The sequence below is a fragment of the Novosphingobium sp. LASN5T genome (assembly GCF_003856955.1).
GTDB lineage: Bacteria > Pseudomonadota > Alphaproteobacteria > Sphingomonadales > Sphingomonadaceae > Novosphingobium.
In genome coordinates, this window is sequence record NZ_RQSI01000032.1 from 1 (window position 1) to 48,000 (window position 48,000).

Consider the following 48,000-nt stretch of genomic DNA (forward strand, 5'->3'; position numbering starts at 1 on the left):
TGGGCACCACCGGCGCGACCGGCGCCACGGCTGCGACCGGGACCGGCGCGGGCAGCGGCGCCGCGCTGGCGGCCGGCACCTCCACGATGATCGCCGGGGTAAGCGGGGCGATGACGGGCGCGACCGCCGTCACCGGCACCGGCCCGACCGCGATTGCCAATCCGGTCAGCGTCACCACGGTGGGCGGCAAGCCCGCGGTTTCGTTCGGCGGCACCACGGTCACGCTGCCGACCAATCCCAATGGGCGCTTCGTGACGGTGCCGGGCTCGTCGGGGCAGTTCCTGGTCGAATCGAACCCGCTGTTCACCATGCCGCTCGCCAGCCTCAGCTCGGACCTGTTGGCACAGAAGCTCGGCATCGGACCCGATGCGCTGGGCAAGCGGCTGGGCGATGCCGATTACGAAGCGTACCTGATCAGCCAGCAACTGCTCGGCGCCACCGGGCGCACGCTGCTGTCCAGCTATGCCAGCCTCGATGACCAGCTTTCCGCGCTTTATGACAATGCCGCGAAGTACGCGCAGGCCAACGGCCTTACCATCGGTCAGCCGCTGACCGAGGCGCAGGCCGCCGCGCTGCCCGGTGACATCATCTGGCTGGTGCGCACCACCGTGGGCGGCGAAAGCGTGCTGGCGCCGGTCGTCTATCTCTCGCCCGCAACCAAGGCCGCGCTGGTGACCGGCAGTGGCATCATCGCAGACAACGTCAACCTGCAGCTGACCTCGCTCACCAACGATGGCGGCGCCATCACCGGCACGAAAACCAACGTCATCCGCGCCTCCGGCAACATTCTCAACACCAACGGCGCGCAGATCACCGGCGGGCAGGTCTATCTCAAATCCGCCACCGGGACCGTTTCCAACCTGGCGAGCACGATCCAGGGCACGCAATCGGTGGCGATCGTTGCGGCTGGCGACGTGATCAACACCGGCGGAACCATCTCGGCGGACAGGATCGCGCTGCGGTCCGACAACACGGCGGTCGACCTCAAGGGCGGCACCATCGCCGCGGGCACGGCGCTTTCGGTTGACCAATACCAGGGCATCAAGGTCGACGGGACCAACAACCTCTACGGTAAGAACCTGGCGCTGACGACGCGCGGCGGCAGCATCGAGGTCGCCACCCAGACGCAGACGTTGCAGAACGGAACAACCGTAGCCACTCAGGTCGGTCCACGCGCCGCGATCGTGGCGAGCGAAAGCCTGACACTGAACGCGGCGAAAGACATCAGGGTCCAGGGCGGCACGGTCAGCGCCGGGAAGGACCTGGTGCTCAACGCGGGCAATGCCATCGACATCGGCACGGTGACCGCCACCGAAGCAAGCGCATCGAAAACCAAGCAGGGCCGCACGACCACCACCAGCCAATCCACCAGCACCACCAACATTGGCTCCAACCTGAGTGCGGGCGGCAACCTCGTGCTCAAGAGCGGGGGATCGACCACGATCACCGGGAGCAACGTGAACGCCGGGGGCGATGCCGCTATCGTGGCCGGCGGGGCGGTAACCATTGCCGCGGCCACCGACACCAGCAGTTCGAAGACGACCGAGAAATACAGCGGCGTCTTCCAGAAGCGGACCACCACCACCACCGTCGACACCGCAACGAACGTGGGATCGAACGTCACCACCGGCGGTTCTCTCTACGTCAAGTCGGGCGGCGATACGAACATCACCGGCGGCAGTCAGATCAAGGCCGGCGGCGATGTCGTTGTCGATACCTCGGGCAACAACCTCAACATCCTTGCAGGCAACGACATGACCACCACGACGGTCGATTCGAAAAAATCGGGCTTTGGCGTGGGCGGCGGACTTTACGGCAGCGAATCCGTTCGGACGACGGACAAGGAAACGCGCAACGTTTCGTCGGGGATCGCCGCCGGCGGCCAGCTCGCGCTGGTCAACAACAGGAACGTGACGATCCAGGGCTCGAACGTCAGCGCGGACAAGGGCGGGCTGATCCAGGCCACCAACGATGTCAACATCGTGGCCGGCGCTGACACGAGCGAGGTGACCAGCCACAAGGAAACCAGTTGCATCCTGTGCGTAAGCAGCAGCAGCACGGGCACGACGTCTGCGGGCGCGAGCGCCTTCGCGAAGAAGACAGGCGCTGGCGGCGAGGTTTCGGCCCAGGCCCAGGCATCGGCGGAGGGCAAGAATTCCTCCTCGCTCAACTTCTACAGCAAGACGGTGACCGACAGCCAGGCGAAGAAGTCCGACAGCGTCGCCTCCAACGTGACGTTCGGCGACAAGGGCGCGATCGTGGCGGGCAACACCCTGACCATTCAGGGCTCGAATGTGGCGACCACCGCCGGTGATCTCGTGCTCAAGGGCAAGGACGTGAACATCCTGTCCGGCGAGAACACCGAGACGAGCACGACGACGAGCAAGACCACATCGGTCGGCATCTTCGTCGATTCGCAAGGCAAGGCGAGCGCGGAGGCCAAGGCCGGCGCGATCGGCGCGGTCGCGGGCAAGGACGGCAAGGCCGCATTGGCAGCGGGCGGCAATGCCAGCGCGAAGGCTTCGGCTGAAGGATCGAGCACGGTGACGATCGGCGCGCGAGTCACCAGTTCGAAGGACACCACCGACAAGCTGACCAACGTGGGCAGCCAGATCAGTTCGGGCGGCAACCTGGTGATCGTGGCGGACAACGACATCACCACGCGCGGCGCAAACCTTTCGGCGGCGGGCAAGCTGGTCGAATCCGCAACCAACATCAACAACCTGGCGGCGACCGATCACGACATCACCACGTCGAGCAGCAGCCAGACGACTGCCGGACTTTACCTCACGGCCGGCGGCAAGGCCGAGGCCGAGGCTGGGGTCGAAGGTTCGGTGCAGCTTTCGCCGGACAAGATCGCCGCACAAGCCGGCGGCGCGGGCAGCCCGGCCAAGTTCGGGGCCACCGCCGGGGTCAAGGTCCAGGTCGATGCGAGCGCGGGGGTCCGCGTCGCCAATGAATCGCAAAGCTCGGTAGAGGGCAGCACGCACGCGGTCACCACCACGCTGTCAGCTGGCACGGACGTCGTCCGCGTGGCGAAGAACGCGATTAATGATCAGGGCACACAGATCGCCGCAGGCGGAGACATCCTGCAAAGCGCGACGACGCTGACCGATCGCGCCGCAGCGGACACGAAGTTTTCCTCGACCTCCAGCCGCAGCGATGTCTTCGAGATCGGGGTCACTGCCAATGCCGGCGTCTCGCAAGGGTTGACCACCGACGCACAGCTTGGCGCGGGGGTGAAGCAGGGCTTTACCCATAGCCAATCCGCAGAAAGCGAGAGCTCGAGCAAGGCCGTCACATCCAGCTACAACGCGGGTGGCCGCGTGGTTTCCGTCACCAGCGGCAAGACCTCGCTCGAAGGCACGCAGATCAAGGGCGATCAGGGCGTTGCGATCCAGGCTGGATCGTTCGATTATCAGGCCGCGCAGAACACCGAGAACAAGTCCGGCAAGGAAGTCGGCGTCGACCAGAAACTGAGCGTCGACATCATCGGCAAGACCGTGGCCGGGGGCGTTGAGGCCGAATACGGCAAGAGTTCGAGCGCCAGCAGCGAAGCTGTCGTCGGCAAGATCGAATCGGGTTCGGGCAAGGTCAGTGTCACAACTACGGGGGGCGATCTGCGGCTCGTCGGCACCGAAATCAGCGGCGCGAAGGGCGTGGACGTGGGGGCCACCGGGGGCAACGTGTTGTTGGAGGCTGCGCGTTCCACCTCGACCAGCACGGCGGAAACCGCCAATGCCGGCCTGGACTTCACCGTGGGCAAGGAAAAGAAGGCAAGCAACGGTGGCACGCCGGGTGACGTCAATGGCAACAGCCTGGAAGTGAAGGGCGGTTACCAGGTGGACCGCACCAACGCGGTGAAGAACGAGGTGGTCAAGCTTTCCTCCAGCCAGGGCACCGTCAATGTCGCGGGCGACAGCGTCACCCTGCAGGGCACCCGTATCGATGCAGCTACCGGCGCCAACGTGGTTGCGACCAAGGGCACGGTAACGAACCAGGCGGTGGTCGATATCAACCAGAAACAGGGCGGCGGGTTCAACGTGGCCATCGGCCTGGAACAGGCACCCAAGGACGCCAAGCCGGGGACCGGCGGCAAGGATCCGGCGGCGGCCGGCAATGCACCTTCCAACGCGAACACGGGCGGCGTCACCGGAAACCGTGCCCGTGCGGACGCCAACGCCGCACAGAATGCAGTCCTGCAGACGCCATCAGGGGGCCGAGCACGGGCCAATGCGAACGCCGCGCAGAATCCGGTGATACCGTCGCCGAACCCGGGAGGGCAAACCGATGGGGGCACTCCTCCCACAAAGCCCAAGCTTGAAACCGAGGGCAGCGGTTCGGGCGGATTCAACGTCTACAACCAGACCGACAAAAAGACGGTCGACACCCGCATCACCTCGCAATCGGGTCCGGCGTTTGTCGGCAACGGCGTTTCGCCGATCGTGCAGCAGGTGATCACCGGCCCGGGTGCTCAGCAAGTGGCAATCGATCCCGGCGTCGCTGTGGGCGTGGTGACCACACGAAACCAGGCCGACAGTCTCTCGCCCGAAGCTCCGCAGACGGGCGGCGCTAGCGCGCTAGCCACCGGTGGAACCGCGCTTCGACAAGGGGCTGCTACTGCGGGCCCGCAAACGGCCGTGGGTCGGGCTACCGGGATTTCGGGAGTGCCCTCCAGTGCCATCACGGTTGCGCCCATAACGGCCAACCCGGGCGCGCGGGCGCAAGCGGTGTCTCCCGCAGCGGGGCTAAGCAACGCGGCGGCGCCCGCGGCCGTCGCGCCGGTCGGCGCGGCCATTCAAGCAGCAACCCCGCTTGCGGCCCCCGAGGCGCGTGCCGTTTCGCGTGCCGGTAACCTGCCCGCGGTGAGTCAGGCCGTTGTTCCGGTCCCGGCCAATCCCATCAAATCGGCCGCACCGGTCGCGATCGTGCCGACGCCCAAGATCACGTACACCCCGCCCGCGCAGCCAGGCAGCAACCAGACCGGCGTTACGACCACCATCACGCAACAGCCGCGCGAGCAGCAGGGCGGCGGCACCACCACCACGACCGGGCCGCAGCGCGAGCAGCAGGGCGGCGGCACCAGCATCACGGCCGAGCCGCAGCGCGACAAGCAGGGCGATCGGACAGGAATGAACGATACCGAACGATCCAAGGGGATGTCGAACGACACGACAAGTTCCCGTCCCGTAACTCAGTTCGCCGAGCCTGCATCGATGAGCGGGCATGACACAAACGTCAAACCGACTCACGGCGATCCGGTCTCTGCACAAATGGACCCCAATCGCGAAGTTTTGCGCCCGCAGATCGCGCCCGCACCGAAGGGCCAGATGATAACAGCCATGGCCGAAAACGGCGGGGATTTGCCCTGCTGGATCACGATCGACCCGAGAACGGGGGCGATCAAGGGCAGCCCATCGAACGGAACTGCCGCTGCGAACGTGCCCGTCATCGTTGTCGAATTGGTGCCCCAAGCCGATGGCACAACGCGGCGCGTCTCCATCGAGGTCAAACCCAATCAGTTCGGTGCCGGTGGCACCGAGTGCAACACGGTCCGCACCATTCCCACGGCGGCGTCGGCGCGCGCGAAGCAAATGCAGGGACAATAACCAATATGCCTCTGCATGATAACGGGCGTCTCTCGGTCGGCACATCATCGCCCGACAGGTCCTTGCGTTGAAACCTGCGGGCTTGTCCAACACCTGACGTCTGCTTTGGCACTTCGGTGCGCAAGGGGTGGGGCGGCTGCTACTAAGACGATGTGATGTAAATTACCGCCTTGCTTCCAGACGTTCAGGGGCTTGGGCTGCGGCGTCGGAACCCGTCGTTCGTTTACCGCCACAGTGGAGCGCTTGAATGACGAGGGCTGGGACAATGCTGCCGTTCGACGTGCGCCGCTCAAACGGCAGACTTCGCCGCAACCCGCCTTAGCTAGCGTGAGATGGGGCGGATGGGGGTCTGGGGCAAAAGGTTTCCGGCTCAGGTGTCAACACCGGGACAAAAAACGGGCCAGGCTGTCAAGACCGGTCGACAGCGAGCACTGGCGCACTTCGGTGATTACCTCTGCGGTCGGGGATCCCCGAGTCCGAAGGCATACTCGCTAATCAGCGAGCCGCAGACACCGTTATTCCCGCTACATCATCTAGTGGAAGCTATGCACCACAATCATTGCTGGCGACGTCACCGACACGCTGGATCTGGCTTTGCCCCATACCACCTGCCCCCACGAGTTGCACAGTGGCAAGTGGTATGGCTAGCCGCTCATCCTTTAGGTTTCAGCGTCAATGGAAGGCCGGCGAACATTATGACTGCCTCTTCAACCACTGCCGCTATTTCCTGATTGATGCGGCCCGCAACATCGCGAAACCTTCTGGCAAGGGCGTTGTCGGGTACAATGCCCAGACCCACTTCGTTGGCGACCAGAATGACCGGCCCCCGTGCGGCTGAAAGCGAGCGCGCCAGTCCTTCCGTAGCGGTAGCAGTATCGCGTTCCGCTAGCATCAGGTTCGAAGCCCACAACGTCAGGCAATCGACCAGCACCACCGTTTCCGGCGTGCTATATGCCGTGATTGCCACCGCCAGGTCCAGCGGTGCCTCGACAGTTGACCAGCGCGGACCGCGATCGGCGCGGTGCAGCGCGATTCGTTCGCGCATCTCATCATCGAAGGCCTGGGCTGTCGCCAGATAGACCAGTTTACCTGTCAGGGTCTCTGCCCGGCATTGGGCAAAGCGGCTTTTGCCCGAACGAGCTCCGCCCAGCACCAGCAAATGGGGCAAGGCACTGCTCATGCACTGTCTCTCGCTGGGACGGAGGCGGGGCGTTCCGCCATCGCCAGCGCCACCAGCGCGTCGATATCGAGATCCTCCTCCAGCGCGACTGCGATCTCGTCAAGCGCCGCCTCGACGGTGAAGCCATAGTCCACGCCCCCGGCTTCTACATCCATGCGCGACAGTAGTGCCCGGCGCAGCTCCGCATCGGCCAGCAGGCCGTGGACATAGGAACCAAACACCGTTCCGCCTGCATTAATCGCGCCATCGCAGCGTCCATCGGAAAGCAGGGCGAAGGGCCGCTGCGTGTCCGGCCCGCTGGTTTGCCCCATGTGCATTTCATACCCCTGAAAAGGCGCGTCCATCGCCAGCCCGCTGACCGGGCGCAACGCCTTGTGGGCGTGCAAGGTTGATTCGACATCAAGCAGGCCAAGGCCGCTGGCAGCGCTGGCCGGACCTTCAATCCCATCGGGATCTGCGATACTTTTGCCGAGCATTTGGTAACCACCGCAAATCCCAAGGATCAGCCCGCCACGCCGGTGATGCGCCAGAATATCGATGTCCCAGCCTTCGTCGCGCAAAGCGGCCATATCGGCAATGGTCGCCTTTGATCCGGGCAGGATGATGAGCGCGGCTTCTGCCGGAATCGGCTGACCGGGCGGAACCATGTGCAGTTCTACCTCGTGTTCGAGCTTCAGCGGATCAAGATCATCGAAATTGGAAATGCGCGGCAGGATCGGACAGGCGATCATGGTGCGCCCCCCTGCGCGCATCTTGCCGCGTTCCAGTACCACGGCATCCTCGCTTGGCAGACGCGCGGTGGCCCCCAGCCACGGGACAACACCTAAACCCCGCCAGCCTGACAAGCTTTCGATCTGGGCATAGCCATCGGCGAACAAGGCGGGATCGCCCCGGAACTTATTGATGATGAAGCCCTGGATCATCGCCGCGTCGGCCGGGTCGATAATCGTTTTCGTGCCAACGATGGCGGCAATTACTCCGCCGCGATCAATATCGCCCACCAGCACGACTGGCACGCCTGCCGCGCGCGCAAATCCCATGTTGGCAATGTCGCCTGCGCGCAGGTTGATTTCCGCAGGAGATCCTGCGCCTTCGACCACGACGATGTCGCAGGCCTGACGGAGCCGCTCATAGCTGGCCAGAACTTCGCCCAGCAAAGCGCCCCGTGCCTGCCGGAAATTGCCCGCGCCCAATGTGCCTCGCACCCGGCCATGCACTATCAGTTGCGATGTGCGATCCGCCTGCGGTTTCAGCAGCACCGGATTCATGTCGGTATGCGGCTCCACCTTGCAGGCGATCGCTTGCAAGGCCTGCGCCCGGCCGATCTCGCCGCCATCGCTGGTGACGGCAGCATTGTTCGACATGTTCTGCGGCTTGAACGGCAAGACCCGCAAACCCCGCTGCACCAAGGCGCGACACAGCCCCGCCACCAGCACGGATTTGCCCACATCAGAGCCGGTGCCCTGAAGCATTATAGCGCCCATGCTGCACCTCCTGCAATTCCGGCCGCTATCAACCACAGGCACAGACATGCACGGGCGTAGATGCCCAATCCGCGCTGAATATCCTCTGCCCGGGCCGGGCGGTCTCCCTCCCCAATCCAGAGCTTGTCCGAAAGAATCCCGTCATAAGCGATTGGCCCCGCCAGACGCAGCCCCAGCGCCCCGGCCATCGCGGCCTCGGGCCAGCCCGCATTGGGCGAGGCGTGCCTGGACGCATCGCGCCATACTATCCGCCAGCCACCCCCGCCGCACAGGCAGATCAGCAATCCCGCGAGACGCGCTGGCGCGAGATTCATCGCATCGTCGGTGCGGGCCGCAGCCCAGCCATAGGCGCGCCATCGCTCCTCGCGGTGCCCAATCATGCTGTCGGCGGTGTTGATCGCCTTATAGGCCCAGATACCGGGCAGCCCCAGCACCAGCAGCCAGAACAACGGCGCGACCACCCCGTCGCAGAAACTTTCCGCCAGACTCTCGATCGCCGCTCGGGCAACACCCGCTTCATCAAGCGCCGCCGTATCACGGCCAACGATCATGCCGACTGCGGCGCGCGCGCTGGGCATATCCTGCCGCTCCAGCGCATCGGCAACGGGGCGCACGTGGTCGTACAGGCTGCGCTGCGCCAGACCCGGCCAGGCCAGCACAGCGATCAGGGGCCAGGCCCAAGGCCCGGCGATTGCCACGAGCAGACTTTGCAGCACCCAGCCCGCACCGCCCGCCACACCCAGCAGGAGCAGGACGGTGACCGCCCCGGCCATGCGCCGCTGTCCATCGGACCGCGAGGGGACATTCCAGCGCCGTTCCAGCGCGGCGATAATCCGCGCAAAGATGCCCACAGGATGGCCGATCCGGCGATACAGCGGCTGAGGCCAGCCCACTGCCGCGTCGAGCACCAAGGCCAGGAAAGCAGTCAGATCAATCATCAGCCAGCGCCGCATCAAGGCGATCCAGCGCCTCTCGGTCGGCGGGCAGGCCCAGGCGCAGCCAGCGCGGATCGTAATCGAACGGCCGCGTCAGGATGGCATGGCGCGCAAGGCGTTCGAACAGCGCGGCGGCATTGTCCGTTTCGATCAGCCGGAACAGCGGGCAGGCACCTATCGCGCTGAAACCTCGCCGCGCCAGCACCGCGTCCAGCGCATCCGCCTGTTCAAGCAAGGCCATCCGCATGGCGGCTGTCCAGTCCACATCCTGATATGCCGCCGTGCCGATGGCCAGCGCCGCTGCCGATAGCGGCCAACTGCCCAACCGCTGCCGATATTGCGCGATCAGCGCGCGCGGTCCCAGCACAAAGCCGAGCCGCACCCCGGCCAGCCCGAAGAATTTGCCGAACGAGCGGAAGATGATCAGCCGCTGTTCGTCCTGCACATGGGCGGCAAGGCTGCTGTGCGGGGCGGCATCGGCAAAGGCTTCGTCCACGACCAGCCACGCTGCGCTGTCGCGCCGCGCCTCCAGCCAGCCCAGCAGCGTCGCGGGCGGGGTGATCTGCCCATCGGGGTTGTTGGGATTGGCGATGATGAGGGTCGCTTCCTCTGTCCCCGCCAATTCGGTCAGGGCTACGGGACGGCTGCGGGGAATCATCTCGCCATGGGTGCGATAGCTGGGCTGGGCATGGATAGCGGGGCCGGGCAGGATATCGCCAAGCATGCGCAAGCCGATCTCCGTGCCCGGAACAGCGCAGACATGGGCAGGGTCCGCGCCGAAACAGGCGGCGGCGGCGGCCTCCAGATCGTTCAGCGCGCCGGTGTCGGGCAGCGCCTGCCAGTCCACTGCCAGATTGTCCGCGCCGGGCCAGCCATGCGGATTGATGCCGGTGGACAGGTCGATCCACGGCGCCTTGCCCATGCCGAACTGCGCCATGGCATCGGCCAACCTGCCGCCGTGAAAACTAAAACTGTTCATGTCGTGTGTATCCATAGGCCCGTGATTGCCACGCTCAGCAGCAAGCCGGTTTCGATCAACTCGATGCCTGCACCATGGCCATCGCCGGAAATCCCGCCCAACGCGCGGCGCACGTGCCTCCCCCACCACAGAACGAGCAATGGTGTGACAAGCAGCGCCGGAGTGAACCACGCCGCCGCTGCCAGCGCGGCCGCCCAGCCCGCAAGATCGATCGCGCCGATGGCGGAACGGAATCGAGCCGCCAGCCCCTGATGCAGCGGCATCAGCCACCATGTCCACACCAGCGGGCCGATGCGCGCGGCAAACGGCACCAGTACCAGCGCGCCAAACGCCCGTGCATCCACCAGCATATCCAGCAGCACCAACTTGCTCAGCAGTTGGAGCACAATCGCGACAACGCCGAAGCTGCCGACATGGGGATCGGCCAGAACGGCCAGCAGCCGCTCGCGATCTTTATGCGCCGCGCCGCTGGCATCGGCGAGGTCGGCCAGGCCATCAAGGTGCAGCGCGCCGGTCACGCCCACCCAGACGATCAGTGCGGCTAATGTGCCCAGCCGGTGATCGACCAGCGCGCCTGCCCATGCGGCTCCCGCAACCGCTGCACCAATAACCAGGCCTACAGCGGGAAACCAGCGCATCGACCGGGCAAACGCGGCATCATCCACGACTATTGTCCGCAGTGGAGTTGGCATAGGCAGCCGCGTCAGGAATTGCAGGGCGATGATGAAGCCCCTCACGGATAAAGCCCCGCGATCTGTGCCGTGGGGGTTGCTCCGGGCCAGACGCGCAACGTCAGCAGGCAATTGTAGGGCAGGTCAACGGCCCACGTCTGGTGCATGTCAAACCCGCACAACACCGCCAGCGCCGCCCGCATCGCGCCAGCGTGCGTGACGATCAGCGTTGGCCGCGCGGCCAGATCGTCAATGGCAGCGGACACACGCTCCACCAGCGCCGACCAGCGTTCTCCACCGGGCGGCGCATGGCCATCGGGATCGTCCCAAAACCGCGCCAGCGCCGCGCCTTCGACATCGCCCGGCGCCATCCCGTCCCATGCGCCAAAGTCCAGCTCGCGCCAGCGCGGATCGATTGACAGCGGCACATCGGTCGCCAGCCCAATGGCCTCGCCCGCCAAACGCGCCCGTGACAGGTCGGACGCGATCAGCACTTCCGCCGCCAGATCCCGCGCCTGATCGGCGCAGGCCGCGATACCGGCGGCCGTAGGCGGCGCATCGGTGCGGCCGATCAGCCGCCCCGCGCCTTCCGGTTCGCCATGGCGCAAGAGGTAAAGTGGAAAGCTGCTCACAAGCCGTCTGCCACCCCGGCCTCGGCAAATGTCGCCATACCATTGTGCGTGGCCAGCGCTGCCCGGATTACCGACACCGCCAGTGCGGCGCCGCTGCCTTCGCCCAATCGCATCCCCAGCGAAAGCAGGGGATCAAGGCCCAAATGCCCCAGCAGTCGGATATGCCCCGGTTCAGCCGAACAATGGCCCGCCAGGCAATGATCGGTGATCGCCGGAACGGCGGCGGCCAGCGGCGCCAGCGCGGCGCAGCTGATGAACCCGTCCAGCACCACCGGAATACGCAGACGGCGCGCCTCCAGCACGGCCCCGGCAATCGCGGCGATTTCGCGCCCGCCCAACCGGCGCAGGATTTCAAACGGGGTGTCCGGCGCATTGGCATGACAGGCCAGTGCCTGTTCCACCACCGCCACTTTGCGCGCGATTCCGCCCGCATCAACCCCGGTGCCCGGCCCGACCCATTGCGCGGGCGTGCCGCCATAACTGCGCGCGCAGAGCGCGGCGGCGGCGGTCGAATTGCCAATGCCCATTTCGCCGACGACCAGCAGGTGCAGCCCCGGCTCCACCACCGCCGCTCCGGCAGAAAGTGCAGCAAGGCACTCTGTCTCGTCCATTGCCGCAGCGACAGTGAAGTCCGCCGTGGGCCGGTCGAGATCGAGTGCAACCACCCGCAGATCCAGTCCGGCCGCCCCGGCCAGTGCGTTGATCGCCGCGCCGCCAGCAGTGAAATTGCCGACCATCGCGGCGGTCACGCTGGCGGGAAAGGAGCTGACCCCGTGGACGACGAAGCCATGATTCCCGGCAAAGATCGCCGCGCGACCCTGTTCGATCACCGGCTGCGCCGTGCCCTGCCATCCGGCCAGAAACACGGCGATGTCTTCCAGACGCCCTAGCGATCCGGCTGGCTTGGTCAGACTGGTCTGCCGCGCGCGCGCAGCGGCGATGGCGTCCGCATCAGCGATTGGCATATCTGCAAGGGCTGCTTCAAACGCGGCCAGCGTGGCAAACCGGCTCATTCCGCGACGAAGCCCGGCGGCGGGGTGCGCGTGATGAAATGGCCCTTCACGCCTTGCGGCCATTGCTTGAACGGCACCCGGCCATGCTCGCTGGCGGCATAGTGGACCGCATAGTCCAGAATGGCGGTAGCGGCGTCCTCGTCCGGGGCGAAGCGGCCCAGCACATAGCCGACCTTGCCCGGCGCGCGCAGGTGGATGGTGCAGAAATCGGTGCAGGCAAACAGGCAGGCCATTTCCTGCACGGCAACCCCGGCATAGCGCGCGTCGCTCTGCTGAACCGAGCGCAGCGCGGCAACAAGTTGCGCGCCGCCGCGCGTTCCGGCGGCGTCCTCACGCGCATCGGCACTGTGGCGGCAGGTGTTGCAGGCCACGATAGCGGGGCCGTCCTCCACGGGTATCAGCATGGTTTTCTGGTCCTTTGATTGATAATCATCGTTCGAACACCCGGTCGGCCCACGGTTCACGCGGCTGCCAGCCGCGCTGTTCCAGTTCGGGGGTGTCGGAAATATCGGCTGGGTAGCCGATGCACAGCAGCGCGATCAGCGACCAGGTGGCGGGAACGTCCAGCAGGGCATGGACCGCCGGGGGATCGACAATCGACACCCAGCCAAGGCCAAGTCCGCGCAACCGTGCCGCCAGCCACAGATTGTGGATCGCCAGCACGCAGGAATAGCGCAACATTTCGGGCATGGTGGCAATGCCAAGGCCGTGCCCCGCCTCGGGCTGTTCGTCACAGAACACCGCGATCAGTTCGGGCGCCTCACGCAGGCCGTGCAGCTTGAGCGACAAGTAGTGATCGTGCCGCTCCTGCCCGGCATAACGCTCTGCCGCATGGGCGCTTTGCCCGTCGACATGGGCGGCCAGCGCCTTGCAGATGTCCGGCGTCCGTATGCGCACGAACCGCCACGGCTGGGCATTGCCGACCGATGGCGCCAGCGCGGCGCAGGCCAGCAGCGCGCGCATGTCCGCTTCCGCCACAGCGCGGCGATCGAATTGCCGCACATCGCGCCGCCAGCGCAGCAATTGCGTGAATTGCTCCGCAAATTCCGCGTCGAACACAGGCGGGGCGTCGCTCAGAATTCGATCCCCGCCTGCGCCTTCACGCCCGAACGGAAGGGGTGCTTCACCATGGTCATCTCGGTGACAAGGTCCGCCACCTCGATCAGCGCGTCGGGCGCGTTGCGACCCGTAACGATCACATGCTTCATGGCATCGCGCGCGGTCAGCACCGCCACCACTTCATCGACCGGCAGATAGTCATACCGCAGCACGATGTTCAGTTCGTCGGCCAGCACCATGTGATAGCTGGGGTCGGCGATCATGCGCTTGACCTCGTCCCAGCCGGCGCGGGCGGCCGCGATATCGCGCGTGCGGTCCTGTGTGTCCCAGGTAAATCCCTCGCCCATCGGCTTGAATTCGACATTGTCCGGAAAGGCATCGAACACGGCCTTTTCACCCGTTTTCATCGCCCCTTTGACGAACTGGACCACCCCCACTTTCATGCCGTGGCCAATGGCGCGAACCACCATGCCCAGCGCCGCGCTGGTTTTGCCCTTGCCCTTGCCGGTGTGGACGATCAGCAGGCCCTGTTCGCGGGTCTTGCTGGCCATGATCTTGGCCTGCGCGGTCTGCTTCTTGCGCATCTTTTCGGCGTGGCGGGCATCGCCGCCTGCAACTTCTACTTGGTTTTCAGGCTCCATCGGCCAATTCCCTTCGCATGAGATAGACATCCATGATCCAGCCATGGCGCGCGCGCAGTTCCGCCCGGCGCAACGCGATCCGGGGACCGGCTTGCGCCAGGGGGCCCTGTTCCAGCGCCTCGTGCGCCATGCCCAGATAAGCGCCCCACCAGATGGTGATGCCTTGCGGTTGCAGCCCCTCGAACGCGCCGCCGCTATCGAGCATGACGACAATCGTGTCGGCTCCGGCAGGCCAGCCATGGGCGCGCAGCAGCCGCCCGGTGGTGATCGTCACCGGGCCGGCCAGCGGGTTCAACGGCATGGCATGGGCGGCGGTCAACGCCTGAAGGCTGGTGATGCCCGGCACCACCCGCACGGTGATTTCAACGCCCGCGCTGCTCAGCCGATCGGCAATGCGCAAGGTGCTGTCATACAGCGAGGGGTCGCCCCAGACGAGCAGCGCCAGTGTGCCGCCACCGGGCAAATGCTGGGTGATCTGCGCCTGCCACGCATCCGCGATGGCATCATGCCAGGCATTGACGTCATCCAGATAAGTGGCCCCATTACCGCGCACTGGCCCACCTCTTACTGGCAGGTCAAATTCCACAATCCGCGTTGGCCCCGTCAGAACCTGCGCGCAGATCTCCCGGCGCAGGTCGATCAGGTCGGACTTGGCCTGCCCCTTGCGCGGCAACAGGATCAGGTCAGCTTGGTTCATCGCCGCCACGGCCTGCGCTGTCAGGTGATCGGGGTTGCCCGTGCCGATGCCGATCAGGTGGAGGTCGATCATTGGGCTTCTCGGCACGAAGCGGGCGCGATCATGTGGAAATAGCTGCCGGTGACATGGCCGCGATGCGATCCGCTTTCGGCCACCGCCGCGCCTTCGGCATCGGTCACAAGCGCCAGCGGCGCGTCGCTTTGTTCAACGATGGTGGAATAGTGGAACTCGTGCCCGCGCAGTCTGGTCCCGGCGGCAAGGCCCGATATCGGCACCAGCAGTTCGGCATGGCGATAGCCAAGGTGCATCTTGCGCTGGGCATGGCTGGTGACCAGCCCCAGCAGCCCGGCCATCCGGTGCCGTTCACCACTCTTGTCGATCAACCCCTGCCCCAGCACCATATAGCCGCCGCATTCGCCGTGAACGGGCCGCGTTTCGGCATGGCGGCGTAGGCCGGACAGGAATGTCGTGGCGGCGGCGATGGTCCCGGCGTGCAATTCGGGATAGCCGCCAGGCAGCCACACCAGATCGGCATGGGCGGCGGGCGCCTGATCGGCCAGTGGCGAAAACGGCAGGATCTCCGCCCCGGCGCGCCGCCAGCCTTCGATCAGATGCGGGTAGACGAACGAAAAGGCGGGATCGCGCGCCATGGCGATCCGCTGGGCCGGAGGGGCGGGCAGCTTGCCGCCGTCGGCTTGTGGTGCGGCACCAGCGGCAAGGCGAATAGCGTCAAGATCGACATGGGCGCGCAGGAACGCTGCAAACTCGGCAATCGCGCGATCAAGATCGGGATGCTCCACCGCCTGAACCAGCCCCAGATGGCGTTCGGGCAGGGTCAGGTCGCCGCGCCTTGGCAGGGCGCCCAGCACGGGGATGCCCACCGCCTCCATCCCCTTGCGGACCAGCCGTTCATGGCGCGGACTGGCCACGCGGTTCAGGATCACCCCGGCAAATGGCAGCCCCGGATCAAGGCTGCTGAACCCCAGCGCGGTGGCGGCGGCGGACTGCGCCTGCCCCGACACATCCAGCACCAGCACGATCGGCCAGCCCATCCGGCGCGCCATGTCGGCGCTGGCACCATTGCCCGACGCACCCTTGCTGGCCACGCCGTCAAACAGTCCCATCGACCCTTCGGCCAGCACCATGTCCGCACCCCCGACCTGCGCCGCAATGCCAGCGATCAGATCGTCCTCCATCGCCCAGCTATCGAGATTGAACGACGGCCTGCCACTGGCCGCGCGGTGAAACGCGGGGTCGATATAGTCCGGCCCGCTCTTGAACGGCTGCACAGCCAGCCCGTCTTCGGTCAGGGCGCGCAGCAGGCCCAGCATCACCGTGGTCTTGCCTGTGCCCGATGCGGGGGCGGCGATCATCAATCCCGGAGTCTGGTGGCGCGCGCTCATTCGACCGCACCGGCAAAGCGTGACGTGGCATCCTGCGGACGATAGCGGCGGTCATAACCGGGCGCGTAAAGGCTGCTTTCGGCAAAATCCTGTGCTGCCAGCACCCGCCCGACAAGGATCAAGGCGGTGCGCTCCATACTGCCCGCCACGGCCTGCTCGATCGTGTCGAGCGTGGCCCGGACAATCCGCTGATCGGGCCAACTGGCGCGCCAGACCACGGTGACGGGGCAATCTGCGCCATAGGCCGGCGTCAGGTCCGCCACCACTTGCGCCAGATTGTGGACCGACAGGTGAATGGCCAGCGTCGCGCCGGTCATGGCAAAATTGGTCAGGCTTTCGGCGGGCGGCATGGTGCTGGCGCGGCCCGGCGTGCGGGTCAGCACCAGCGATTGCGACAGCGCGGGCAGCGTCAGTTCTGCCTCCAGCGCAGCGGCGGCGGCGGCGAACGCCGGGACACCGGGCGTCACGGTAAAGGGAATGTCCAGCGCGCGCAGGCGGCGCAATTGCTCGCCCATCGCCGACCAGACCGAAAGATCGCCCGAATGCAGCCGCGCCACATCGTGCCCAGCGGCGTGGGCGGCGGCGATCTCGGCCATGATCTGGTCCAATTCCAGCGGCGCGGTGTTCACGATCCGCGCGCCCGGCGGGCAGTGATCCAGCACGGCCACCGGGATCAGCGACCCGGCATAAAGGCACACCGGGCACTCTGCGATCAGGTCGCGTCCACGCAAGGTCAAAAGGTCGGGCGCGCCGGGACCGGCGCCGATGAAATGGACGGTCATGTTGGGATTTCCTGAAGGTTGACGCTGGCAGCAATGGCGCACGTCGCCATGCGATCGGGGGAGATGTGGCGCGGCGACAGCAGGCGCGCACCCGCGCCAGCAGCGGCAAGCGCGGACGCTTCGGCAACGCTGCCGACGTGACGAGCGTTCAGGCTGGCGATGGAGCGCGTGGGGGTGGAAACGGCGGCCAGTGCATCGGACGCCACGCCCATCAGCGGCAGGTCCAGCACTTCGGCCAGCGGCACCAGCGCCGCAAGCTTGTCATGCGCCGCAGCCAGATGGGTGACCGGCGGCTGCCCCTGCCCCGCCAGCGCGAACGCGGCGCGCAGCGAACACAGGCTGACGCCCGACCGAAAGCCGAAGCCCGCGACAATCACAGCACCGCGCTCCATTGCACCACCGGATAGCGCGCGCGCCAGCCGTGGCGGCTGCCCAGCGGCGCGGCGTCGGCCAGTTCGATGCGCAGGAGGCTCCCGCCCGTCTGGCCATGCCACCGGGCAAGCAGCGCTTCTGATTCCAGCGTCACCGCATTGGCTACCAGCCGCGTTCCGGCGGGCAAACGCGCCCACAGCGCGTCCAGCAAAGCATCGGACAATCCACCGCCGATGAACACCGCATCGGGCGATGGTCCCGGTGGCAAGGTATCCGGCACCGTCCCGACGACCACCTTCAGCCGGTCAACGCCCAGCGCAGCGGCGTTGGCCCGCACACGGTCCGCGCGCACCGGATCCGCCTCTATCGCGCAGGCCCGGTTGGCCGGGTGGGCCAGCAGCCATTCGATCCCGATCGATCCCGATCCCGCGCCAATATCCCACAGCAGCTCACCCGCACACGGGGCCAGCGCCGATAGCGTCAGCGCGCGTACCGGACGCTTGGTCAACTGCCCGTCGGACGCAAACCAGTGATCCGGTCGGCCCGCCGTCAGCGGCAAGGACGGGCCATGCCCGGCACACTCGATCCCGGCCGCTACCGGATGGGCGATGTCGGTGAAAGACAGCCCCTCGGCGCGCGCGGTGCGAACCCGTTCGCGCGGCCCGCCCAGCGCTTCCATCACATGCAACGCTGACGCGCCAAAGCCTTGGCCGGTCAGATAGTCCGCCAGCGCGGCCACCGCCGCGCCATCGCGCAACAGTGCAATGACGCGCCGCCCTGGTGCCAGGTGGGGCTTGAGCCGATCTAACGGCGCGGCATGGAGGCCAAGACAGGCCACATCCTGAACCGGCCAGCCCAGCCGCGCAACCGCCAGCGTGAAGGTGGAAGGCGCGGGGATCGCAACCCATTCGCCCGGATCAAGCAGGCTCGCCACACTGCTTCCCGCCCCGAACCAGAACGGATCGCCCGATGCCAGCATCACCACCCGCTGCCCGCGATGTTGCATCAGCAGGGCAATGCCATCGGCAAAGGGTACTGGCCATTCGATCATGGTACAGGTAATCGCGGGCAGCAGCGACAGGTGCCGTGCCGGTCCCATGACCAGTCCGGCCTGCGCCAGCGCCGTGCCGGCGGCGGCGGAAAGGCCGTCCGGCCCGTCCTCGCCAATGCCGATGATCGTCAACCACGCTTCAGGAGCCATATCAGCCATGCCCAACGTCCTCCTGCTGGGCGGCACGACAGAGGCCAGCGCGCTTGCCCGCCTGCTTGGCGCGCGGGGCATTGCGACGACGCTCAGCTATGCCGGACGGACCGAAAACCCCCGCGCTCAACCGGTGCCGGTGCGTGTCGGCGGGTTCGGCGGTGTGGCGGGGCTGGCCGATTATCTGCGCCACCACCGCGTGACTCATCTGGTGGACGCGACCCACCCCTTTGCCGCAACGATGAGCAGCCATGCCGTGGAGGCGGCCCGTCTGGCCGGAGTGCCTCATGTAGCGCTGACCCGCCGGGCGTGGCAATCGGTCGCCGGAGACCGCTGGACCCGCGTTGCCAGCATCGACGGTGCGGTGGCAGCGCTGGCAGGCCCGACCCGCCGCATCATGCTGGCGCTGGGCCGGATGCATGTGGCAGCCTTCGCTGCCCAGCCGCAGCATCATTATCTGTTGCGCTTTGTCGATGCGCCAGACCAGCCGCCGGGCTTGCCCCATCACACCCTGATCGTCGATCGCGGGCCGTTCACCGCAACAGGCGACAGCGCATTGATGGAGGCGCACGCCATCGATCTGGTGGTGTGCAAGAACGCTGGCGGGCAAGGCGCTGAGGCCAAGCTGATCGCGGCGCGGTATCTGGGCTTGCCGGTCCTGATGATTGATCGCCCCGTCGTTCCGGACCGGGCCGAATGCTATCGCCCTGAAGATGTGCTGGTGTGGCTGGGTCATGATGCCGAACCCAAGGCCGAGCGGGGCGTATAGAGGATGGGGCTAGGCTTTCGCGCACTTGGGCGTTCGATGATCCGCGTCAGGCTTGATCCGACGATCACCATGGTCCGCATGTCGGCCATGTCTGCACGGGCCTGACCCAGCGGTACGATCCGCAATTGCTCGTCCGGCGTCGATACGGCGCGGGCGAACAGGATCGGGCGATCCGGGCCGCACACTTCGCGCAGCAGGTCCAGTACACGTTCGAAACCTTCGGGCCGGGCTTTTGACCTCGGGTTGTAGAAGGCCATAGCAAAGTCCGCCTCTGCCGCCAGCCGCAACCGTTTTTCGATCAAATTCCACGGCTTGAGATTGTCCGACAGGTTGATCGCGCAAAAATCATGACCCAGCGGCGCCCCCGCCCGCGCGCTGGCGACCAGCATCGCGGTGATGCCGGGCAGCACCCGGATGTCGAGATCGCGCCAGTGGGCCGGGCCTGCCTCCAGCGCCTCGAACACGGCGGCGGCCATCGCGAAAACGCCCGGATCGCCCGATGATACCACCACCACGCGCCGCCCCTGCGCCGCGAGGTCCAGCGCATGGGCGGCCCGGGCCAGCTCCACCCGGTTATCGGACGGATGCAGTGTCAGCCCGGCGCGCGGGGCGATCCGGGCGACATAGGGAATATAGCCGATGACATCGCTTGCCCCGGCCAGAGCGGCGGTGACTTCGGGCGTAATCAGCGCCTCGTCGCCCGGCCCTAGACCGGCGATGGCCAGCCAGCCGCTCATGGCCCCGGCACTCATGGCCGGCGCCCCTGGCCGTGAATCAGCAGGATCGAGAAATAGGGCGTGACCGTTTCGGCCTCGATCAGCCGCGTGACCCGCTGACCTGGCATGGCGGCATGTTCGACCAGCCATGCCGCATCCTCGCGCCCGGCAGCGGCCACCGCGCGGCGCAGTTTGGGCAGGTTGCGCCCGATCTTCATCACCACCAGCGCATCTGTATCGCGGATGCGTCGCACCAGTTCATCCTCGGGCAGGGTCGCCATCGCGATGGTCAGCACATCGTCGCCCCAGGTGATCGGGATGCCGGTTGCGTTCCACGCCCCGGCCATGCCGGTGATACCCGGCACCACTGCCACCGGAACCGTGCCCGCCAGCCGGGTGTGCAAATGCATGAACGAACCGTAGAAAAACGGATCGCCCTCACACAGCACGACCACGTCTTCGCCTGCCTGCGCCAGCATGACCAATCGCTGCGTGCATTCGGCATAGAAAGCGGAAAGACAGTCGTTGTAGCGCGGGTCGGATAACGGAATCTCGGTCGTCACCGGATATTCCATCGGGATTTCGATCACGTCGGGGCGGAGCATTCCTTCAACAATCCGCCGCGCCTGACCCGGCCGCCCGGCCTTGCGGAAATAGGCCACGTGGCGGGCGCCGCGCACCAGCCGGTCGGTGCGAACGCTCAACAGATCGGGCGCACCCGGACCCAAACCCACGCCGTGGATCGTCCCGCAGGAAAGGGCCGCGCTCATTCGTTGCCGCTCGCCAAAGCGTTGATCGCAGCAACCGTGATCGCGCTGCCGCCCAGCCGCCCTTCAACGATGCAGCACGGCACCGGCGGCGCGGCCCATAACGCGGCCTTGGATTCGGCCGCGCCGACAAAGCCCACCGGACAGCCGATGATCGCCGCAGGGCGCGGGCAATCGGGATCTTCCAGCATATTCAGCAGATGGAACAGCGCGGTTGGCGCGTTGCCGATGGCCACCACCGCGCCTGCCAGATGCGGCCGCCACAGTTCCAGTGCGGCGGCAGAGCGGGTGTTACCCATTGCCCGCGCCATGTCGGGCACTTGCGGCGCATTCAGGGTGCAGATGATCTGATTATCAGCAGGCAGCCGCGCACGGGTGATCCCTTCGGACACCATCCGCGCATCGCACAGCACCGGCGCGCCAGCGGCCAGCGCCGCCCGCGCCGCACTGGCAAAGCCGGGTGAGAAGCGGATATGCGCGGCAAGGTCCACCATCCCGGCGGCGTGGATCATGCGCACCGCCACCGGTTCCTCATCAGCGGAAAAGGGCGCCAGATCGGCTTCGGCGCGGATCGTGGCGAAAGACTGGCGATAGATGGCCGCGCCATCGGTTTCATAGATATGGGGCATCAAGCGGCTCCGAAATGGGCGAGAAGCTCGGCTGGGCTGAGCGCAGAGCGAACTGGCAACGCACCGGCGGGTGCGTTCAGGGAAAGATCGAACAGGCCATCGCGGCCGGTCAGCGTGACATCGGCGGCGCGCTGGCGGGCGCAGCCCTTGGCACAGCCCGAAACATGCAGCCGCCCGGCGACATGCGGTGCAAGGCGGCGGGCAAGATCGCGGGTTTCAACCGAGGCCTGCGGGCAGCAGGGCGCGCCGGGGCAAGCATCGACATGCAGCAGCGGGTCGGCAGGATTATCGATCAGCCCACCGGCGCAAACGGCAGGCGCGCCTTCCACCAGCAGCACACGCCACGGCGTGATCCGCACCGCTGCGGCGGGCGATGCTTCCACCATCCCGGCCAGTATCCGCGCCTCTATCCGGCCAAACGGCAAGCCATAGGCCCAACTCCCATCACGGAGGCCCAGATCATGAAGGCCCGGCACGATGCAAGCAGCCGACGGCGCGGGCAGAATGTCGCCACAGGCCCATTCGGGCAGGACCAGCCGGTGTCGCGCCATGCGCCCCGCTTTCGCGCCGCCGCTGGCCGCAAACCAGTGGGCGAGCGCGATCAGCGCGTCCACTTCCCTGCCAGCAGCAACCGCCATACCGGTGGCGCGGCCATCGGCGCGCAGGATCAGACCGCCATCGCCGCCGCGCTCAATGCGGAAATCGCCCGCCTCGCCACCCAGAATGCAGGTCTGACCGGCATCGATGGCAAAGCACACTTTACCGGGCAGATCGGGCAACTCATCCAGCCGGGTCAGCAATGCGCCCGCAATGCGGTGGCTGTCATCACCGGCGCGCCAATCCGGCGCGACCAGAATGTTGCGCCGCTGTTCGATGACAGGGTCAGGGTCCACCAGATCCAGCACAAGCAACCGGTCGAGCAGCGCCTGCCAGCCAGTTTCAGGCACCCCGCGAAGCTGGAGATTGGCGCGGGCGGTCATGTCGATCAGGCCATTGCCGTGCACCACGGCGGCATCGCACAGGCCCAGCACTTGCGCCCGCGTCAGGCGGCCAAGCCGAGGCTTTACCCGCACCAGCAGCCCGTCGCCCGCCATCATCGGGTGCCAGGCATCGGGGCACCAGCCCTTCACCGCAAAACTGCTCATGCCCTGTCCTCAAGCCTTGGCAGGCTGGCGAGGATGGAATTGCGCCGGGTCTGCCACAGCCCGGCGGCATGGAGCGCGGCAAAGCGGGCTTCCATCGCCGCCAGCGCAGCCGGATTCTCGCGTTCAAGAAATGCGCGAACATCGGTCTGGCCCAGTGTCGCGTCGTGATAAAGGTCGAACAGATGCGGCGGTACGCTGCCTGAAAGGTGCGCAAAGGCACCCATATGGTCCAGCGTCGCGGCCAGTTCTGCCCCCCCGCGAAAGCCGTGCCGCATCATGCCCGCCACCCAGCCTGGGTGCGCCGCGCGGGCGCGGACCACGCGGGCGATCTCTTCGGTCAGGGTGCGCGCAACGGTGCGCCCCGGATCGCGATTGTCGAGGTGGTAGAGCGCCGCCGAACCACCGATCAGCGCCTTGGCAGCGGCAAAGCCCGCCTCGTGCGCGGCATAATCGGCGGCCAGCAGCAGATCGGTTTCGGGCAAGTCCTGAAGATGGACAAAGGCGTCCGCTCCTTCAACACGCTGGCGCAGGCCGTCAGGATCGGCAAAGGTTCCGATCGCATCGGAGGCTGCGTCAAACGCATGGTCCGATGCCGCCAGCCATGCCTCACCAGCAGCGCGCCGGGCCGCTTCAGTATAGACCTCGGCTGCATCGCCAAGACCCAGTCCATAGCTGCCGGGGGCCGGGCCATAGACGCGCGGTGCCGCAGCCTGCCCTGCAAACGGGTTCCAGTCCGCCGGTTCATCGCGCAAACACAGCGCGCGCACCGCTTGGCCAAACAGTATCGGCAGCGCAGGAAAGGCATCGCGGAACAGGCCGGAAATCCGCAACGTCACATCGATACGCGGCCGGTCCAGCAGCGCCAGCGGCAGGATTTCGATGCCTGTTACCCGTTCGGACGCGGTGTCCCACAGCGGCTTTGCGCCCAGCAGGTGCAGCGCCATGGCGAATTCCTCGCCCGCCGTGCGCATCGTGGCCGATCCCCACAGATCGAGCACCAGCCCGCGCGGATAATCGCCGTGATCCTGCAGATGCCGCCGGATCAGCTCCTCTGCCAGTGTCACCCCTTGGGCATGGGCCGCGCGTGAAGGCACGGCGCGCGGGTCTATCGCATAAAGGTTTCGCCCGGTTGGCAGCACATCGCTGCGCCCGCGAAAGGGGGAGCCGGAGGGACCGGGCGGAACGCGGCGTCCGTCGAGTGCCGCCAGCAATCCGGCCCGCTCGGCTGCGCCCTGATCTCCCCGCCCGAACACATGCAGCCCGCCACCGAACTGGCTGTCCTTTACATCGCAAACGAAGCGGTCGATCCGGGTGATCGCCTCGACCAGCGTGGCCGCGTCATCAAGGCCCAGTTCCGCCTCAAGTCCCAGCACGCGCGCTTCGTCGCGGATGTTCACTTGCAGACGGTCGCGGCGGGCCGGGTCCAGCCCGCCAGCGTTGGAGAATTCATCCAGCAGCGCCTCGATCCGGGCCAGCCCCGCACCGCTTTGCGTTTGCACCAGTGGCGGGGGAACGTGCCCGATCGTAACCGCGCTGATCCGGCGCTTGGCCTGCGCCGCTTCGCCGGGATCGTTGACGATGAACGGATAGATCACCGGCATCGCGCCGGTCAGCGCCTCGGGCCAGCAAGCATCGGACAGCGCGACTGATTTGCCCGGCAGCCATTCCAGTGTGCCATGTGCGCCGACATGCACCAGCGCGTCCACGCTTCGCTGGCGCAGCCACAGGTAGAACGCCACATAGCCATGGCGCGGGCAGCGGGACAGGTCGTGATAGTCGCCGTCGCGATGGGCGCGCTCGCCGCGTTCGGGCTGCAAGGCTACCAGCGCGTTGCCGATGGGCAGCGCGGCAAAACGGAACGCGCCATCGGCGGCGGCAGCATCGGCTTCCGGCTCGCCCCATGCGGCGAAAAGTTCAGCGCGCAGGGTATCGGGCAGTGCTGCCAACGCCTTGCGGTACTCTGCCAGCGGCCAGTGCTGATGTGTGCATTCAAGGAGCGCTGCCAGTCCGGCCTGCGCGTCAGTGGCATATCCCGCCTCGGCCAGATCGGCCAGGATCGCCTCGGCAGAAGCCAGCGCATCCAGCCCCACGGCGTGGGCGATCTGGTATGCCTTGCCGGGATAAGTCGACAGGACCAGCGCAACCCGCCGCTCGGCAACCGGCGTTTGGGCAAGTGCGATCCAGCCCGCTACCCGCGCGGTGATCGCTTCGATCCGGCCGGCATCGGCGCGATGGATGGTACGGGCAAAGCCAAGCGCGGGATCGCGCGTCCCCGCCTCCTTGAAGCTGGCGATGCCTGCAAACACCCGCCCGTCAATTTCGGGCAGCACCACATGCATGGCAATGTCTGCGGGGGAAAGCCCGCGCGACGCCGCCGCCCATCCCGCGCGCCCGGACGTGGCCAGCGCCAGCTGAAACACGGGAACGCCCGCGCCATCAAGCGGGGTGGCGCCGTCCTCGCCCCGCGCGGAAAAAGCGGTAGCGTTGATGATCGCTACCGGGCCAAGTCCGCGCACCCAGCGGTCCACCTGTTCGCGCACCTGCGGGGCTTTCAGCGAGGGGACGAAGATCGACAATGCATCGAAACCGCGCTGCTCGAACGCGGTATGCAGGGCGGCAAACGGGTCCAGATCGTGGGCGGTCAGGTAAGAACGATAGAACACGATCAGGACCAGCGGCCTTGCCGGATCGCGCACAAAGGCTTCAGGATCGACCACGCCAAAGCCGGGATGCCAGCCTCCCGCCATCGGCAGCGGATCGCATGTCCGGGCGGGGGCATCAATCAGCCCCGCCAGCTGCGACAGCGCGGCAAGCGCCGCCTGCGCCGCCCCTGCACCGCCAGCATCGCACCACTGCGCAAGTTCGCGCAATGCAGGCACCGGCACGGTCGAAACCGCATCCAGCCGCGCGTCCTCCCAGCCGTCGCCGGGCAGCACGGCCAGGGCGATGCCGCGCGACCGGGCCAGCGCCTCGACCTGTTGCAGCCCGTAGCTCCAATAGGGCGTGCCGCCGATCAGCCGGATCAGGATCGCCTTTGCACCCGAAAGTGTCCGCTCGACATACGTGTCGACCGACAGCGGATGCATCAGCGCCGCCAGATTGGCGAGCCGCAGCGAAGGGAACGCCACATCGCCCGCGCGGGCCTGATGCCATGCCGCCGCGAATGCGCCCAGGTCGCTGTCCGAAAAGGACAGGACCACCAGATCCGCAGGCTCTTGCCCCAGATCCTGCGGGACGGCGGTTTCCTCCATCCCGTGCGTTTCGCGGAAAATGACGTGCATGGCCCGCGCCTTACGCCAGCAGCACCGCGCGAATGGCGTCTGCATCGACATGATCGTGCTCGGCAATGGCGACCAGCGTGGTGCGGCGCGGCTCGTCAGGCCGCCACGGGCGGTCGTACTGGTGGCGCACCCGCGCGCCTACCGCCTGCACCAGCAGCCGCATCGGCTTGCCCGCAACGGCGGCATAGCCCTTCACGCGCAGGATATGGTGATCGCGCGCCAGCGTTTCGATCCGCGCCACAAGCACTGCCGGATCGGCGATCTCGCCCCATGCGATGACGGTGCTGTCAAAGTCGTCGTGCTCGTGGTCGTCATCTCCATCATGGTGCGATGGGCGCGCGGCGATGTCGTCCTCGGCAGCGGCATCAAGGCCCAGAATCACGCGCGGATCGACCACGCCTTCGGTCAGTTCGATCACCGGAACCGGGCGACTAAGCTCCGCCGCGATGATCGCGCGCGCTGCGGCGACACCTTCCGGACCTGCCAGATCAACCTTGGTCAGCAGAATCATGTCGGCGCAGGCAAGCTGGTCCTCGAACACTTCCGAAAGCGGCGTCTCATGATCGATGCTGGGATCGGCGGCGCGCTGGGCGTCAAGCGCGGCCACATCGGGCGCGAACCGGCCTGCCGCCACCGCTTCGGCATCGGCCAGCGCCAGCACACCGTCCACGGTGATCCGGCTACGAATCGCGGGCCAGTCAAACGCCTTGAGCAGCGGCTTGGGCAAGGCCAGACCCGATGTCTCGATCAGGATGTGATCCGGGCGCGGATCAAGCGCCAGCAGCTTTTCCACCGTGGGGATGAAGTCATCCGCCACGGTGCAGCAGATGCAGCCATTGGCCAGTTCTACGATGTTTTCCGCCGGGCAATCCGGAATGGCGCAAGATTCCAGAATCTGGCCATCCACGCCCAGCGAGCCGAATTCGTTGACCACCACCGCCAGCCTGCGCCCGCCCGCATTGCGGATCAAATGGCTGATGAGCGTGGTTTTCCCCGCGCCCAGAAAGCCCGTAATGATGGTGACAGGCACCTTTGACAGGTCGGCCACAAGCAATTCCTCCGCGCGCCAGAGCGACAAACGGCGGGGCTTGCCGGACAAGTCCGGTCGGCGCATCGCAACGGGCAGGCGCGATGAAGCACCCGTTACCACGCGGCCGTGCAGCCCCAGCCGCACAGCTTCGTCGCTCAGACGGAGAGTTACCGTGCCGTGACCATCCCCTGGATCAGGCAAGAGCGACCGGTGCGCCGGCAGGTCTCCTGGCTCGCGGGTCACAGCTTGATGCACGCCTTCCCAGACTTTGCGCCAAAGCGCTGTCCAGTGGCAGCTCCTGTGTTCAGGAGCATGTGCATCGCGCTATCCGCTTACAGTTGCAGGGACAGCCACGGATTTGGGAGCAAGCTCCCGCACCGCATTCCCGATTAAGCCCCTTGCGGGGCACCGGCGCGATCATTGAAGGGCGGGTTGCCCCGGTCCTTCGCCGCGCGCTCTAGACGAAAATGCCAGCCAAGCCAATTGAAGTTGTTGCTTCATCCTCTTTACGCCATCGCCTTATCTCGGATGGGTTGGCTGCCAGGCGCTCGATCGCATCGCAGGGATAAGTCCAGAGCGTTATTTCGGTTACGCCTTTTCTGATCCTGGAAGCCCCCGATAGGGCCAAGCGGCCGTCCTTGGCCCACCGTGTTCGCTCGCGGGACGTGATGCAGAGAATATCCTCGACCTGCCGTTGACTGACAGGCTTGCACGCTATCCGGAAAAGCCGTTTCCGTATGGCATCGACGAGATCTTCCGCAGCCTGCCTTGAATTCGGATCAAAGACACAACTTTTTCTGGATTTAACGAATGTTCCGTTGGAACGAGCCATCAGCATCCGGATCGCCGCGTCGCGCTCGCCGTGATGTACGCGAAGCCCGAGCGGCATTCGGACATCAAGATCGATTGAGACGGTGCAGGACTGGTCATCGTGGCTGAGTATGACGCAACGATCCACGCAGTGACGGTCAGGCAACGACCGAAACCTCGATTTCATCGAACCGCTTCCAGCGATAGATCGCGTAACTCGCCAGCCAGCAGAACACGAAAAGACCGATGATGGCGAAGCCCAGACCATTGAAATTTTCGCCCAGTTCAGCGGCGACCCGCCATGGCCTACCCGTAAGGGCCAGCTTGTCGCCAATCAGGGCCAGCGTTTCGATTCCACCAATGACAATCGCCACGATGGCCGAGATCAGGGTAATGGTGATGTTGTAGTAGAGCTTGCGGATCGGCTTCACGAAGGCCCATTCATAAGCGCCCAGCATCACCACGCCGTCCGCCGTATCGATGAGGGCCATACCGACCGCGAACAGGGCGGGCAGGACCAGGATTGTCCCGATCGACAGGCCATCGGCGGCCTGGCTGGCCGACATGCCCAGAATGGCAACTTCGGTTGCTGTATCGAACCCAAGCCCGAACAGAAACCCCAGCGGGGCCATATGCCAGCTTTTGTTCACGAGGCGGAACATCGGCCTGAACAGTCTGGAAAGCAGACCGCGCCCACCCAATAGCAGATCAAGATCGTCCTCGGCATAGCTGCCGCCTGCACGAACATGGGCAAAAGTCCGCCAGACAGAGCGCAGGATGACCAGGTTCATGCCGGCGATCGTGAACAGGAAAAGCGCGGAAATCACGGTTGCAATCACGCCACCGATTTCCTTGAAAGCGCCAAACTGCGACAGCGCGCTGGCCGTCACCGCAATGATGATCGATGCTATGGCAATGATTCCGGAATGCCCGATCGCGAACCAGAATCCGACCGAAACCGGACGCTGCCCGTCCTGCATCAGCTTGCGGGTCACATTGTCGATCGCCGCAATATGATCGGCATCAACCGCGTGACGCAGGCCCAGCCCCCAGGCAAGCACGGCGGTGCCGAGCATCAACGGCTGTGCATGAAACAGGCTGAATGCCCAGACCCAGACGCCAATGTTGGCGGCGATCAATCCGGCAAACAAGGCACCAATTCGTCGGCGCAGAGACAGGGACGGCAGTGTCTTCGTGAGGGGCATGATTGGCTCGGCGATTGAGGAATGAACAAACGAAGGACGGTGCCGCAGACGTGCCGCAGCGCCGCCCATCAAGGGATTTCGCTAGAAATTGACCTTTGCGCCAATCCTCACAGTTCGAGGCTCGACCACGCGGCTCAACCGGCCTTCCACCGGAGCACCTGCATCAAAGGCGGGGATGTAGGACTCGTAATAATAGGCGATGTCCTTGTCTCGGCTGTCGAAGATGTTCAGCACTTCTCCAAATATCTCGACCTTCTTGCCCTTCCACGCGGCCCGGGCATTCATGACCGTGCTGCCCCGATCCCGGACACTGTTGTCCTCGACAAGCGGAGAAGGTCCAAGGTGGCGCACCCGAATGCTGGCTTCCCAGGGATCAAGAATGATGGCGGCACCTGCTGAAGCCGCGTTCTCGAATGCATTGGGGATGTGATCGCCATTGTCGAAGCGCGCATGGCTGGCGGTATAGTTTCCATCAAGCGCAAGCCAAGGGAACGGCCGCCAGAAGGCGACGATTTCATAGCCATGACGCCCACTGGCACCCGACGGTTCAACAGCATTGGAATCGCCAATGAAACGAAGTTCGCTGCCGACATGCAGCCACCAGTAAGTCGCGGTTAACGTGACCCCTGAGAATTGAATGCGTCCTCCCAGTTCCTTGCCAATGCCGCGAACCAGAACGGGAACAGGCGTGTCCCTGTTGACCGCACCCCGAACATCATTGGAATGGAATCCACGGCCCCAGTTGGCGTAGAGTTCAAGATGCGGCGTAACCTGATAGGCGATTGACGCCTTGGGAGAGAGAATCGACGCTGAGCCACTGCCTTCGCCCAGCGACGCCGCAACAGAATCTCGTGCACGCACGGAATAGTGATAATAGTCCCCGCGAAGACCACCTGTCACACGCAGTCCCGCCAAGGGTTTCCAAGCGACTTCGCCGTAGAGCGCGGAAGACAATTCCCCGACCCGGTAGTGCCCGAGTGACGCAAGAAATGCGCGGGCAGCCGTTCGATCGACACCAACATTCCCGACGGCGTCGTATCTGTTTTCGGTGCCAAGGCTCACAGCCAGACTGTCAGCGATTTCCCAATGTTTTTGTGCGGACAGCCCGAGGACCCAACGCCGGTCGAACTGCTTGATCTGCGCGCTTGTGCTATCCGGATCGGTGTAAGTGGGGTTCGAGAACATCGACCAGTCATAAAACTGGGCATAGACATTGGCGCGCCATGTCGGTTGCTTGACCGCGATGTTAGCCACCAGGCGCGTCGTCTCACCCCGCGCGGAAGGATCTGGAGAGCAGAACACATCCGCACACAACGCCGTGCCGATAATGCGCTCGGGGATTTGCTCGGTTGGGTGCCATGTCGCCCGGTAGGCATGGAGAGATGCCTCCAATGTGCCCGCACCGGTCGGCATCCTATATTTCGCGAACCCCGAGTAGTGGCGCAGACGTTCAGGTTCCTGCCACGGTCCGTCATAGGTCTTGGCCTGGGCGACAAGCGTGAGGTCTCCAGCACCCAGGTCGTGCAATGTTCCGCCCGCAGCGACGCTGCGCCAACCATATGATCCAGCCTCGGCCGATGCCCATGGCCGGTCATAACCCTTGATGGTCGTCATATAGGCTGCTCCCGCCAGAGCGAAATCACCGCCATCGGCGCGGTAGGGCCCTTTACGAAAATCCTCCCGGCCCACGATCTCCGGAATGAGCCCGTTGAGGTCGAGATAGCCATGACCATGTCCGTGGGTACGAAAGTTCATCTGCACATCATCGATATAAGTACTGAAGTCAGACCCATGGTCGAGGTTGAAACCGCGCAGGAAATACTGGTTGGCTTTGCCGCTCCCCGAATGCTGGGCTGCAACCAGCCCCGGCACCGCTTCCAGCAGTTCGGCCACGCGGAGAAGAGGCCGCACGAGGAGATCGGCCCCTCCGACGCTTCCTTCGCTCGCTGATTTGGCAGTGCCGATCATGGCCTCACCGCGACCGAAAACCACAATGTCGTTGCCTGCCACGACTGCATCCGCGCTTGTTTGCGATCCCTTTTCAGAGGTTTCGGCAAAGGCCGGTGTTCCGATACAGATCAGCGGAAGTGCGCTGCTGGTAGTAATGGTCTTGATCACGAAATAGTCCCCCGGCGTCTTGCGACGTGGCCGGGGCATACCCGCGCGAACGGGCGACACGCGCGGCGACCGGACGCCATGGGTGGCCGACGCACGTCTCCGATGCGACCCCAGCCGCTCGTTCGTCGCTCAGACGGAGTTCACCGTGCCGCAGCCATCCTCTGGACCAAGGCAAGAGCGACCAGACGCCGGCAGGTCTCCTGGCTCACGGGTCACAGCTTGATGCACGCCTTCCCAGACCTCGCATGATTTAGCGTCCGGCCCAGTGGCTGCCCCTTCAAATGAGGAGCGATGTACATCGCGCTATCCGCTTACAGTTGCAGAGACAGCCACGGATTTGGAAGCAAGCTTCCGCACCGCATTCCCGATTAAGCCCCTTGCGGGGGGCACCGGCGCGATCAATGAAAGCCGGAATGATCCGGTTCTCGATCCCTCGTCTAACTGAAGTGATCGGAAAAGCCAATAACGCTTGGAGTAGGGATTGAATCAACGATTACTGCATCCCGCGCCACCATTGCCATTGGCACGGCCAGAGCGCACCAACCGCGCGCACTCGATTTGAATGGCGGGTTTTCACTGAACCTATCGTTGGCCATCGGACTCCTGTACGACCGGAAGTGGTCGCTAGCCGTCTATGCGCCGTGATGGAAAGTGCCGCCCCGATAGCGGCCGTTCGCGGCACTCAAGACCCTCCCTGATACCTAGCCTCTGTTCACCTGGTATACCGTCCCATGCTTTCAAGGTCATCGACGCGCGCGCCTTGCTGACCCCGGTGGAGTTGGCCGCACGCAGCGTGGAAATGTCAGATCCGCACGGAATTGAGTCAGCCCCCCTTTTGCACGCCGGTCCACAATCGAGGATACCGCGCCCCGTCCTTGATCGGGCCAGGGCATTGCCCGAACGATGGTGCAGCAGGCGCGTCAGGCAGGCGGGGAACGCCAGGGCGCCGAAGCGATGCGCAGGGCGGCCTCGCAGCCCGCCTTGGCCAGCCGGGCGGCAATCTCCGGGTCGGTCTCGATGCGCATGAGTTGCAAGGTGCCGAGCATGGCCCCGAAAACAACGCTGGCCCGCTCGCTACGCTCGTCGGCATCGCCACCCGCGGGCAGGTTCTCCGCGATCAGGCGCACCAACCCGAGGTTCCGGGGGGTTAGGCGGTGGCGCGTCGCCTCGCTTTCCCGGGCGATTTCGGGGCCAAGCGCGGAGATGGCGCAGCCCAGCCCCATATGGTCACGATGGATCGGGCGCAGATACCTCCGCACGATCGTCTCGAGCTTCTTGTCATCCGGGCAATCGGCAACGGCTTTCTCGAAGTAGGCATGCGTCGACGCGCTGGCATATTCCAGCGTCTCGGCAACCAGATCCGCCCGCGATCCGAAATGGGAGTAGAAACCGCCATGGGTGAGGCCGGCGTCGGCCATCAGCGGGCGTACACCCACCGCCGCGATCCCTTCGCGGCGGAATCGCTCGGCGGCGTGTTTGAGGATCGCCTCGCGCGTCGCGCGCTTATGGTCCTCGCTGTATTTTGCCACGTTTACGCCACCTTCCTGAAATTCTAGCCGCCCTTATAGCGTTCGGCGACTTGCCCGCTGAGCACTTCCTTGAAGAACGCCTGGCGCGAGGTTTCGATTGCGTCCCAGATCGCGGGCGAGCCAAGGCTGGGGATGGTCACTTTCTCGCCCTGTTCCAGCCCGCTGAGCGCGGCATCGACAAGCTCTTCGGCGGAAAGGTAGGCGGTGTCGGGGAAGACGGAATCGCTGAGACCCTGCGACGTGAAAAACTCGGTGCGGATCGGCCCCGGCAGGATGGCCTGGATGCGGATGTCGCTATTGGCGTATTCCATTTGCAGGGACCGCGTGAAGTTCAGCACGAAGGCTTTCGAGCCGCTGTAGGACGCCCCTCCTGCGGAAGGGCCAAAGGCGATGACCGAGGCGATGTTCACGAGCGTGCCGGTACCCGCCTTGCGGAACCCCGCAAGCGCGGCGATGGACAGGCGGGTGAGCGCGATGACGTTGAGGCGGATCAGCGCTTCCTGCGCGTCGGCTCCGGTGGTGGCCGTGGGGCCAAGGCCGCCCGCGCCGGCGTTGTTCACCAGCATGGCCACGGGCTCCTCTTCGAGGCGGCGTTCGAGCCGGGCGAGATCGGCCGGATCGGCGAGATCCCCTATCCAGCGTTGGACGCTGATGCCGAATTCGGCTTCCAGCCTTGCGCCAAGGTCGGCGAGGCGATCGGCGCGGCGCGCCACCAGCAGCAGGTCATAGCCCTGCGCGGCAAGCCGCTGGGCGTAAACGGCGCCGATGCCCGATGAGGCTCCGGTGATGACGGCGGTCTTCCTGTCGGACATGGGCGTGCTCCGTCAGTCGTGCGTGCGCGGGGAAGGGCGGTTTTCGGCGCGCCACCTTTTTTCGTCTTCGGTATCGGCGCGCGGCGGAAAATAGCCGTTGATGGACCAGTAGTCGAACGGCGTCTCGTCGATGTGGAACTCCCAGTCGAAGCCCCGGTCCTCGACATAGGGTTTGAGCAGCGTGTTGACGCGATCGATGAAACGGCGGCTGATCTCGATGCTGGGGAAAGAGCGCGCGATGTGTTCCATGACGATCCGCACGAACCGGTCGGCGGGCTTGCCGGCCACGTAGAAATTGCGGGCGTCAATCGGCTGGAACACGATCCCCACGTAAAAGCGCGGCATGACAGTGCCGTAAAGGTCGGTGATCTTCTCCGCAAGCTCGGCCTTGTCGCTGTCCGAATAGGCATCGGCGGGATGATAGATTGTCCAGAGCGGCATGGGTCTCTCCTGTCAGGCACCATTGGATTACACTTGTCATGATAAGGTTGCCGGATTACATGTCAATTGTAATGTTAAATGGAGCGGTCGATGGAAGCGCTGAATGAAACGGGTCGGAAAGTGTCTGGAGCCGTCGGGCGCCGAGCGGTGCTAGGCCTGGGTGGTGCTGCGATCGTGGCCGCCGGCGCCGTGTTACCATCGGCCGCCCTCGCGCGATCCGCGGGCATGCGCCACGGGGATGCGCCGACACGTTTCGTCGAGGCCAATAGCGTGCGCTATGCCTATCGCCGCTTTGGTGCCGCGCAGGGTGTGCCGCTGGTCTTTCTGCAGCATTTTACCGGTGGGCTCGACCATTGGGATCCGGCGGTGACCGACGGATTGGGGCGCGGCCGCCCGGTAATCCTGTTCGACAACGCCGGTGTGGGCCTTTCGGGCGGCGCCGTCCCGCCGACCATCGAAGCCATGGCCGGCCACGTGGCGGCCTTTGCCGACGCGCTCGGTCTCCAGCGTTTCGATCTTCTCGGCTTCTCGATGGGCGGGATGGTCGCCCAGGCCTATGCCAAGCAACACAGCGATCGCCTGCGCCGGCTCATTCTCGTTGGCACGGGACCGCGCGGCGGCGACCCGACGCCCTACCAGGCCGACGTTGCAAAACATGCGCGCGGCAACGGCAACCTCGACGATTTCCTGTTTCTGTTTTTCGGACGGTCGGAGGCGGCGGTCGCTGCGGGCAAGGCATTCTGGGATCGCCGCCACCAGCGCACTACCAACCTCGACGCGCCGATAAGGCCGGAATCCATCGTGGCGCAAGTTGCGGCAGCGCGCGACTGGGCGTTACCGAAGGGCGAACGGTTTGCCGACCTGAAGGCGATCGCGGTGCCCACGCTCGTCGTGAACGGGTCCGAAGACGTGATGATCCCCACGATCAACAGCTTTTACCTGCAACAGCACACTCCCGGCGCCCAACTCATCCTCTATCCCGACGCGGGGCATGCCTCGCACTTCCAGTATCCCTCGCTTTTCGTGGAACACGCCGGCCTGTTTCTTGATTCTCCGCCGCCGGGCAGCTTGGCATGACGCGGTGGCAAATGGACCGGCAGCGCCTTGCGGCGCTGTGGCAGCACTTTCTGGCGTTTGGCCGCGTGACCGAAGCGATCGACATGGAGGCAGCCGAGCGCCGTCGCCGGCGGCAACCTTGGGCCTGATTTAGGCCGCGTCAGGCGCGCTTGCGCTTGCGCGTACCCTCTGGCGGCGCGGAAACGCTCGCGGCGATAAACGGAATATTGTGCGGGCGCGGTGCGCCGGGGCCGGGATAGACAAGGACCTGCCGCGGATCGAGCGGTTCGCCGCATTCGGAACAGGCCAGAACGGGATCGCATTCCGAACCGCACAGCGCATGGACGTGCACCAGCGGGCGGCCCGCCTTGTCCGAAAGATGTTCGTCCCCCCAATGCACCAGCGACATCAGGATCGGATAGAGGTCCAGCCCCTTGGGCGTGAGGCGGTATTCGTGGCGCGGCGGGTCCTGCTGATAGGCAACTTTGGTCAGGATCGAGCTGTCGGTGAGCTTCTTGAGCCGTTCGGCAAGGATGCCGCGGCTGATCCCCAGCCGTTCCTGGAAATCGTCGAACCGCCGCACCCTGAGGAAGCATTCGCGCAGGATCAGCAGCGTCCAGCGATCCCCGATTACCGACATGGTCCGGGCTAGCGAGCAGGCCTCCTCATCCAGTTCGTTCCACCGCATCTCTGTCTCCGTCCGGGTAATTTTGATTTGCTGACGCTAGGCAAGGGCGGCGTCGACGGCTTCGTATAGCCGATCCTTGCCAAAATAGATGGCGTCGCCAACAAAGAACGTTGGCGCGCCAAAGGCGCCGCGCGCGACCGCGCGGTCGGTATTGGCGATGAGGCCGCCCTTGACCTCGGGGGCCTGGCTTCGGGCCGCGATTTCTCCGGCCGGAAGGCCGGCCGCATCGAGCGCGCGGGCGAACACCTCCGGATCGTCCATCTTGAGGCCATCACGCCACATCGCGCAAAACACCGCCTCGACATAAGGCGCGAACAGGCCGAGATGCTGCGCCGCGATCGCTCCCCGCATCAGGGTGAGCGTGTTCACCGGGAAATGCGGGTTCATGCGATAGTCTGCGATGCGATGGCGGGCGCAGAAGCGATCGATTTCCAGTCGATCGTAAGCGAGCTTGGCCGGGATATGCGCGAAGGCGGTCGCTGGAGACTGGTTGTTGGTCGCCTTGAAGATGCCCCCCAGAAGAACGGGCACATACTCGAAGACGACCGGCTGCCTGCTTTCGATCTGCGGGATGACGCGGTGGACGAGGTAGGCGTTGGGAGATCCGAAATCGAACAGGAACGCGATGGCTTTGCCCGTCATCACCAGGTTTCTCCGTAGGGGCGGATTTCCTGCTCGAAGGTCCAGGCGGTCCGCGGCTGGTTGAAAAGATCCCAATAGGCGTCGGCGATCGCGTCGGGCGGCATCAGCCGGTCCGGATCGAGCGTCTCGAGCGCGTCGGGGCCTTCGCGCTTGGCGATGAGGTCTCGCACGAAGGCGGTATCGACGCCGGCGTCGATGATCAGGTGGGCGACGTGAATCTTCTGGGGCCACAGTTCGCGCGCCATGGACTGCGCCACCGCGCGCAAGCCGAACTTTGCGGAGGCGAAGGCGGCAAAGCCCTTGCCGCCGCGCAGGCCGGCGGTGGCGCCGGTGAAGAAGATCTTGCCGCGCTGCCGGGGCAGCATGATCCGCGCGGCCTCGCGCCCCGTGACGAACCCGGAGAAGCAGGCCATTTCCCAGACCTTGCGAAACACCCGGTCGGTGGTTTCGAGTATCGGGAAATTGACGTTCGCGCCGATGTTGAAGACCACGAGTTCGAGCGGTGCCGCGGCTTCGGCCTCGGCCAGAAAGGCCGTGACGTCCTCGGGAATGCGGGCGTCCAGCCCGCGCGCCGCGATGCGGCCGCCCTCGGCCTCTATCTCGTCGACGAGCGGCTGGAGTTTGTCGCCGTTGCGGCGCCCGGCCTGCACGAGATAGCCTGCCCGTGCGAAACGCTTCGCAATGGCGCCGCCGATATAGTCGCCGGCACCGACGATGGCGACCGAGGCCTGTTTGGGTTCGATGATCACGCCGTTCCTTTCGCTTTTGCCACTGCGGGGGAAGCCTGCCCGCGCTACCAGACTTCGCCCGCCGGCCTGATTTCCGTGCGGAACGACCACGCGCTTTTGGGCTGGTGCGCGACATGGAAGGCTTCCGCCGCGATGTCGGCCGGTTGGATGAAGAAGTCGTCCGGCTTGTCGGGGAAACGCTCCCGCGTCCACGGCACGTCGATCACCGCGTCTATCACAAGATAGGCGACATGGATGCCCTTGGGGCCGAGCTGGCGCGCGATCGACTCCGCAAGAATGCGCTGCGCCGCCTTGGTCGGAGCGAAACCTGCGAACAGGGCCTTGCCGCGCTCGGCGGACGTGTTGCCGGTGACAAGGATCGATCCGCCTTCGGCTTCCATGTGCGGCACGGCCCACCGCGCGATATGGTACAGCGCCATGACGTTGATCCTGAAATTGGCTTCGAGCACCGAGGGATCGACATCCAGGAAATTCCCGAACGCGCCGCCCACCGCGTTATGTACGACCGCCTTTACCGGGCCGCCGGCCGCTGCCGCTTGGTCGAGCGCTGCATGGAGCGCGTCGGGATCGCCAACGTCGCAGGGAAGGGCGAAACTGTCCGGAACCTCGCGCGCCAGCGTATCGAGACGGCCGACGTCGCGGGCCAGCATGGCAACGCGGTAACCGCCTTCCGCATAGCGCCGCACCAGCGCGGCCCCGGTGCCCGGACCTACGCCGGTGATGATGGCAAGTGGTTTCATGGCTGGGCCTCCAACGCGGCTGCGACAAATTCGAGACGATCGTTGCCGAAGAATTGCTGTTCGCCGACGAAAAAGGTTGGCGCCCCGAAGATGCCCCGTTCGGCGGCTTCGGCGTTGACGGCGGCCAGCTCGGCTGCGGCTTCGGCGCTGCCAAGATCGCCGAGCGCAGCCGCGTCGATGCCGGCGCCTTCGAGAATGGACGCAATATCGCCTTCGCTCGCGATCGGGACTTGCGACGCCCAGACCGCCTTGAACAGCGCGCTGGCAGCGGTTGCCGCCAGTCCCTTTCGCCGCGCGGCAAGCATGGCGTGCAGCATGGCGCGGGTATCCATGTTCGCCATCCCCGGATTGGGGGCAATCGGCACCTGGTAATGCATCGCCCAGCGCCGCAGGTCCTGCTGGAGATACCGGCGCTTTGCCTGGCAGGTGACGCTGGTCGGCACGTTGCCGACCTTGCCCATCACGTCGAGAACGTCGAACGGCCGGTAATCGATTTCGGCATTCAGGAGCGGCAGCCGCGTGAGCGCGAGATAGGAGTAGGGGCTACGGAAATCGAAGTGAAATTCAAGGCTCCGCATGGCTGGAAATCCTCCCGAAAGTGTCCGCGCCTTTCGCGGATTCGCACTCTTTGTTAGTTCTAAAATAGAACTAACTCAACCAAAAGCTATCGACGCGCCGAAAGCAGGCGTTGGTTTATGCGGCGGGCGCAGCGGCCTTTGCAACGTTCCCTGCGCTTTCCACGTAGTACTTAGACGCTGGGCCAGGCGGCCAAGGGGTACCCAACCGTCATCATCTTCGAACCGGGCGATTGCCTCACGGATCGGCGGCACGGCTGCGCTCGGCGCCTGCTTGGACGTCGCAGGGCGTAAATCAGTGCTTGCGGGTTCGCCATCGGTTGCAGCGATGGTAGCAGGTGGTGCACGGCCATAGCTCGGGCAGATCGCGTCACCGAGGCCCGGAACGCAGCACCCAGAAGATGCTATTCAACACGCTCCGACAACTGCCGCCTGCATTGCCGCCACCCATTGTACCGTGTACGGGCTGGAGCATGGCCAGAGCTGATAGACTGGAACGGCTTGATAACCGTCGTGCCGAACTCGAGGCGGACTACGCGAAGGCGCTGATCGAGGCCCTGCGCGTCACCGCCGCAGGCCAATGGGGCCTGTTCGGGCACAATGCGGATCGCATATCGCGTAATGCCGCGACGCCGTTTGTCGACAATCTGCTCGAAACAGGCAAGGCGATCGACCAGATGCGAGAGCAGCTGGCCATGTCGCCGTTCGATCTGCACCAGGAGTTCCTGGCATCGCGCGGCCCGGTCAAACCGGACGCAGTCGGCGAGCCCAAGCAGGCGCAAGCTTGGCTCGACCGGCTCGGCGAGGCCAGGCAAGCGTGACGGCAACCCCTGATCGCACCGCGCCTCAAAGCGGCCAGCCTGCACGCGAGACTGGTTCGTGGCCAGAAAACGCCGTTATCTGACAGCCACCATGCCTGACGGCTATGTGAAGACCATCGGGCCGACGACCGACAGTTTCACGCATTACTGGCGGATTGTGGCGACACTGGCGAACGGCAAGACGGAAGTCTTCTGGGGGCACACCCGTTCGCTCACAGAAGCGCGCCGCAAACGCCTTGCTCTCGCGGAAGCGGCGAAAATGCGAGGCTGGAGGGAATTTGCCTTCGAAATCGTCGAGCTCGTTGAAACGTCGGCTTAGTCCGCGCTGTTTCTGGAAATTGCAGATCGCCAAGCCGGCGGGAAGGATCGCTTTCAAGGTCGACCTCGAGGCCGCGCAAGGAAGCTGTCAATCCGAAAAACACTTTCAACTCGGCTGCGAGGCGATTGGCCCGATGTGCCGTAACCCACTGGAAGCAAGCCGAATCATGAGGACTCGACTGGCTGGGGCGGCAGGATTCGAACCTGCGAATGCCGGTACCAAAAACCGGTGCCTTACCACTTGGCGACGCCCCAGCGGGTCGCGCGCTTATAGCGGGGCGTTTGCGTATGGGAAGGGGGCGCGTGAACTTCTTCGCGCGCCCCTCGTCCAGGCGATCGTCGGGTCAGAAACCCTTGACGATACCCTGCAGTTTTTCGGGCGGCAGCGTGTCGAAATCGCTGGCGTCGTGCCGTTCGGCCAGCCCCTTGGCCGAATTGACCAGACGGCCGCGCAGCACGCCGGGGCGCGCGTCGATCTCGCCCACCCAGCGGCCGACGTGCTCGTATTCGTGCATCGACAGGAACGTCGCCGCCTCGCCATAGGCTTCGCCGCGATAGAGGTTGCCGAACCATGTATAGGTGGCGATGTCGGCGATGGTGTAGTCGTCACCCGCCAGGAAGCGTGTCTTGGCGAGCTGGCGGTTCGCCACGTCGAACAGGCGCTTGGTTTCCATCGCGTAGCGGTTGATCGCGTATTCGATCTTGAACGGCGCGTAGTTGTAGAAGTGGCCGAAGCCGCCGCCGATGAACGGGGCGGAACCGACCTGCCAGAACAGCCAGGAGAGCGTTTCCGCGCGCTCCTTCCCCGACGTGGGCAGCAGCACGCCGAACTTTTCGGCCAGGTGCATCAGGATCGCGCCGGATTCGAACACGCGAAACGGCTCCGGGCCGCTGCGGTCGACAAGCGCGGGAATCTTGGAGTTGGGGTTGATATCGACGAAGCCGGAGGAGAACTGGTCGCTTTCGAAGATCTTGATCAGCCAGGCATCGTATTCGGCTTCGCTGAAGCCCAGCGCCAGCAGTTCCTCCAGCATGATCGCGGCCTTCTGGCCATTGGGCGTGCCCAGCGAATAGAGCTGGAAGGGATGCTTGCCGACCGGGAGATCCTTGTCATGCGTCGGGCCGGCGATCGGCCGGTTCACGCTGGCGAAGGCGCCGCCGTTCTCCTTGTCCCAGGCCCAGACTTTCGGCGGAACGTATTCTTCAGACATCACCGGCTCCTTCGCGGATATTGTTAGGCTTGCTATCATTTGCCCTGCGCCAGCCCCGTCCGCAAGCGCGGATGCACGGAGGGCGTTCAGGTTGCCGTTGAATATGGCGGCGCGGCGCGGCCACACCAGACCCGGAAGTCCGATGTTTGTGGTTGTCGCACTGAAACGAGAACTTTCAGAGACGTTCGAGCGCGGGCACCAGCTCGTCGAAATGCCCGATCACCGCATCGGCGCCCAGTTCGTGCGGCGGCAGGTCGTGATAGCCGAAGCCGACCGCGACCACGGGAATCCCCGCTGCGCGCGCCGCGCCGATGTCGAACGTGGTATCCCCCACGAAAGCGGCGCGGCCGCCGCCGCAGCGCGCGACCATGGCATGCAGCATGTCCGGCGCGGGCTTGGCGCTTCCGGGGCCGAGCGTGTCACCGCCGATCACCGTGGCGAAGCGGTCCAGCAGCCCGAGTTCCTCGAACAGCCTGACCGCCATCGTCTCCTTTTTGTTGGTGGCCACGGCGATCCGGACGCCGCGCGCATCCAGCGCGTCCAGCATCGCCGCGCCGCCGGGGAACAGGCGCGAATGGCGGGCGATATTCTCGGCGTAGAAGGCATAGAGCTGGTCCTGCAAGGCGGGCAGGGCCGCTTCGTCCACTCCGCCGCTGGCGGACAGCGCGCCGCGCAGCATCTGGCCCGCGCCGCCACCGACGAAGCGGCGCACCTCTTCCACCGGAAGGATCGGCCGCCCCGCGATGGCAAGCGTATGGTTGAGCGCTTGGCCGAGATCGCCCAGCGTATCCAGCAGCGTGCCGTCCAGATCGAAGCCGACGATGTCGAAGGGAAATGGTGCCATGGGCAGGGCACGTGGCGGACCGTTCTGGAAAGCGCAAGCATTTGCTGGCAATGACCCGGTATGACCGAACCGAATCCTGCCGCCGCCGCTTCGTCTCCCCTTGCCATCATCGTCCTTGCCGCCGGCAAGGGCACCCGCATGAAAAGCGATCTGCACAAGGTGCTGCACCCCATCGCCGGCCGGTCGATGCTGCTGCACCTGCTCGCCAGTGCCGATGCGCTGGCGCCGGAACGTTGCGTCGTCGTGGCAGGGCATGGGCGCGAACAGCTGGAGCAGGCGCTGGGCGAGCGCGCGGCCATCGCCGTGCAGGACCCGCAGCTTGGCACCGCCCACGCCGTGCAGCAGGCGGAAGCGGCGCTCTCCGGCTTTTCCGGTGACGTGCTGATCCTCTACGGCGACGTGCCTTTCGTCAGCGCGGAAACCATGCGTGCGATGATCGACCGACTGCATGGGGGCGATGCGCCGGCCGTGGTCGTGCTGGGCTTCGAGCCGGCCGACACGCTCCAGTACGGACGCGTGATCGCGCAGGACGGGCGCATCGTGAAGATGGTCGAGCACAAGGATGCGAGCGAGGCGGAGCGCGCCTGCCGCGTGTGCAATTCGGGCCTGATGGCGGTGCGCGCGGCCGACCTGTTTGGCCTGCTGGCGCGCGTGGGCAATGATAACGCGCAGGGCGAATACTACCTGCCCGATATCGTCAACATCGCCATCGCCGATGGCCGCGCCTGTTCGGTGGTGGTGACCGCCGATGCGGACGAGGTGGCCGGCATCAATAGCCGGGGTGAACTGGCCGAGGCCGAGGCGCGCTGGCAACAGCGTCGCCGCGCGCGGGCGATGGCGGATGGCGCCACGCTGGTCGCGCCGGAAACGGTATGGTTCGCGTGGGACACCGCGATCGGCCGCGACGTGACGATCGAACCGAACGTGTGGTTCGGCCCTGGCGTGACGGTGGCGGACAAGGTGGTGATCCATGGCTTCAGCCATCTCGAAGGCGCGACCGTGGGTGAAGGGGCGCAGATCGGTCCATTCGCGCGCCTGCGCCCCGGCGCGAATCTCGCCCGGAAGGTCAAGGTCGGCAATTTCGTCGAGGTGAAGAACGCCAATCTGGCCGAAGGGGCCAAGGCCAATCACTTGACCTACCTGGGCGATGCCGACGTGGGGGCGGGGGCCAACATCGGCGCGGGCACGATCACCTGCAATTACGATGGCTATTTCAAGTATCGCACGGTGATCGGCGAACGCGCCTTCATTGGCTCCAATTCGGCGCTGATCGCGCCGGTCAAGATCGGCGCGGATGCGATCGTCGCCGCCGGCAGCGCGGTCAGCCGCGATGTTTCCGCCGGGGAACTGCGCATGGTGCGCGCGGAACAGCTGATCAAGCCCGGTTGGGCCGATCGCTTCCACGATGCGATGAAGAAGAAAAAGGCGGAGAAGAGGGGCTGAGCGGTGCTTCCCGGACGGATTGCGTCGGGAATGGCAGGAAATCGGGTTGCTATGATATCATGATATGATATCGGTATATCACGATGACTCGCATTCTCGCCGATCTTCCCGATGAGGACATCCAATGGCTCGATGCCCGCGCGACCGAAGAGGGCAAGTCGCGCGCCTCGGTGCTGCGCGAGGCGGTGGCGAGCTTCAAGGCGCAGAACCGCGCATCGCGCCGTAGCGACTGGATCGCACGGGGCGCGGGGTACTGGAAGGATCGTGCCGATATCGGTGATGCTGTGGAATACCAGCGCGCGATCCGCGACGATCGCACGCCCTACGACCAGGTGTGATCCGTGGCCGATCCGTTTTTCGATACCAACATTCTGGTCGACTGGCTGAAGGACCGTCCGCAAGCTGTGGCCGAGCTTTCGCGTTACAAGCGGCACCGGATCAGCCGGATTGTCTGGGCTGAAATTCTTGCCGGCGAACCGCTCGAACAGCGCGATACCGTGCAGCAGATCATCGCTCCGTTCGAAGTGGTGGAGATAGATGCGCGCATCGCCGCGACGGCGGCGGACATCCGTCATCGCAGCCGCATGAAGTTGCTCGACGCGCTCATCCTTGCGACCGCGCAAGTCAATGGCGCTATTCTCGTGACACGAAATACCAAGGATTTTCCGGCCAACATGCCGGGCATCCGCGTTCCTTACACCCTCTGTTGAAAGTCGCGTCCCATGTGCGGAATTATCGGAATCGTCGGGAAGGATGAAGTTGCGGACCGGCTTGTCGATGGCCTGCGGCGGATGGAGTATCGCGGCTATGACAGTGCCGGTGTCTGTACGGTGCACGATGGGCAGCTCGTCCGCCGCCGCGCGGAAGGCAAGCTCAACAACCTGGTGGTCGAACTGGCGCGCAATCCGGCGCCGGGCTTGATCGGGATCGCCCACACCCGCTGGGCCACGCACGGCGCGCCGACCACCAGCAACGCACACCCCCACGCCACGGGCGAGGTAGCGCTGGTCCACAACGGCATCATCGAGAACTTCCGCCCGTTGCGCGATGCCCTGATCGCGCGTGGGCGCCGGTTCGAAAGCGAGACCGATACCGAAGTGGTCGCGCATCTGGTGTCCGAACAGGTCGAGGCGGGGGCTTCGCCGCAGGACGCGGTCCGGGCGGTGTTGCCACAACTGCGCGGCGCGTTCGCGCTGGCCATCGCCTTCCGCCAGCACCCGGAAATGCTCATCGGCGCGCGGCTCGGCTCGCCGCTGGTCGTGGGCTACGGCGATGGCGAAACCTATCTGGGTTCCGATGCGCTGGCGCTTGCGCCGCTGACGCAGAAGGTATCCTACCTTGAAGAAGGCGATTGGGTGATCATCACGCGCGATGGTGCGCAGGTGTTCGACGTCGACAACAACCCGGTGAAGCGCGCGATCGTCGCCTCCGGAGCGACGGCGGCCGCGATCGAGAAGGGCAACTATCGCCACTTCATGCAGAAGGAGATCTTCGAGCAGCCGATCGTCGTCGCCCAGACGTTGCGCAGCTACCTGCGCCGCGTGGACCAGACCGTCGCGCTGCCGCAGATCGATTTCGACCTGTCGAAGATCAACCGCGTCACGATCGTCGCCTGCGGCACCAGCTACTACGCCGGCATGGTGGCGAAGTACTGGTTCGAACGCTTTGCGCGCCTGCCCGTGGACATCGATGTCGCTTCGGAATTCCGCTATCGCGATCCGGTGCTGGAGCCGGGCGGCCTGGCGCTGTTCATTTCGCAATCGGGCGAGACGGCCGATACGCTGGCTGCGCTGCGCCACTGCAAGGCGGCCGGGCAGACCATCGCGGTGGTGGTCAACGTGCCGACGAGTTCGATGGCGCGCGAGGCGGACCTGCTGCTGCCGACCCACGCCGGTCCCGAGATCGGCGTCGCCTCGACCAAGGCGTTCTCGTGCCAGCTTGCCGTGCTGGCGGCGCTGGCGGCGCATCTTGCGGCCAAGCGCGGGATGATCGACCGGGCCGAGGAAGCCGATATCGTCAACCAGCTGGCGGAAGCGCCGGCTGCGCTCAACGCCGCGCTGAGCCACGACGAGGAAATCGCGGCGATGGCGCCGCTGATCGCGCCGGCGCGCGACGTGCTCTATCTGGGGCGCGGCCCGGACTATCCACTGGCGATGGAAGGCGCGCTGAAACTCAAGGAAATCAGCTATATCCACGCCGAGGGCTATGCTTCGGGCGAGATGAAGCACGGCCCGATCGCGCTGATCGACGAAGCGGTGCCGGTGATCGTCCTCGCCCCCAGCGGGCCGCTGTTCGAGAAGACCGTCAGCAACATGCAGGAAGTGCGGGCGCGGGGCGGCAAGATCGTGCTGATATCCGATGCCGATGGACTGGCCGAAGCGGGCGAGGGCTGCCTTGCCACGATCGAGATGCCGCGTGTCCATCCGCTGATCGCGCCGCTTGTCTATGCGGTGCCGGTGCAGTTGCTGGCCTATCATGTCGCGGTGGCCAAGGGCACCGATGTCGACCAGCCGCGCAATCTCGCGAAGAGCGTTACCGTCGAGTAGGATCGTTCTCCCCCGCCGCTCGGTCAACAGGTTGCGCCATGATGCAGCAGGACATCGTGCCGCTTGCGGTAGCCATGGACCTTGTCGCTGCCCGCGCGCCAAAGCGATCGCGATGCTCGGCAATGAACGCATAGAGCGCGTCCCGTTGCCTGCGAGCACTCAGAGACCGAGGAGATCGATTTTCCGCACCATGTCCGCGACGGAGATCGACTTGAGTTTCTTGCCGGCGCTGGATCGATGCATTTTTACGGTGACCTCGGTTATCCCGAGCTCATAGGCGATCTGCTTGTTCAGGAGGCCTCGCGCGACGCCCTTCAGCACGTCGATTTCTCGCGTTGTGAGTTCTTGCGCGAGCTGGCGGACCGAGTCGCGCTCACGCTGCGCGCTGCGGCGCTCGCCATCGCGGCGAAGCGCATCCGTGACCGCATCAAGAAGCTCCTGCTCGCGGAAGGGCTTTGACAGGAAGTCCAGCGCGCCTGCCTTCATGGCGCGAACCGACGTGGGAACATCGGCATGGCCCGTGATGAAGATGATCGGGATGTCGACGCCCTGGCTCGCCAGCTGCGCCTGCAGTTCGAGACCACTGGAGCCGGGCAGTCGGAGGTCGAGGACAAGGCAGGTCGGGCCGTCGGGCAGCGTGTCGCCCAACATCTCGTTGGTGCTGCCGTATGCAGTCGTCCGCATGCCGACCGACCCGAACAAATCCGTCAGGCTGTCCCTGATATCCTGATCGTCGTCCACGATCAGGATCATGGGCTCCTGAGAGGCGCTGCTGGCGGCGGCCGTTCTTGCTTCATTCAACAATGCGGCCTCCCGTCTGAACGTGCCCGAGGATGTCGGTTCGCAGCACGGAATGCCATCTAAGTGGCGGAGGCGCGAGGATACTTCGGTATGGGGGCGCGATTTCTGCGAGCCGCTCGTATACGGAGTTCGGGTGGGGCCATACCGGGGTAGGGCTGGCTGCTTCGCTCTCAAACCCCTTCCTTAAGCGGGAAGATCCCCCTCTGGTGGCGGATCGGCGAGAAGGGTGAATGGGGTATGAAGGCAGCTGTTCTGAACGCCAACGAGGGCCGCTTCGACGTGGAGGATGTCCGGATCGATATACCCAAGGGCAGGGAGGTACTGGTCGACGTCAAGGCGTGCGGGCTCTGCCATTCCGATCTTCATCTCGCCGAGGCGAACTATGGTGTGCCCCTGCCGGCCGTGCTCGGTCATGAGTTGGCGGGCGTCGTTCGCGAAGTCGGACCGGACGTCCGCGAGCTAAAGGTCGGCGACCATGTGGTCGGATCGCTCGTGCAGTTCTGTGGTCATTGCGTCTCCTGCTTGTCCGGTCGCACGTACCAGTGCGAGCATCCCGAGGAGACGATGCGCGCGACGAGCGACGGTCAGCGGCTTACGAGGATGTCGGACGACAAGCCGGTGTACACCGGCTGGGGAACCGCCGCCTTCGCCGAGCAGGCGCTTGTCCACGAGAACCAGCTCGTGAAGATTCCCGAGGCTGTGCCCTTCCCGCAGGCCTCGATTTTGGGTTGTGGCGTGATCACGGGCGCGGGAGCGGCGATCAACTCGGCGGACCTCAAGACCGGGGACACCGTCGTCGTGATCGGAGTCGGGGGTGTTGGCCTGAACGCCATCGCAGGAGCGAAGCTTGCCGGCGCTTCGCATATCATCGCGATCGACAACCAGCCCGCGAAGGAAGAACTCGCCCGAAAGTTCGGCGCGACCGACTTCATCAACTCGGGTGAACGGGACGCCGTCGCCGCGGTCAAAGAAATCCTGCCGCGCGGTGCGGACCACGCCTTCGAGGTGATCGGACTGCCCGTGACCACGGAACTTGCGGTTCAACTGGTCCGACCGGGCGGGACGGCATATCTCGTCGGCCTTCACCGTCCCGGACAGACCTTCCCCGTCGCCGGTCTTGACGTGATCGTGCGCCAGGTCGAGGTGAAGGGCGTCTTCATGGGATCAAGCAACATCAAGCATGACATCCCGATGTATGCGGATCTCTACCTGCAGGGTCGGTTCAATCTTGATGATCTCATCTCGCGTGAGGTGAACATCTCCGAGATCAACGAGGCATACGAAGACCTGAAGCACGGCGCGATTGCCCGCTCGGTCATCACCTCGTTCTGACCGGAAGCTTCGACGCGGAACTTCGCACGCATCCCGGCGCAAGTTCGCGGGCTGTTCAAAACCCCCTGCAGGAAATCGCGGGGCCGGCAGGGCGTGTTCGTTTGCTGCGAGATTTGCTGCAACCCGGTATACAAGCAGGTCAGGAACGGAAGCAGATTTTGAAAGCAAGGCTTCTGTAAAACCAGGAGCTAGTCATCCTGAGTAGCCCCTAGATTTCTGGACGCCTTCGATCCTAATTTTGAGGACAGGAGGCGATGATGGGAAAGCCCAATTTCAGTGATGAGTTCAAGCGTGATGCGGTGGCCCAGATCACCGAGCGCGGAT

46 protein-coding genes, 1 tRNA gene and 2 riboswitches are annotated in these 48,000 nt (G+C 65.2%); of the genes, 11 read left to right on the forward strand and 36 right to left on the reverse strand.

The window, feature by feature from the left end; all coding sequences use genetic code 11:
- Positions 1 to 5,609: hemagglutinin repeat-containing protein (locus EH199_RS17650; protein ID WP_148092163.1), on the forward strand; the 5,609-nt coding region annotated here is incomplete at its 5' end.
- 652 nt (positions 5,610 to 6,261) lie between these two features.
- On the opposite strand, the gene cobU is transcribed toward EH199_RS17650, so the two are convergent.
- From cobU to EH199_RS17725, 15 genes are read right to left on the reverse strand one after another with little or no spacing between them, the layout of a single operon-like run.
- A complete protein-coding gene (gene cobU, locus EH199_RS17655; RefSeq protein WP_073977033.1) occupies positions 6,262 to 6,789 on the reverse strand; it encodes a bifunctional adenosylcobinamide kinase/adenosylcobinamide-phosphate guanylyltransferase in 528 nt (175 codons plus the stop codon).
- Positions 6,786 to 8,273 carry a cobyric acid synthase gene (locus tag EH199_RS17660; protein WP_066653776.1) on the reverse strand — a complete coding sequence of 496 codons (1,488 nt, stop codon included), beginning with the start codon at positions 8,271 to 8,273 and terminating at the stop codon, positions 6,786 to 6,788. The genes cobU and EH199_RS17660 overlap by 4 nt, the downstream gene beginning before the upstream one ends.
- A complete protein-coding gene (cbiB, locus tag EH199_RS17665; protein ID WP_066653886.1) occupies positions 8,261 to 9,211 on the reverse strand; it encodes an adenosylcobinamide-phosphate synthase CbiB in 951 nt (316 codons plus the stop codon). The genes EH199_RS17660 and cbiB overlap by 13 nt, the downstream gene beginning before the upstream one ends.
- On the reverse strand, positions 9,204 to 10,187 hold the full coding sequence (gene cobD, locus EH199_RS17670; RefSeq protein WP_073977036.1) for a threonine-phosphate decarboxylase CobD: 984 nt from the start codon (positions 10,185 to 10,187) through the stop codon (positions 9,204 to 9,206). The genes cbiB and cobD overlap by 8 nt, the downstream gene beginning before the upstream one ends.
- Positions 10,184 to 10,924, reverse strand: a complete 741-nt coding sequence (locus tag EH199_RS17675; RefSeq protein ID WP_066653778.1) for an adenosylcobinamide-GDP ribazoletransferase — start codon at positions 10,922 to 10,924, stop codon at positions 10,184 to 10,186. The genes cobD and EH199_RS17675 overlap by 4 nt, the downstream gene beginning before the upstream one ends.
- Complete coding sequence (locus EH199_RS17680) at positions 10,921 to 11,490, reverse strand: histidine phosphatase family protein (RefSeq protein ID WP_066653780.1); 570 nt, start codon at positions 11,488 to 11,490, stop codon at positions 10,921 to 10,923. The genes EH199_RS17675 and EH199_RS17680 overlap by 4 nt, the downstream gene beginning before the upstream one ends.
- Positions 11,487 to 12,503 carry a nicotinate-nucleotide--dimethylbenzimidazole phosphoribosyltransferase gene (gene cobT, locus EH199_RS17685; protein ID WP_066653783.1) on the reverse strand — a complete coding sequence of 339 codons (1,017 nt, stop codon included), beginning with the start codon at positions 12,501 to 12,503 and terminating at the stop codon, positions 11,487 to 11,489. The genes EH199_RS17680 and cobT overlap by 4 nt, the downstream gene beginning before the upstream one ends.
- Positions 12,500 to 12,907 carry a DUF1636 domain-containing protein gene (locus tag EH199_RS17690; protein ID WP_066653785.1) on the reverse strand — a complete coding sequence of 136 codons (408 nt, stop codon included), beginning with the start codon at positions 12,905 to 12,907 and terminating at the stop codon, positions 12,500 to 12,502. Before EH199_RS17690 ends, cobT begins: the two co-directional genes overlap by 4 nt.
- A gap of 25 nt (positions 12,908 to 12,932) precedes the next feature.
- Positions 12,933 to 13,562, reverse strand: coding sequence for a 5,6-dimethylbenzimidazole synthase (gene bluB / locus EH199_RS17695; protein ID WP_124810531.1), 630 nt, complete (start codon positions 13,560 to 13,562; stop codon positions 12,933 to 12,935).
- Between the two features lie 14 nt (positions 13,563 to 13,576).
- Complete coding sequence (gene cobO / locus EH199_RS17700; RefSeq protein WP_066653789.1) at positions 13,577 to 14,203, reverse strand: cob(I)yrinic acid a,c-diamide adenosyltransferase; 627 nt, start codon at positions 14,201 to 14,203, stop codon at positions 13,577 to 13,579.
- Entirely contained in the window at positions 14,193 to 14,972 is a 780-nt protein-coding gene (gene cobF, locus EH199_RS17705; RefSeq protein ID WP_124810532.1) for a precorrin-6A synthase (deacetylating), read from the reverse strand. Before cobF ends, cobO begins: the two co-directional genes overlap by 11 nt.
- Positions 14,969 to 16,303, reverse strand: a complete 1,335-nt coding sequence (locus tag EH199_RS17710; RefSeq protein WP_073977032.1) for a cobyrinate a,c-diamide synthase — start codon at positions 16,301 to 16,303, stop codon at positions 14,969 to 14,971. The genes cobF and EH199_RS17710 overlap by 4 nt, the downstream gene beginning before the upstream one ends.
- Positions 16,300 to 17,085 carry a precorrin-4 C(11)-methyltransferase gene (gene cobM / locus EH199_RS17715; protein WP_073977031.1) on the reverse strand — a complete coding sequence of 262 codons (786 nt, stop codon included), beginning with the start codon at positions 17,083 to 17,085 and terminating at the stop codon, positions 16,300 to 16,302. The genes EH199_RS17710 and cobM overlap by 4 nt, the downstream gene beginning before the upstream one ends.
- The gene (locus tag EH199_RS17720) at positions 17,082 to 17,462 is read right to left on the reverse strand and encodes a cobalamin biosynthesis protein (protein WP_066653889.1); all 381 of its coding nucleotides are present in this window, start codon (positions 17,460 to 17,462) and stop codon (positions 17,082 to 17,084) included. The genes cobM and EH199_RS17720 overlap by 4 nt, the downstream gene beginning before the upstream one ends.
- A complete protein-coding gene (locus EH199_RS17725; RefSeq protein WP_066673515.1) occupies positions 17,459 to 18,667 on the reverse strand; it encodes a bifunctional cobalt-precorrin-7 (C(5))-methyltransferase/cobalt-precorrin-6B (C(15))-methyltransferase in 1,209 nt (402 codons plus the stop codon). Before EH199_RS17725 ends, EH199_RS17720 begins: the two co-directional genes overlap by 4 nt.
- Here EH199_RS17725 and EH199_RS17730 point away from each other — a divergent pair.
- A complete protein-coding gene (locus tag EH199_RS17730; RefSeq protein ID WP_066653801.1) occupies positions 18,666 to 19,427 on the forward strand; it encodes a cobalt-precorrin-6A reductase in 762 nt (253 codons plus the stop codon). The genes EH199_RS17725 and EH199_RS17730 overlap by 2 nt on opposite strands.
- Here the strand turns inward: EH199_RS17730 and cobJ are convergent.
- The 12 genes from cobJ to EH199_RS17790 form a co-directional block, all read right to left on the reverse strand.
- Entirely contained in the window at positions 19,391 to 20,164 is a 774-nt protein-coding gene (gene cobJ, locus EH199_RS17735) for a precorrin-3B C(17)-methyltransferase (RefSeq protein WP_124810533.1), read from the reverse strand. The genes EH199_RS17730 and cobJ overlap by 37 nt on opposite strands.
- Positions 20,165 to 20,175: 11 nt before the next feature.
- Complete coding sequence (gene cobI, locus EH199_RS17740; protein ID WP_053556447.1) at positions 20,176 to 20,913, reverse strand: precorrin-2 C(20)-methyltransferase; 738 nt, start codon at positions 20,911 to 20,913, stop codon at positions 20,176 to 20,178.
- A complete protein-coding gene (locus EH199_RS17745; protein WP_066653804.1) occupies positions 20,910 to 21,539 on the reverse strand; it encodes a precorrin-8X methylmutase in 630 nt (209 codons plus the stop codon). The genes cobI and EH199_RS17745 overlap by 4 nt, the downstream gene beginning before the upstream one ends.
- A complete protein-coding gene (locus EH199_RS17750) occupies positions 21,539 to 22,684 on the reverse strand; it encodes a cobalamin biosynthesis protein CobG (protein WP_073977030.1) in 1,146 nt (381 codons plus the stop codon). Before EH199_RS17750 ends, EH199_RS17745 begins: the two co-directional genes overlap by 1 nt.
- Entirely contained in the window at positions 22,681 to 25,965 is a 3,285-nt protein-coding gene (gene cobN, locus EH199_RS17755) for a cobaltochelatase subunit CobN (RefSeq protein WP_073977029.1), read from the reverse strand. Before cobN ends, EH199_RS17750 begins: the two co-directional genes overlap by 4 nt.
- Before the next feature lie 10 nt (positions 25,966 to 25,975).
- Entirely contained in the window at positions 25,976 to 27,013 is a 1,038-nt protein-coding gene (gene cobW / locus EH199_RS17760; RefSeq protein ID WP_073977035.1) for a cobalamin biosynthesis protein CobW, read from the reverse strand.
- A 181-nt stretch (positions 27,014 to 27,194) separates the two neighbouring features.
- Positions 27,195 to 27,423, reverse strand: a riboswitch (cobalamin riboswitch).
- 29 nt (positions 27,424 to 27,452) lie between these two features.
- Complete coding sequence (locus EH199_RS17765; RefSeq protein WP_124810534.1) at positions 27,453 to 27,992, reverse strand: hypothetical protein; 540 nt, start codon at positions 27,990 to 27,992, stop codon at positions 27,453 to 27,455.
- On the reverse strand, positions 27,964 to 29,010 hold the full coding sequence (locus EH199_RS17770) for a HoxN/HupN/NixA family nickel/cobalt transporter (protein WP_073977028.1): 1,047 nt from the start codon (positions 29,008 to 29,010) through the stop codon (positions 27,964 to 27,966). Before EH199_RS17770 ends, EH199_RS17765 begins: the two co-directional genes overlap by 29 nt.
- Positions 29,011 to 29,091: 81 nt before the next feature.
- Positions 29,092 to 31,167, reverse strand: a complete 2,076-nt coding sequence (locus EH199_RS17775; protein WP_073977027.1) for a TonB-dependent receptor domain-containing protein — start codon at positions 31,165 to 31,167, stop codon at positions 29,092 to 29,094.
- Between the two features lie 133 nt (positions 31,168 to 31,300).
- A riboswitch (cobalamin riboswitch) is annotated at positions 31,301 to 31,537 on the reverse strand.
- A gap of 511 nt (positions 31,538 to 32,048) precedes the next feature.
- Positions 32,049 to 32,657 (reverse strand): TetR/AcrR family transcriptional regulator, encoded by a 609-nt coding sequence (locus EH199_RS17780; RefSeq protein ID WP_124810535.1) that lies wholly within the window; start codon positions 32,655 to 32,657, stop codon positions 32,049 to 32,051.
- Positions 32,658 to 32,680: 23 nt separating this feature from the next.
- Entirely contained in the window at positions 32,681 to 33,469 is a 789-nt protein-coding gene (locus EH199_RS17785; protein WP_124810536.1) for an SDR family oxidoreductase, read from the reverse strand.
- Between the two features lie 12 nt (positions 33,470 to 33,481).
- Positions 33,482 to 33,910 carry a tautomerase family protein gene (locus tag EH199_RS17790; RefSeq protein WP_124810537.1) on the reverse strand — a complete coding sequence of 143 codons (429 nt, stop codon included), beginning with the start codon at positions 33,908 to 33,910 and terminating at the stop codon, positions 33,482 to 33,484.
- A 225-nt stretch (positions 33,911 to 34,135) separates the two neighbouring features.
- Here EH199_RS17790 and EH199_RS17795 point away from each other — a divergent pair, with 225 nt between their 5' ends.
- Both EH199_RS17795 and EH199_RS24990 read left to right on the forward strand, forming a co-directional pair.
- Positions 34,136 to 34,987, forward strand: coding sequence for an alpha/beta fold hydrolase (locus EH199_RS17795; protein ID WP_124810538.1), 852 nt, complete (start codon positions 34,136 to 34,138; stop codon positions 34,985 to 34,987).
- Complete coding sequence (locus EH199_RS24990) at positions 34,984 to 35,115, forward strand: hypothetical protein (RefSeq protein ID WP_255420457.1); 132 nt, start codon at positions 34,984 to 34,986, stop codon at positions 35,113 to 35,115. Before EH199_RS17795 ends, EH199_RS24990 begins: the two co-directional genes overlap by 4 nt.
- 11 nt (positions 35,116 to 35,126) lie before the next feature.
- Here the strand turns inward: EH199_RS24990 and EH199_RS17800 are convergent, their stop codons facing one another.
- Genes EH199_RS17800 through EH199_RS17820 form a run of 5 tightly spaced genes read right to left on the reverse strand, consistent with a single transcriptional unit; the run spans position 35,127 to position 38,363 of the window.
- Positions 35,127 to 35,654, reverse strand: a complete 528-nt coding sequence (locus tag EH199_RS17800; RefSeq protein WP_124810539.1) for a helix-turn-helix domain-containing protein — start codon at positions 35,652 to 35,654, stop codon at positions 35,127 to 35,129.
- Between the two features lie 36 nt (positions 35,655 to 35,690).
- Positions 35,691 to 36,296 carry a 2-hydroxychromene-2-carboxylate isomerase gene (locus tag EH199_RS17805; protein WP_124810540.1) on the reverse strand — a complete coding sequence of 202 codons (606 nt, stop codon included), beginning with the start codon at positions 36,294 to 36,296 and terminating at the stop codon, positions 35,691 to 35,693.
- Positions 36,296 to 37,045 (reverse strand): SDR family NAD(P)-dependent oxidoreductase, encoded by a 750-nt coding sequence (locus EH199_RS17810; protein WP_223806746.1) that lies wholly within the window; start codon positions 37,043 to 37,045, stop codon positions 36,296 to 36,298. The genes EH199_RS17805 and EH199_RS17810 overlap by 1 nt, the downstream gene beginning before the upstream one ends.
- A gap of 44 nt (positions 37,046 to 37,089) precedes the next feature.
- Complete coding sequence (locus tag EH199_RS17815; protein ID WP_124810541.1) at positions 37,090 to 37,785, reverse strand: SDR family NAD(P)-dependent oxidoreductase; 696 nt, start codon at positions 37,783 to 37,785, stop codon at positions 37,090 to 37,092.
- Positions 37,782 to 38,363, reverse strand: coding sequence for a 2-hydroxychromene-2-carboxylate isomerase (locus EH199_RS17820; RefSeq protein WP_124810542.1), 582 nt, complete (start codon positions 38,361 to 38,363; stop codon positions 37,782 to 37,784). Before EH199_RS17820 ends, EH199_RS17815 begins: the two co-directional genes overlap by 4 nt.
- A gap of 470 nt (positions 38,364 to 38,833) precedes the next feature.
- Here EH199_RS17820 and EH199_RS17830 point away from each other — a divergent pair, with 470 nt between their 5' ends.
- Both EH199_RS17830 and EH199_RS17835 read left to right on the forward strand, forming a co-directional pair.
- Positions 38,834 to 39,181, forward strand: coding sequence for a hypothetical protein (locus tag EH199_RS17830; protein ID WP_124810543.1), 348 nt, complete (start codon positions 38,834 to 38,836; stop codon positions 39,179 to 39,181).
- 58 nt (positions 39,182 to 39,239) lie between these two features.
- Positions 39,240 to 39,500 (forward strand): hypothetical protein, encoded by a 261-nt coding sequence (locus EH199_RS17835; RefSeq protein ID WP_124810544.1) that lies wholly within the window; start codon positions 39,240 to 39,242, stop codon positions 39,498 to 39,500.
- 179 nt (positions 39,501 to 39,679) lie between these two features.
- Here the strand turns inward: EH199_RS17835 and EH199_RS17840 are convergent.
- From EH199_RS17840 to EH199_RS17850, 3 genes are all read right to left on the reverse strand, one after another.
- Positions 39,680 to 39,754: transfer RNA gene (locus EH199_RS17840), tRNA-Gln, on the reverse strand.
- Between the two features lie 89 nt (positions 39,755 to 39,843).
- Complete coding sequence (gene yghU, locus EH199_RS17845; RefSeq protein WP_124810545.1) at positions 39,844 to 40,710, reverse strand: glutathione-dependent disulfide-bond oxidoreductase; 867 nt, start codon at positions 40,708 to 40,710, stop codon at positions 39,844 to 39,846.
- Between the two features lie 175 nt (positions 40,711 to 40,885).
- The gene (locus EH199_RS17850; RefSeq protein ID WP_124810546.1) at positions 40,886 to 41,554 is read right to left on the reverse strand and encodes an HAD-IA family hydrolase; all 669 of its coding nucleotides are present in this window, start codon (positions 41,552 to 41,554) and stop codon (positions 40,886 to 40,888) included.
- Positions 41,555 to 41,614: 60 nt separating this feature from the next.
- On the opposite strand from EH199_RS17850, the gene glmU reads away from it, so the two are divergent.
- From glmU to glmS, 4 genes are all read left to right on the forward strand, one after another.
- On the forward strand, positions 41,615 to 42,997 hold the full coding sequence (gene glmU, locus EH199_RS17855) for a bifunctional UDP-N-acetylglucosamine diphosphorylase/glucosamine-1-phosphate N-acetyltransferase GlmU (RefSeq protein ID WP_124810547.1): 1,383 nt from the start codon (positions 41,615 to 41,617) through the stop codon (positions 42,995 to 42,997).
- Positions 42,998 to 43,080: 83 nt separating this feature from the next.
- Positions 43,081 to 43,335 (forward strand): CopG family transcriptional regulator, encoded by a 255-nt coding sequence (locus tag EH199_RS17860; RefSeq protein ID WP_124810548.1) that lies wholly within the window; start codon positions 43,081 to 43,083, stop codon positions 43,333 to 43,335.
- A gap of 3 nt (positions 43,336 to 43,338) precedes the next feature.
- A complete protein-coding gene (locus tag EH199_RS17865; protein ID WP_124810549.1) occupies positions 43,339 to 43,707 on the forward strand; it encodes a type II toxin-antitoxin system VapC family toxin in 369 nt (122 codons plus the stop codon).
- Between the two features lie 12 nt (positions 43,708 to 43,719).
- Positions 43,720 to 45,543, forward strand: coding sequence for a glutamine--fructose-6-phosphate transaminase (isomerizing) (gene glmS / locus EH199_RS17870; RefSeq protein WP_124810550.1), 1,824 nt, complete (start codon positions 43,720 to 43,722; stop codon positions 45,541 to 45,543).
- Positions 45,544 to 45,702: 159 nt separating this feature from the next.
- Here the strand turns inward: glmS and EH199_RS17875 are convergent, their stop codons facing one another.
- On the reverse strand, positions 45,703 to 46,296 hold the full coding sequence (locus EH199_RS17875; protein WP_124810551.1) for a response regulator transcription factor: 594 nt from the start codon (positions 46,294 to 46,296) through the stop codon (positions 45,703 to 45,705).
- Positions 46,297 to 46,581: 285 nt separating this feature from the next.
- Here EH199_RS17875 and EH199_RS17880 point away from each other — a divergent pair, with 285 nt between their 5' ends.
- Positions 46,582 to 47,676, forward strand: a complete 1,095-nt coding sequence (locus EH199_RS17880) for a Zn-dependent alcohol dehydrogenase (protein ID WP_124810552.1) — start codon at positions 46,582 to 46,584, stop codon at positions 47,674 to 47,676.
- Positions 47,677 to 48,000 lie beyond the last annotated feature (324 nt).

What these genes read in the sequence shown, in the direction of transcription:
- cobU (WP_073977033.1), bottom strand. Translation starts at nt 6,789, where the DNA reads ATGAGCAGTGCCTTGCCCCATTTGCTGGTGCTGGGCGGAGCTCGTTCG.
- EH199_RS17660 (WP_066653776.1), bottom strand. Translation starts at nt 8,273, where the DNA reads ATGGGCGCTATAATGCTTCAGGGCACCGGCTCTGATGTGGGCAAATCC.
- cbiB (WP_066653886.1), bottom strand. Translation starts at nt 9,211, where the DNA reads ATGATTGATCTGACTGCTTTCCTGGCCTTGGTGCTCGACGCGGCAGTG.
- cobD (WP_073977036.1), bottom strand. Translation starts at nt 10,187, where the DNA reads ATGAACAGTTTTAGTTTTCACGGCGGCAGGTTGGCCGATGCCATGGCG.
- cobT (WP_066653783.1), bottom strand. Translation starts at nt 12,503, where the DNA reads ATGAGCCGGTTTGCCACGCTGGCCGCGTTTGAAGCAGCCCTTGCAGAT.
- EH199_RS17690 (WP_066653785.1), bottom strand. Translation starts at nt 12,907, where the DNA reads ATGCTGATACCCGTGGAGGACGGCCCCGCTATCGTGGCCTGCAACACC.
- cobO (WP_066653789.1), bottom strand. Translation starts at nt 14,203, where the DNA reads ATGGAGCCTGAAAACCAAGTAGAAGTTGCAGGCGGCGATGCCCGCCAC.
- cobF (WP_124810532.1), bottom strand. Translation starts at nt 14,972, where the DNA reads ATGATCGACCTCCACCTGATCGGCATCGGCACGGGCAACCCCGATCAC.
- EH199_RS17710 (WP_073977032.1), bottom strand. Translation starts at nt 16,303, where the DNA reads ATGAGCGCGCGCCACCAGACTCCGGGATTGATGATCGCCGCCCCCGCA.
- cobM (WP_073977031.1), bottom strand. Translation starts at nt 17,085, where the DNA reads ATGACCGTCCATTTCATCGGCGCCGGTCCCGGCGCGCCCGACCTTTTG.
- EH199_RS17730 (WP_066653801.1), top strand. Translation starts at nt 18,666, where the DNA reads ATGCCCAACGTCCTCCTGCTGGGCGGCACGACAGAGGCCAGCGCGCTT.
- EH199_RS17725 (WP_066673515.1), bottom strand. Translation starts at nt 18,667, where the DNA reads ATGGCTGATATGGCTCCTGAAGCGTGGTTGACGATCATCGGCATTGGC.
- cobJ (WP_124810533.1), bottom strand. Translation starts at nt 20,164, where the DNA reads ATGAGCGGCTGGCTGGCCATCGCCGGTCTAGGGCCGGGCGACGAGGCG.
- cobI (WP_053556447.1), bottom strand. Translation starts at nt 20,913, where the DNA reads ATGAGCGCGGCCCTTTCCTGCGGGACGATCCACGGCGTGGGTTTGGGT.
- EH199_RS17745 (WP_066653804.1), bottom strand. Translation starts at nt 21,539, where the DNA reads ATGCCCCATATCTATGAAACCGATGGCGCGGCCATCTATCGCCAGTCT.
- EH199_RS17750 (WP_073977030.1), bottom strand. Translation starts at nt 22,684, where the DNA reads ATGAGCAGTTTTGCGGTGAAGGGCTGGTGCCCCGATGCCTGGCACCCG.
- cobN (WP_073977029.1), bottom strand. Translation starts at nt 25,965, where the DNA reads ATGCACGTCATTTTCCGCGAAACGCACGGGATGGAGGAAACCGCCGTC.
- EH199_RS17765 (WP_124810534.1), bottom strand. Translation starts at nt 27,992, where the DNA reads ATGAAATCGAGGTTTCGGTCGTTGCCTGACCGTCACTGCGTGGATCGT.
- EH199_RS17770 (WP_073977028.1), bottom strand. Translation starts at nt 29,010, where the DNA reads ATGCCCCTCACGAAGACACTGCCGTCCCTGTCTCTGCGCCGACGAATT.
- EH199_RS17775 (WP_073977027.1), bottom strand. Translation starts at nt 31,167, where the DNA reads ATGCCCCGGCCACGTCGCAAGACGCCGGGGGACTATTTCGTGATCAAG.
- EH199_RS17785 (WP_124810536.1), bottom strand. Translation starts at nt 33,469, where the DNA reads ATGTCCGACAGGAAGACCGCCGTCATCACCGGAGCCTCATCGGGCATC.
- EH199_RS17790 (WP_124810537.1), bottom strand. Translation starts at nt 33,910, where the DNA reads ATGCCGCTCTGGACAATCTATCATCCCGCCGATGCCTATTCGGACAGC.
- EH199_RS17795 (WP_124810538.1), top strand. Translation starts at nt 34,136, where the DNA reads ATGCGCCACGGGGATGCGCCGACACGTTTCGTCGAGGCCAATAGCGTG.
- EH199_RS24990 (WP_255420457.1), top strand. Translation starts at nt 34,984, where the DNA reads ATGACGCGGTGGCAAATGGACCGGCAGCGCCTTGCGGCGCTGTGGCAG.
- EH199_RS17800 (WP_124810539.1), bottom strand. Translation starts at nt 35,654, where the DNA reads ATGCGGTGGAACGAACTGGATGAGGAGGCCTGCTCGCTAGCCCGGACC.
- EH199_RS17805 (WP_124810540.1), bottom strand. Translation starts at nt 36,296, where the DNA reads ATGACGGGCAAAGCCATCGCGTTCCTGTTCGATTTCGGATCTCCCAAC.
- EH199_RS17815 (WP_124810541.1), bottom strand. Translation starts at nt 37,785, where the DNA reads ATGAAACCACTTGCCATCATCACCGGCGTAGGTCCGGGCACCGGGGCC.
- EH199_RS17820 (WP_124810542.1), bottom strand. Translation starts at nt 38,363, where the DNA reads ATGCGGAGCCTTGAATTTCACTTCGATTTCCGTAGCCCCTACTCCTAT.
- EH199_RS17830 (WP_124810543.1), top strand. Translation starts at nt 38,834, where the DNA reads ATGGCCAGAGCTGATAGACTGGAACGGCTTGATAACCGTCGTGCCGAA.
- yghU (WP_124810545.1), bottom strand. Translation starts at nt 40,710, where the DNA reads ATGTCTGAAGAATACGTTCCGCCGAAAGTCTGGGCCTGGGACAAGGAG.
- EH199_RS17850 (WP_124810546.1), bottom strand. Translation starts at nt 41,554, where the DNA reads ATGGCACCATTTCCCTTCGACATCGTCGGCTTCGATCTGGACGGCACG.
- glmU (WP_124810547.1), top strand. Translation starts at nt 41,615, where the DNA reads ATGACCGAACCGAATCCTGCCGCCGCCGCTTCGTCTCCCCTTGCCATC.
- EH199_RS17860 (WP_124810548.1), top strand. Translation starts at nt 43,081, where the DNA reads ATGACTCGCATTCTCGCCGATCTTCCCGATGAGGACATCCAATGGCTC.
- glmS (WP_124810550.1), top strand. Translation starts at nt 43,720, where the DNA reads ATGTGCGGAATTATCGGAATCGTCGGGAAGGATGAAGTTGCGGACCGG.
- EH199_RS17875 (WP_124810551.1), bottom strand. Translation starts at nt 46,296, where the DNA reads ATGATCCTGATCGTGGACGACGATCAGGATATCAGGGACAGCCTGACG.
- EH199_RS17880 (WP_124810552.1), top strand. Translation starts at nt 46,582, where the DNA reads ATGAAGGCAGCTGTTCTGAACGCCAACGAGGGCCGCTTCGACGTGGAG.